The organism is Ruminococcus albus 7 = DSM 20455 (genome assembly GCF_000179635.2).
Taxonomy (GTDB): domain Bacteria; phylum Bacillota; class Clostridia; order Oscillospirales; family Ruminococcaceae; genus Hominimerdicola; species Hominimerdicola alba.
The window spans coordinates 1573426-1631096 of sequence record NC_014833.1; the positions used below are offsets into that span (position 1 = coordinate 1573426).

A 57671-nucleotide genomic window follows, 5' to 3' on the forward strand; every position below is an offset into this window, starting at 1 on the left:
TATAGAACTTATCGCAGGTGAGCTTAAAAAGCTAAAGGATGCTGATGTGCCTGTTATATGGCGACCTCTGCATGAGGCTGAGGGCGGCTGGTTCTGGTGGGGCGCTGAGGGTCCAGAGGCTTGCAAAAAGCTGTACCGTCTGCTCTATGACCAGCTTACCAATGTATATGGTCTTGACAACCTTATCTGGGAATGGACAGGTTATACCTTCCCGACTTCATCAGCATGGTATCCCGGTGATGATGTGGTGGATATCATAGGATATGATAAATATAACGCCAAGGACGGCCTGCCTAACCTCAGTTCGATATCAGCTACTTTCTACAGCCTTGTACAGAGTACGGACGGTCAGAAAATGGTTGCCATGTCGGAAAACGATTCAATACCATCTATTGAGAATCTGAAGAATGAAAGGGCATACTGGCTGTACTTCTGCCCCTGGTATATGAATTACCTTACAAGTGAGCAGAACAATCCTGTGGATAATCTTATTGATGTATACAACAGTGAGTACTGCATAACTCTTGATGAGCTGCCTGACCTGAAGAACTATCCGATATCCGGTGGAGAGGTAACTAAGGCAAAAGTCGTTTACGGTGATGCAAACTGTGACGGAAAGGTAAATATATCTGATTTAGTGCTTGTAAAACAGCATCTTGCTTCGCCAAAAAAATATACTCTCACTGCGCAGGGCAAAGCTAATGCTGATGTAGATAACACAGGTGACGGCATAACTGCTTCTGATGCGATCAAGATACAGAAGTATGTTGCTGGCATCATCAAATCATTAGGTGTCTGATATTCATCATCGATATACCGGATACAGACCGATGATCAGATCATTGTATTTTCATGGTACGGCCGGTGATTAAAACGGGCCTCAGCCGTGTTACAGAGGGGGATAATATCCTGTATTAACACGGCTGGATCATCAGGCGTTCGCGGTGACGTGAACATGATCTGAGAAATGGTCCATGTTCCGGGATATGGCTGTTGATTACAGAATAAAATTTTATGGAGGTATTATCATGAAATTGAAAACCAGGCTGATCTCAGCCGCGGCAGGTGCGGTACTCGCGCTTAGCCAGACTGCTGCCATGATCCCGTCTGTACACGCTGCAGGCGAGCTCAAGGAAGCTATCGAAAATTCATCCGGTGTTCGATACGACTTTGCAAGAGCATTACAGTATTCCATGTATTTCTACGATGCGAATATGTGCGGCGATGACGTTGAAGGAAACAACCGGTTTGAATGGAGAGGCAATTGTCACACCTATGATTCAAAAGTTCCGCTCCACCCAATCGAGGACTGGGAAGGCGTGAACCTGACAGAATCACAGATCAAGAAGTACAAGAGCCTTCTTGATCCTGACGGCGACGGCTATGTTGATGTTGCAGGCGGTTATCACGATGCGGGTGACCATGTTAAATTCGGTATGCCTGAAAACTATGCTGCTTCAACTGTGGGCTGGGGTTACTATGAGTTCCGTGATTCTTACATCAAGATAGGTGAGCAGGATCACATTGAGACCATACTCCGTCATTTCAATGATTATCTTATGAAGTGTACATTCCTTGATAAGAACGGTGATGTTGTACTTCACTGCTATCAGGTAGGCGACGGTGACCTGGATCACAAGTACTGGAATTCTCCCGAGATGGACGAAATGGCAAGATCTGCATTCTTCCTGACACCAGAGAAGCCTCAGACTGACTATGCAGCATCTGCTGCAGCTTCCCTTGCTATCAACTATCTGAACTTCAAGGACACTGACAAGACCTATGCTCAGAAGAGCCTTAAATACGCAAAGGCACTCTTCAAGTTCGCTATGGATAATCCTAAGGATCTTTCCGATAACGGCGACGGTCCTAAGGGCTATTACAGATCCAGCAAATGGGAAGACGACTACTGCTGGGCTGCTGCTTGGCTCTACAAGATAACTGGCGATCATATGTATCTCGAAGAGATCTACCCCAACTACGACTTCTATGCAGCACCCTGCTATGTTCACTGCTGGAATGACGTATGGGGCGGCGTACAGTGTATACTCGGTGAGATATGCAGAGATACTCCTTACACCAAGGGCGAATACGTTTATCCCGATTTCATTGAGGAATTCAAAAAAGCTGCAAACAAGAGTCCCTATGAGCAGATGAACTGCTGGGAGTCTGTTGAGAAGGCTATAAATACTTATATGACAGGCGGCGTAGGTAAGGTAACTCCTCAGGGTTACTGGTGGCTGGATACCTGGGGCAGTGCACGTTATAACACTGCTGCACAGCTGGAAGCACTGGTATACACCAAGTACAACGGTGATAAGCCAAACAAGTACAGCGACTGGGCTAAGAGCCAGATGGAATACATCATGGGCAACAATGATATCACCTATCTTGAGCGTATTGAGGAAAACAATGCAGCTGAGAAGAACGGTGAGCCTAAGCCATGGAGCGATGACGAACTCCACGGCAGCAGAAGCTTCATAGTAGGTTTCGATGAGAATTCTGTACAGTATCCTCACCACAGAGCAAGTTCAGGTCTTACCAAGTGTGAAGATCCCGATCCCCAGAGATATGTTCTCTTTGGCGCACTTGCAGGCGGTCCCGATAATCAGGATCGTCACAACGATATAACCAAGGACTGGATATACAACGAAGTTACTATCGACTACAACGCAGCTTTCGTAGGCGCAAGCGCAGGTCTTTACAAGTACTACGGCACTTCCAAGATGGCTCCTACAAAGAACTTCCCGCCCAAGCCCACATTCTCGGGTACAAACGGCGGTTCTACAAGCAACGAATGCTGGGTAACTGCCTGCGGTATCGACGATCTGCATTCTGACGGTGCAGGCGTTACAAAAATATCCCTTTATGTAATGACTGCTTCCACCAAGAAGGTCGAGGATCTTTCGGTACGTTACTACTTCAGCACAAAGGGTATGAAAGACCCCAACAATATCAAGGTTTCCGAGCTTTACGATCAGGCTGCTGTTGAAGCTGCTCCCGCTAATGGTACTATCAGCGGTCCCTACAAGTATGACAAGATGAACGATATGTACTATGCTGAGATAAAGTGGGATGATTACAACATCGCAAACTCCGGAAAGAAGTATCAGTTCACTGTTGGTCTGTATTACGGCGATATGTGGGATCCTACCGATGACCCCAGCTACAAGGATCTGAAGATCTATGAGGTAGACGATGCTTTCTTCGCTACAGGTACTGAGGTAAAGACCGAGAATATCTGCGTATACAGCGGCGATAAGCTTGTTGGCGGTATTGAGCCTGACGGATCAAAACCTGAATTTGAATCCGAATCCGAGAACAGCAGTGCTCCTGCAACATACGGTGATGCAAACTGTGACGGAAAGGTTGATATGGCAGATGCTGTACTTATGGCTCAGTATCTCAAGTATCCCAAGAAGTATCCTATCACTGCAGCAGGTCTGAAGAATGCTGACTGTGTTGATTCTGACGGCATAAACACTCTGGATGTACGTGCTGTTCAGCTGGTAGCAGTAAAGGCTCTCTCTCAGAAGAGTCTTCCTTCTACAAAATCAAAGATCAATTCTATTGGCAAATAATAGGTTAAGGGGTGCTGTATTATGCAGCGCCCCTTTATCATATCCGTATAAAAAAGCCATAGGCGAAGAATTCTTGTCTTCACCTATGGCTTTTGATTTTATGATCATGAAAATCGTTTATCAGCCGATCTTTTCAACGGTATAACCCATTTTTTCAAGGAGATTATCAACGCCGTTCTCGCCGGAGTAATGACCTGCACCTACCATGAACAGGCAGTTCTTGCCTTCCTTGAGATACTCGGAAGCCTTATCAGCCATGTACTTGTTGCGGTCATCGAGCATGACCTTCATATAAGCCTCGTGGTCATCCAGAAGATCCTTTGGCAGTTCCTCAAGATCTACATCGTCATCGAGAGGTATCTCACCGTCGCCGTTAGCCCATTTCTCAAAGAGCTCGCTGTATTCCTCAGCGAAACCTTTTATATCGTCCATATCATTAAGCATATCGCTAATAGCATAATCAGCGTATTCATCAGAATAAGCAGTGAGAGCATCTGTCTGCATGGACAGTTCTTCGATACTGATAACTTCCTTGCCGTCTGCCTGTGCCTTGGTGATGAAATATACATCAGTTCCCGACAGCTCAACATTTTCAAGTCTGAGGAGCATAACGGTAGTCAGCTGGTTTATCCAGTAGCCTGTCTTGTACTGATCAAGCATTTTTGTGTTTGCACCTATGCTTGTGAAGTAATCCTTTGCCTTGTTATATGTTTCCTCGGAGAGGTGATCCTTAGCGGAGGTCCCGTCAGAATAAACCATGCCGTTAACATACTCCATCTGAGCGTTGACATCGTTCTGAAGGGCAGTTACATCATACTCTACTGCGATAGAATCACAGCTGTTGTAGATATCCATAAGATCTGCAGGATAATCTGATACTTCGGAGGGAAGTACGTGTATAGTACCTAAGAGGTACATAGAGTTTCCGCTTTTGGGATCTGTCACCTTCCACAGGGGAGGATCTATCTCCTTGGTTTTGATGAATTCGTTGATGTCAGCTGTAGAACCAAAAGAATTCTCGCCTGCAGGAGCAGTTTCATCACTGGTGGTAACTGCTGTTTCATCAGCGGTAGTTACTGCTGTTTCTTCATCACTTGTAACGGTAGTGTCGGCAGCTGATGATACTGTATCAGCCTTGCTTGAAGAATCGTCATCCTTCTTTCCGCATGAAGCGCATGAAAATGCCATTACTATAGCAAGCGCTGCGATAAGTATTTTCTTTTCCATGTTTTTATTTTCCTTTCCTGATAACTGTATACTTTTTGATAATATAAAATTAACTTAATGATTATACACTTATCGCGCTAAAATGTCAATATATATTAATCTGATTTCACCCATCAAACACAATGTTTGTAAAAATCGTCCTTAAAAAACTGAGTTGGCATCTGAATTTTGTAAATCTTTTCCTGAGGCATGATGTGCATAATGATATAACAGTCAATGTGCTATATTATTATTATTGCAGGCATATCTGTATATGATGAGAGTATGGTAATTTGTTTGGTTTGCATAGTTAAGAATGATGCACTTTGTTTAGCTTTTTTTAGTCAGTTAATCCAGGTGGTTAATATTTTTCATTTATTGTGCTGTTTTGACCAAAAATTGCACTGATGTCTTAAATATCATTGACACTTATACTAAGGTGTGGTATAATAAACTTAAATATTTGAGGGAGGTTATCCACCATGAATGGAAATTTAGTAAAAAAGCTGGCTGCTTATGCACTTTGCCTGACTATGGCATCTTCCATGATACCGGGTGCTGCATTTACAGCTACAGCTGAATCAGCAAGCCCTGCTTTCTCGACTGATTTCGAGGACGGAAACGTTTCGATGTTCTCAAAGCGCGGTGACAGCGATACTTCTGTTATCAAGGTCGTTGAGGACTCCGCTGCACCCAGCGGCAGCAAGGTAATGTCTGTAACAGGCAGAAGCAAGAGCTGGAACGGTCCTTCGATAGCACTGGAGGGTATACTTGAACCTTACGTTAAGTATGACATCACCGTTAAGGTAAAGGCACAGTGGTATAACACTGTCTGCATCTCGATGCAGCATACGCCCGCAGGCTCAGACTCGCCCCAGTACACTAACCTCGCAAAAGCCGTTTCACAGGGCGATTATGTTGAGCTGAGCGCCAGCTTCTCCTACGGCTCGGACGAAAAAGATGTTTCGCTGTATATTGAAACAACAGGCGATGCAAACGATCTGTACATAGACGATCTTACCATATGTGAGTCGCCCAACAATCTTGATCTGACTGCACCTTCACTTAAAAATGTTTACGGCGATATGTTCAAATTCGGCACTGCTACCACTGTTTCCGAACTTGCACCAAAGTCTACAAAGGCACTTATCAAAAAGCATTTCAACAGCCTTACAGCAGGCAACGAGCTGAAGCCTGACAGCGTTCTCGACCAACAGGCTTGCCTAGCACTGGCGGCATCGGGCGATGACGAAAACCCGCAGGTAACTCTTGACGCTGCAAAGCCCATACTCGACTTTGCCCGCGATAACAATATCCCCATGAGAGGTCACGTCCTGGTATGGCACCAGCAGACTCCTATCTGGTTCTTCAAAGAAAACTATGATGCCAACGGCGAGTGGGTATCTAAGGAAAAGATGCTCAGACGTATGGAAAACTACATCAAGAACGTTTTCACCGCAGTAAAGAAAGAATATCCCGATGTTGACTTCTATGCGTGGGACGTTGTGAACGAGTGCTTCACCGATGCGGGTGCGCCCAGAAATCCCGGCGTTCCTGATTCTTCCAACGGTTATCAGTCATCTCCGTGGGTGCAGATCTTCGGTGACAACTCATTCATCAAGCCTGCATTCATATACGCTAAGAAGTATGCTCCCTCAGGCTGCAAGCTCTACTACAATGACTATAACGAGTATATGCAGAAGAGCGATGCTATCGTAAAACTGTGCCAGGATATCAATTCCAGCGGTCACTACATCGACGGCATCGGTATGCAGTCGCATCTGAACGTTACCAACAACGGCGGTTCTGATCCGTTCCCGAGCGTAAGTATGTACAGACAGGCACTTGACAAGTTCAGCAAGACCGGTCTTGATATACAGATCACAGAGCTGGATGCTACTGTAAACAACAAGAGGTTCGATCTCCAGGCTAAGTACTACAGCGACATCATGGATGCTATAGTTGATTACAAGGACTATGTTTCTGCGGTTGTTGTTTGGGGTACTACTGATGACCTCAGCTGGAGAGCTGACCGTGATCCGCTGTTGTTCAACCAGGATTACTCGGTAAAGCCTTGCTTTGAGTCTATCGTTGACGGTATCGAGTATACCGAAACTGAAAACGAAAATGAAAATGATCCCGATCCTGTTGATACTTATCCTACAAATGTTAAGGCAAATTACAGTACAAAGTATCACCAGATACAGTTCGTATGGGACAAGGTCAAGGGCGCTGACAAGTACGGTATCGCTGTATATCTGGCAGGCAAGTGGAGAGTTCAGACCACTAACATCACAAATAACAGCTATGTAACTCCCAAGAACCTGACTCCCGGCATGACCTATAAGGTTGCAGTTGCTGCAAGAGTTAACGGTAAGTGGGATACTACTAACGCTATCAAGAACGCTATCACTGTTACTGTTCAGTAATATTATTTCACAGACCTATAACGGCAGTTCCTTCGGGAACTGCCGTTTTTGTTCGGATTTAAACATACTAATATGATAGAATTAATATGTTATTTACATCGCGGTTCTTGAAATGTTCACCAAATGGAGATATTATTATAATGAGGTGAAGTATATGGAAGAAACTGTCATAAATAATATAACGCCGCAAGCGTTTCTTTCGGTGGCAAAGAGCGGTGTAACTATAGTTGATATACGTGAAAGGGATGAGGTTATCACAAACCCTGTTGCAGGGGCTGTGAATATACCATTTTCTGAGATCTCAAAACGGCTTTCGGAACTTGACAAGGCAAAACCTGTTTATGTTCTGTGCAGGACAGGGGAGCTTAGCGGGGAGGTCACTGAGATACTTTCTGACCGCGGATATGAGGCATTTAATATCGAGGGCGGATATGAAGCTGTAAGTGAGTACATCAAAAATGCACCGCCGGCTGTTCTTGATCTTAAAGGTATACGATGTCCCGGTCCTGTTGTAAGGACGGCGGAGATACTTAGTGATATGCAGTTCGGTCAGCGTGTGCTGATAACTTCTGATGAAAGTGCTTTTTCTTCCGATATAGCTGTATGGTGCGAAAGAACAGGGAATACCCTTATAAACCTTGAAAACAGGGGAGGGGAGATAAGTGCCCTGATAGAGAGAAACTATGCGGCAAAGCAGAACGCAGAGCGTCCTGACGGAAAGACCTTCGTACTGTTCAGCGGAGATCTTGATAAAACGATAGCTGCATTCATTATGGCTAATGCGGCAGCTTCAATGGGAAGAAAGGTCACACTGTTTTTTACTTTCTGGGGGCTGAATATACTGCGCCGCCATGAAAAAGTGAAGGTCAGGAAGAATATAATAGAGAAGATGTTCGGCTTAATGATGCCGAGAGGTACGAAGCGGTTGGGATTGTCGCGGATGAATATGGGCGGCATGGGTGCTAAGATGATACGCGGCATCATGAAAAGCAAGGGTGTGGATACTCTTGAGGGATTGATGGAGTCTGCGAAAAAGCAGGGGGTACGTCTGGTGGCTTGTCAGATGTCAATGGATATAATGGGTATAAGGCAGGAGGAGCTTATTGACGGCGTAGAACTTGGCGGCGCTGCGACTTTCATAGGCTCGGGAGAGCAGAGCGATATGAGTTTGTTCATATAAGTAAAGGTGGGGAAAGTATGATAACAAGAAATGAAGCATTTGAACTTCTGAAAAAATACAACAAGGATCATTTTCATTTGCAGCACGCACTGACGGTCGAGGCTGTTATGAAGTGGTATGCAAATGAACTGGGATACGGTGATGAAGCCGAATATTGGGGCATTACGGGACTTCTGCATGATATCGACTTTGAGATATATCCTGAGGAACACTGTATAAAAGCTCCCGAACTTCTGCGTGAAGGCGGTGTGAGCGAGGATATCATCCATGCAGTATGTTCACACGGATATGGCATAACCGTGGGCTGTGGTGTTACTATCGAAGTAGAGCCTATACATGAAATGGAAAAGGTACTGTTTGCTGCTGATGAGCTGACAGGCCTTATAGGTGCGGCTGCTCTTATGCGCCCTTCTAGGAGTACCAAGGATATGGAGCTGAAGTCGTTGAAAAAGAAGTATAAGAGTAAGGGATTCGCTGCAGGCTGTTCCAGGGATGTGATCGAGCGCGGTGCCGACCAGTTGGGCTGGGAGCTTGACAAGCTGCTGATCTTGACCCTTCAGGCGATGGCTGATACAGAAGACGAGATAAACAGAAAGATGGAGGAGCTTTGATATGCTTGACCAGTTTTCAAGGACACAGCTGCTTCTGGGCAGAGATGGTATGGACAAGTTGGCACAGGCACGTGTGGCTGTGTTCGGTATAGGCGGTGTGGGCGGATATGTATGCGAGGCGCTGGTGCGAAGCGGAGTTCGTAAGTTCGATCTTATAGATGATGACAAGGTGTGCCTGACTAATCTCAACCGCCAGATAATAGCTACAAGAAAGACCGTTGGAAAATACAAGGCGGAGGTAATGGAGGAGCGCATGAGGGAGATAAATCCCGATATAGATGTGCGTGTACACAAATGCTTTTTCCTGCCTGAAAATGAGGATGAGTTTCCCTTTGAGGAGTACGATTATATTGTCGATGCAGTGGATACGGTAACCGCGAAGCTGGCGCTGGTGATGAAGGCGAAGGGAATGGATATACCAATAATATGCAGTATGGGTGCAGGCAACAAGCTGGATCCTACGGGCTTCAGGGTTGCTGATATATATGATACCCGAATGTGCCCTCTTGCGAAGGTCATGCGTATCGAGTGCCGAAAGCGCAAGGTGAAAAAACTGAAAGTGGTATATTCAGAAGAAAAGCCTACACGTCCGATAGAGGATATGTCAATATCATGTCGAACACACTGTATATGTCCGCCGGGTGCAAAGCACAAGTGTACCGAGCGAAGGGATATACCCGGAAGTACTGCATTTGTGCCTTCTGTTGTGGGACTTATAATCGCAGGTGAGGTAGTAAAGGATATCTGCAGAGGGAAGTAGTATATTATCGCTGTAAATCATAGTAAATATATCTCAATTAACGGATCATCCGTAAAGGGGTATTTGAATGAAACGAAGCTAGAAAAGTATTTCGGATAAGGTGCTTTCGGGCTTAAAACAAAGCATAGAAAGTGCCTGAAATATTTTTTTCAAAAAAACAAAAATTTTTTTGAAAAAACCCTTGACAAACAGAACACAATATGCTATAATAATTAAGCTGTGAGAAACACAGAGAACAAAAACCGATGGAGAAGTCGCCTAGCCCGGTTTATGGCGCACGACTGGAACTCGTGTATGGGTTAATAGCTCATCGAGGGTTCGAATCCCTCCTTCTCCGCCAACCTATGAAGTCAAAAAAGATGATTTCACTTAAAAGCGCGTATTTACGCGCTTTTTTGTTGCCCTGAAACAGAAATTTTATATATGAAAACCGAAGATGATTTTTGGTATAAAATGCCTTTGGACAGGATTCGAACTCTTTTTTGGAGCGTTTCAAGAAGAATAGAAGATTTTTTGAAGGGAAACAACTCAAATTTACATCAAAAGTTTCACAAACTTTTCAGCCCGAATTTGGTGCTTTTCACGAAATGTGAGAACACCGGATTCGGGCTTTTTTTATTTTTACATATCAAAGAATGGAGGTGAAAGAATGCCGGGAAATTTTGATGGGATAAAAAATAGAAAATTCGGAATCGAGATCGAGATGACTGGTATAACAAGGTGCGAAGCTGCTAAAGCAATAAAAAAAGTTCTTGGAGGTGATATAGATCATGTGGGCGGCACCTACGACAAATACACTGTAGGTGATGACAAAGGAAGAAAATGGCAGATAGTCTTCGATAGCAGCATTTATGCCCGAAAGAAAAACGGAGATCTTGCCAGTGACTATTACAAGGTAGAGCTTAACTCTCCCGTACTAGAATATGAGGACTTTGATCTGCTGCAAAATGTTATTCGAGCCCTGAGAAAAACAGGAGCAATAACAGGACCAGATTATGACTGCGGTACTCATATCCATATTGATGCATCGGACTACACGCCGCAGCAGATAAGAAACCTTGTAAACCTATGGTCAAGCAAAGAGGATTTCTTGTGGGACGCTCTTCAGGTATCATCCGCAAGATCAAACTACTGCAAAAAGATCAACCGAACGTTTGTGTATCAGCTCAATCAAAAAAAGCCAAAGACTCTGGATAAGATCAGTGATCTTTGGTATGCCGAGACTTCAAACAGCCGCTATAACCACTATAATCCGACAAGGTACCATGCTTTGAATCTGCATTCCTTCTTTCAGCACGGACATTACGAGATAAGAGCCTGCAATGCATCGCTCCATGCTGGAGAGGTAAAGGCGCAGGTATTACTTGCGCTTGCTATCTCAAATGCGGCTGTGACAAAAAAATATTGTTCCCCTGCTGTATCGCATTCTGACAATATGCGGTACAGCTTTCGTGTTTTTCTGCTGAATTTAGGATTTATCGGTGATGAGTTCAAGAACTATCGGGCTCATCTTCTGAAGCACCTTTCCGGGAATATAGCGTGGCGTCACCCAGAAGATGCTATTGCACAGAGAGAACGTCTGAAAGCAGAACGAGAAGCCGCTCGTAACGAGCGTGTGCGCCCTGTGTCGCAATACACGGACGAGTTCGGGGAAACACACGATGAGGAACAAACCGCCCCTGTGGACGATTTGTCGGGCAGTTTTGGGGAAGATGAATCTGCAGTTACAATGAATATGTAGAGGTGAGAAAATGAAAAAGAAAAACGAATACAAACATTCAGAAAAACCGATGCTGTACATCGCTTACGGTTCAAACATCAACCTGCCACAGATGGGTTTCAGATGTCCTCATTCAAAGGTCATAGGGACTGCTATGGTCAAAGGCTGGGAACTGGAGTTCCGAGGGGTTGCAACTATCGTACCGAAACAAAATACCGAAGTTCCCGTATTGCTGTGGGAACTTGACCCAAGGGATATTCCTGCACTCAATCGCTATGAGGGATTTCCCCATCTGTACAGACAGGAAGATATACCTCTTGAACTTGACGGAAAGCAGGTCATGGGCATGGCGTACCTGATGAACAGAGGGCAGATATCTCCACCAACACAGGGGTATTTGCAGACAATATGGGACGGCTATAAGGAGAACGGTATGGATACAAGCTACCTTGTAGAAGCAGCATCAAGGGCATATGATTATGCTTCAAATATGAATGTCAGGTATTCACAAGCTATTGATGAAGATGAATACGAGGACTTTGACATTGACGATGATAACAGCCTTGATGATGATATACAGATGAGTTTCAAACTTTAAGGAGGCAGAAATGAAATACAAAGGATTTTATATCGACATATCCCCCGACGATCACATTATCCGAAGCGACAGCGACGGAAATAATGTGGTCTGTCGGGGGTTTTTGTTTTCGGTGTACACTGATGAAGAGCGTACAGAAAAATTCGATGAGTTCTCAGCGGCTGTTGGGTTTGAGATACTGACCGACAGCATAGAAGAAGCCGAACAGTTTGCTAAGGACGTGGTTTCATGTGAGGATAAGGCTTTTCACAACGATCAGCAGGATATGACGATGGGAGGTACAGCATTATGAATGAGGAAAAGTTAGCGATCAATCTTCCATGCCTTGAAAGAAAGGCTGAAAGTTTCACTACGCACGAATACATCGTTGAAAAGGCTCTGCCTGTAAGTAATTACAGGTTCAGGCAGATAACGGAAAGTCCGATGAAAGATCATAAGGAGATCCGTGACAACCTTGACTGTATGTACTACGATGGCTTACAGCACCATTGTCTTTTGATATACGATAAAGAGAATGGCGATGGACTTATAGTCGAAAGCGAGGGTTATGATTACGCGAGGTATGCACAGTATATTCCGCAGGCAAAGCTGATATGGGAGCAGTTTGCAAAGAACCATGCCCATGAGATCAGATTGTGCTGTCCGCTGGAGATCTATCTTAATATCAGCAATTATCCCCGTGATTTTTGCATTGCGGATAACGCAGAGATGGCAAAGTATGCCGATGATATCAATATCGGCATTCGGGAGAATGATCTTCCTGAAGAACGTGAGCGAGGATTGATGCACTGGTATCATCCCGAAAGTATTGTTGATGAGCTGGATAACAAAGTTTTTTCGGCACATTGCTCAGTGGAGGTAATAGGCGGCGAACTTACAGGAGTTATAACGTTAAAGGTGATCGGAGACCTTTCAGCAGATGCAATGGCAAGGTTCATAAAATACTGTTCGGGACAGCTGAGTGATGGCTGGGGTGAGAGTTTAGAGCAGAAATATCTCAAGACCGATGCAGGCGAAATAAATGTCAGCTTCTGGAACAGCGGTGATGACTGGCAGCTTTTGCCCGAAAAAGACTATCTTGACAGCTTTACACGATCGGAAGAAATTGGAATGGGAGGTCAGTCGTGAAAGAAGAAATCGATATAACACAGATTTTTATGATAAGTGGAGGAGTATAAAGAAATGAACAATGATCTGAAACAATTCATGGGGAAAACATTTCCGACAGGTACCAAAATCAAGATAGACCGTGCGGCAAATGATGATATAGTAGGAAAGACATATATTGTGGACAGAATTGACGATAATGGTTTGTACTGTTCAACAGAAAGCGGTAATGTGGTGCTAATAGATCCTGATGAATCGACGTTTTACAAGCTTGATCAGCCGCCAATAGTAGCATACGGCTGCGATGATGAGCCTGCGAAACTGACAGACGTTAGGCAGATATCAGAGTTCATCATCAACAACGGATTGTACGGCGATATCACTATGTACAAAAAGGACACGGGAGAATTTGTGCTGAGTACAATGGGTATCTTCATTGACCAAATTGCTGATATGGATTTCCGAAACGAGCTGCTGACGATACTAGTTCCGCTTCAGCAGCAGTTTCCATTTGGTATGCTGGATGAACAGGATAACGGAGAAACGGAAGCCACTGAATGGAACAAAAGAAAAATTTTTAATTATAGTGGAACGCAGGTGTATTTTGAGATATCGGACTACGAATCGGATCCGTCTATTATGGCGATAACATTGTTCACATCGGACGGTGAAGAATTCGGCACACTGAGCGTAAATGTTCGGGAACACGGACATATCGAGCCAAATCAGACCTTAATAGATACCAACAATATGCCGAATGCGGTTGAATTCCTTGAGTCGATCAAAGGCGTAGAACCTGTCACGGAAAATGGTGTTCCTGTTACTGCCAAAAGCGGGTTTTGCGAGTATCCACTGTTTGAGTTCAGTGAAGAATTACTTGCGGATATGGATCTTAAGGGATATATGGAGCATATTCACAACTATGATCGAGCATTGACTGATATGACTAAAGAAATGACAATGGGAGGCTGATCATGAAGGAAGAAATAGCAATACCACAGAAGTACGTTGAAATGATCAAGAAAGCCGCAGAACAACAAGGTGTTTCAGCTGATGATATAGTCGAAACTGAAATAAAAAACTTTTTAGAAAGAGGTGCAGAAAATGCCGAATGAGAAAAAAGGCATAACCGTAAAGGTTGATGCTGAGCTTCACGCCAAGGTAAGGACATACATCGAAGAACATGGTATAACAATGAACGATTTTGTAGCTCAGGCTCTGGATAACGAGCTGCACCCGAAGATACAGGAGGCAAGAAATATGGGTAATATGAGGACTATGGCGTTTCAGGTTCCAGAGGAACTGTTTGATCAGATAAAGGACTATCTCAACAGGCATCATATGACGCAGAAGGAATTTGTTCTTGGTTTGATAAAAGCAGAGCTTGATAGAGATCAGCAGCAGACAGCTGTCGAAGAGGCAGATGAAGCTGAAGATGAGGAGCTTGACGAAGAATATGAGGTTGAAGAAACTGAGGGTTATCCAGACAATGAAGATGAAGACCTCGAAGAGTATGATGATCTGAGCATGGATATGGGGTGATAAAATGCGAAGCAAAACCGAGATGATAAGAAATAGATATCCCGTAGGAACGAGAGTATGCTGTGACGAGATGCCTGATGATCCTAATCCTATACCTCGCGGGACTTGTGGAACTGTTATGGGAGTTGATGATGCAGGGCAACTGATTATGAAATGGGATAATGGTAGGTCGCTGTCTATTATTCCGGGAGTTGACAGATTTCATGTTGTTGAGCAAAATGAGGATGAGTCTTTGAAAGAAAATGAAGGGATTGATTTGTCTATGTAGAACTTGAAATTATATAAGTGTTTTCAAAAAGCTTGATTAGTTACTATTTATAATAACATAAATTACGATCCGTAATAGGGTGAAATTTTATATTAAGAATGTAAAATGCACGAAGATTGTGTTGTCTATCTTAATTGCAACGGTTATTGACATTAACAATGATTGTAGGCTTGATGTATGGATATAGCTGCATCGGCGGACTCACTTGTAAGTTCGCCGATGACCTATTACGGCATTTACAATCTAATACTGCACAAACTATACGTATTTCAAAGAATGTTATTTCGCCACTAAACGTAAAAAACTTTTATATAATTACAGAGAGATTATTATATAAAAATTTTTTACTAAAATAGAATGATATAGCCCAATTATACCATAATTAATAAACATTGACAAAGATATAACAATTATGATATACTAATCGAGCATGACACTTTGTCTGCAAATATTATAGGAGGAATTTTTTATGGGAAACTTTTTTCATACTGTGCATTTTAAAATCAAGGACAAAGAAAAATTTTTCAAAGGTATCAACGCATATATGAAAAAGAAAGGCTTCGTGCCATGTGATGACGATGAAGCCGTGAAAACTTATATCATTGCGTTATCTGTTGATCAGCAGTGGGCAACTCTTGCTGATATGGACAGCAGTGATGAATCAAGAGCGCTTTTTAATGATGCCAAGGCTGTTTCAAAAAGCATGAAACTTCCGTGTATTACCGAGGTTATAACCGACAGCGATATCGCGGTACTTGAACTCTTTGACAAAACAGGAGAGAGCGCAGATAGGATCGTTGTGGGCGATGGTGAGATCTACGGCATGGGAAATAATGAAATAAAGCCCGAATGCTGGAAACCATTGCTGAATAACAAAGCAGATATCGAAAAACTCATTGAGTTGACCGGTGAAAGTGATCTTTTGGCTGATGAAAGACTTAGCAAAATATCATTGCTATTTGGCGTGGATATGCTTGCTGATAGTGATGAACTCGGCATAAGAAATGACGAAAGTATATTAAGACTCAGTTTTAAAAAGGCTGAAGAAAAAAAGCCGACGTTAAACACTTTGTTTACGCAGATCTACGGTGAGGCACTTGAACCGCTGGGCTTCAAAAAGCCTAAAGTTCGTATGCCTCTATACGTTCGTGTTATCAAAGATGAGATCATACATATTGTCGGTATCCATGATATGAAATCACATCTGGTGCCTTTTGGAGCGATCGCCACTGTTTACCGTGAAGATCTTTGTATTGACCGTACATTCCGGCAAAACGAAAGATGGTATAAACGTTTAAAGGAATTTTATCTTAATTGGCATATATCGGACAAGCCATTTGAAGAAAGCTGTTTTCACTACACCGATATTATTGATTATATGCCTTTATCAGACGCAGTTAAGGCTTCATTGAATGCAACTATTACATGGATACTTCCTGTTCTGGATAATGTTAAAACGCTTAAAGATGTAGCAGATTATGATGATCTTATTTTTAAAGACTATCTTTCCATATCTGCATTACCACTAAATAAATTTCCTGGCGCGTCATATAGTGACGCAGCGATTAGGTTCCTTTTAGATGATCTAATTAATGACCTTGAAAAGCGATACTCGGTTTTATTGAAACGAAGCGATGAAGCAAATATTCGTTTCCCGCGTCCACAGGAAGACGTATTAAAAAGTCGTTTAGAATATGAACAGTGGTATAATGAAGCTCGCGAAAGGGTTCAGACATTTCTTGAAGATGAAGAAATACACAAGCAGACAATGGAAGAACTTGAAAGGCGAAAAGAACATAACCTTGAATTGCTCAGAAAATACAAGATTATTTAATGAAAAATCGTTGACAAATAAAATTATACAAGCATTACAGGAGAAATATATGGGAAACTTTTCAAATACAGTGCATTTTAAGATAGGTGACAAAGAAAAATTTGTCAAAGGTATCAATGCATATATGAAAAAGAAAGGCTTTGTGCCATGTGATGACGATGAAGCCGTGAAAACTTATATCATTGCGTTATCTGTTGATCAGCAGTGGTCAACTCTTGCTGATATGGACAGCAGTGATGAATCAAGAGCGCTTTTTAATGATGCCAAGGCTGTTTCAAAAAGCATGAAACTTCCGTGTATTACCGAGGAAGTAACAGACAGCGATATCGCAGTACTTGAACTCTTTGACAAAACAGGAGAGAGTTCAGACAGGATCGTTGTGGGCGATGGTGAGATCTACGGCATGGGAAATAATGAAATAAAGCCCGAATGCTGGGAACCGCTGCTGAATAACAAAGCAGATATCGAAAAACTCATTGAGTTAATCGGTGAAAGTGATCTCATGGCTGATGAAAGACTTAGCATGATATCATCGCTTTTCGGCGTGGATATGCTAGCTGATAGTGATGAACTCGGCATAAGAAATGACGAAAGTATATTAAGACTCAGTTTTAAAAAGGCTGAAGAAAAAAAGCCGACGTTAAACACTTTGTTTACTCAGATCTACGGTGAGGCACTTGAACCATTAGGATTTAAAAAGCCAAAAGTTCGTATGCCGTTATACGTTCGTGTTATCAACGATGAGATCATACATATTGTAGGTATCCATGATATGAAAAATCAGCTGGTACCCTTTGGTGCGATCGCCACTGTTTACCGCAAAGATCTTTGTATTGACCGTACATTCCGACAAAACGAAACATGGTATAAAGATCTATGGGATTTCTATCATGAGTGGCATATAGCTGACGAACCATTTGATAAGGGCGGTTTTGACTATTATAATGATCTTATGCCTTTATCAGACGCCGTTCAGAATTCATTTAATGCAACTATGACATGGATACTCCCTGTTCTTGATAATGTTAAAACGCTCAAAGATGTAGCAGATTATAATGAATGTATGTTTAAAAATCATATTACGGTTATTTCATTGCCAATAAATGAATCTCTTGCTGCGCCATATAGTGATACTGTGATCAAGTATATTTTAGATGATCCGTTGTCTGATCTTGAAAAACGGTACTCTACTGCATTGAAAAAGATTGATGAATCAAATAAAAGATACAATTTTTCACAGGAAAAAATAACACAAGATCGTTTAGAATATGAACAACGATATAATGAATCTCGTCAAAGAGTGAAAACTTTTCTTGAAGATGAAGAAATACATAAGCAGACAATGGAAGAACTTGAAAGGAGAAAAGAGCATAACCTTGAATTACTCAGGAAATACAAGATTATTTACTGAAATATAACGGCGTTGCTACAAGCGGAAGTGTTCTTTCTTTTGAAGACGCGATTAATGGAGATGAATCAGGTGAAACAGCTCAGATCTATATGGATTTCCTTTTTGCTGATGATATTGCTGTAAAGCGCTATTATCTCAAACAGTACCTTTATAAGATCACTGGTTCAGAAAATATTGATCCAAACAGCAGAGGCGGAAATATCGATGCAAGAGACCTTCACATGGTCGAGCAGTTTATGGGAAGAACATTCGTTGATGTTGACGGCGAAAATCCAAACGCGCCTGCAGCAATTCTTAAACAGATATGCAACCGAATCGAAAACATCTATTATTGTATTCTTAGCTGTCAAACAGAATTTAACAGGTACAGGCAGAAAATGGTAAATGGTGACAAACTTGATATTACACCATTAACAACTGACATAAGAGAAATGATTGCTTGCGGTGATTCGGAAGTTAATCTGCTTATATATAATCTTGGTGTTTATCTGCGTGTTTACGATCGCAGATGCAACACTCACTATTTTAAAGAATTCCAGACATTCTGTAATACCCTTTCTGATGAATATGCAGCTCTTGCAGAAATCTCAGGTTCAGAATCATTTTCCTATATTGGTACAGATGGTGTAAATAGTTTTGACGGTATAGCAAAAGTAAATTACCTAATTGTCGGGAGTTTTTTTGATGAAAAAAATATGTCATAAACACACATATGCCGTTTTAAACGTATCTGTCCAGAACAGCCGATCATATCAAGCCAAGTCATGACTTGAAAAAACAATAAAATACTTATAGGCAATCGGCTAATACATATAAATAGAAAGAGGTGTTTAAATTGACCAACGAATATCTCCACAGAAAAAATCCAGTAATACCACGGAAGGAGAAAACCATACTTGATAAAATTCTTCGATATATTCGCAGGAATCGGCGGTTTCCGCTCAGGCCTTGAGAAAGTAGGGGGCTTTGAGTGTGTCGGTTACTGCGAATGCGATAAGTTTGCAAAACAGGCTTATGAAGCCTTATACGACACGCGGAAGGAGCTGTATTTTGATGATGCCAGAAAAATCGACCCAGAAGAACTGCCGGATATCGACCTTATTTGTGGAGGATTCCCTTGCCAGAGCTTTTCAATCGCTGGAAAGCGGCGAGGATTTGACGACGTCCGAGGAACTCTATTCTTTGAAATTGCCAGAATCGCTGCCGTTAAAAGACCTCGTTATCTGCTCATGGAGAATGTCCCCGGCTTACTGTCACATGACCAAGGCAGGACGTTTGAGATCATACTCCAGACGCTGGATGAACTGGGGTACGATGTCGCATGGCAGGTGCTTAACAGCGCAGATTTCGGTGTCCCCCAAGCCAGAAAAAGAGTGTTCATTATCGGATTTCTTAGAGGTGAATGTTCCGGCAGAGTATTGTCTTTCACAGACGCAAACCCAAAAACTCTTATCAAACGCATACCCGGACGAGAAGGATGCAGAGTCTATTCTCCCGAAGGACTAAGCATAACGCTTACAGGCAATGCAGGCGGTTTCGGCGGAAGATCCGGTCTCTATGAAATACTTGGCCTGCCGATAAAGTCCCTTACAAAGACAGGTTATCAGATAGCTGTGCCGGGAGACAGCATCGACCTTGCTTATGCAGATATGAACAGCCGCAGAGGACGTGTCGGTCACGATATAGCACATACTGTCACACCATCTGCAACTCAGGGATTCTACTCTGTGAAATGCATTGACCTCAACCCCGAACCTGCAATTACCGAACTTGCGAGGTGCATAACCGCAAGACAGAATAATGGAATGAGTACCCATAAGGGTGAGAAATCAGCAGCTCTGCTTCTGGAAAAGCCGATCCCTGTGCTGACACCGATGAAAGAAAAAGTAAGACAGCAGGGCAGACGATTCAAGGATCCCGATGACCCCATGTTCACAATAACTGTGACAGACAGAAACGGTGTGATGTACAACGGTCTTATCCGTAAACTTATGCCTCTTGAATGCTGGAGACTGCAGGGTTTTACAGACGAGCAGTTCAGTAAGGTCAAGGCGGCAGGCATCTCAAATGCACAATTATACAAACAAGCCGGCAATGCGGTGACAGTTAATGTCATCGCAGCGCTGGCTTTATTTATTTTAGAAATCGATAAGGAGGTAAATCGAAATGAATGATATAATGACTTTTGTAAATGAAGACTTCGGCTCGGTGAGGACAGTCAGCATTAACGGCGAGCCGTGGCTGGTGGGCAAGGATATAGCATTAATGCTTGGTTACAGCAATCCTCATAAAGCGATAAGAGACCATGTTGACGATGAGGACAAAGGGGTGAACGAATCGGTCACCCCCGGTGGAAGGCAGAGGACAATAGTAATAAACGAAAGTGGTTTTTACTGCCTTGTGCTTTCAAGCAAACTTCCGAGTGCTAAAAAGATCAAGCGTTGGGTCACATCTGAGATCCTCCCAACGATTCGTAAAACAGGCGGTTATGTCAATGATGCAGATAAATTCGTAAACACTTATCTGCCCTTTGCTGATGAACCGACAAAGGAGCTGTTCAAGATACAGTTTGAGTATATCGGTCAGCTGAATGAACGTATTCGCCGTGATGAACCTAAGGTCAGATTTGCAGACCATGTGTCCGAAACAGCAGACCTCATCGACATGAACGAAATGGCAAAGATATGTGCGGATCACGGTATACGCATAGGACGCACAAGGCTGTTCAGGTGGCTGAGGTCAAAGGGTATCCTGATGGACGGAAATCTGCCTTATCAGGAGTATATAGAACGCGGTTATTTCAGAGTAAAAGAAAGCGTGTTCAACAGGGGCGGCGAGCTGAAGATCTATCGTCAGACATACCTTACAGGCAAGGGACAGCAGTATGTTCTTGGAAGGCTGATAAGAGAAAATGAAACGGAGGTGCTTGATGCCTAATCATATTACTAACCGAATAAAGCTTAGCGGAGAAGATGCAGATGTTCACAAACTCATGGAAGAAATCAAAAACGATGAATTCGGATTGGGAACGATAGATTTTGAAAAAGTCATATCCATGCCGGATAACATCTACAGAGGAAGTATAGGAGAAGCCGAAGAAAAACTCTATGGTAAAAACAACTGGTACGACTGGAGTTTGGCAAACTGGGGTACAAAATGGAATGCATACGGTTACTATGAAGGCGAAGACTATTCATGCAATAAAGATAGTCTTCGCTTTCTTTCTGCCTGGTCAGCACCACACCCTGTTATCCAAAAGCTGTCCGAAATGTTTCCATGCGTGAAGATCGAACATAAGTGGGCTGATGAGGACATAGGTGTGAACTGCGGGCGCCGTACCTATTATAACGGCGAGAGGATAGAGGAATACTATCCGGATTACGGAAAAGAAAGCATAGAGTTCGCCGCAAAAGTTATGGAAATTCAGCTTGAGGAAGACTGTTGTCTTTATCTGAACGCCTCGGAAACAGGATATATCAACATCGAATATGACGATGGATACGAGCTTATTGAACTGTTTGGCAAGCCCGCACTGTTCACAAATGAGAGGATAACAGACGCAGATATCCCTAAAGGAATGTGCTGCTATCATCTGAGACACGGTGATGATGGAGATATCTGTGCTATAGAAAAGCGTGTTTCTGTAAACCATGCAGGTTCTGTGGTAACAAAAGATCCTGTAGATTTTGGCAAACAAGGTCGTATCACCTTTACAGAAGATACTTCACCCAATTTCATCGGTGAGACTATGTCACTGTATGAATTCAGGGAATATAAACCGAAACAGTCGGAAGATGAAAACATTGGAATGGAGTTGAAACAATGAGTATTGAAATTATAGAAGCTGAAAAGCTGCGTACAATGTCAGAGGATGAGGGACTTATCCTGCAGGGCTGCGGCGGTGAGCTGAAGGAATGGCTTAACGGGATAAATGATATGCTGACAGATCAAGGAATACTTCAGAAAGGCAGCAGATTTGAGGATATCTCTGTCTTTCAGCATGACAGCTGTACCTGTATACTGTTTCCTTTTAAGGGCGTAGATATTGACATCGGTAAGCTTGCTATGTGGCGCTTGCAGACTCACGCTCAGTTCGGCGGCACCTGGCTTTCCGACTATGTCCCGAACCGACTAGGCGGATTCGTGACCGAGGAACACAGTCAGGAAAGCCCCAAACCAAGATGTCCGCTTATTGGTGCTGACGGAAATATTTTCAATCTTATAGGGATCGAAGCAAGAACTCTCAGAAGAAATGGAATGAGTAATGAAGCAAAGGAGATGTCTGAACGTGTTACAAACTCGGGCAGCTATAATGAAGCGCTGAGTATTATCGGAGAGTATGTGGATATATGCTCGGAGGATGAAATGGAAGAAGAGACAATAGATATCGAAGGAGGAATGTCAGAATGACAATGTTGTTTGTTGGAATGATCATCGGTGGTATAATCGGACTGCTTATTGGTGGATTTTCAACTGCTTGGTATGATGCAAGTAAGGAGATCGCAAGACTGAATCGTGAGCGCAGAGAAGAAAAGAATAATATAAGCAGATAAAAAAACATAGTCGTTTTGCCGATGGCGGCAAAGCGGCTTTTCTCTTTTTCGTCATCGGCAATGATGACGGAAAGGAAAAAATGAGTAATCAGCATTACGGCGGCTGTGACCCTCCCATTCCGTGGATAGGCGGGAAATCGGTTCTTATCCCGGTAATAAGGAGAATAATGCCCGACTATCCGAAGAAGTATGTTGAGGCGTTCGGCGGCGGAGGTGCGCTGACCTTTTCGGGAAAGATAGCACCTATACAGATATATAATGACTTCAACCAGCATCTCGTTAATTTCATGAGAACACTGAAATCAAGAGCTGATGAACTGATCAGCAGGCTGACAGGTGTATACAATGCAGATGGCAGTTTAAGAGAGGATCTTGTCAAAGAGTATTTTTTGAATGCAAGAGATCAGTTTATAATATCATCAAAGGTGTTTTATCATGGTGAAGATTTTGAAGACTTCTATGAACAGATAAAGAAGATCATCAATTCAGCACAGACCCATGATGAAAAGCTCCATAAACTGTGGCTTGCAGGCGAAATAATAAAAGAGTACGATGACCGTACAAAAGACCCTAAGCTTTGGGACGCTGTAAATTTCTATATACTTATGAAATGCAGCTATTCAGCAACTGGGACTAGCTGGGCTATAAAGCCTGTTAATTATGAGTCGGTAATAAATCTTCTCAACGGTGCTTTTCGTATGCTTCAAAACGTCATCATCGAACATAAGGACTGCATCGACCTTATAAGATTTCACGATGCACCGGGAACGTTTTTCTACTGTGACCCGCCTTACTATATGGCGGAAGACCTGTATAACGGTGTTCCGCTGTTTGGAGATGATAAGCACAAACAGCTTCATGACACGCTTCTGAACTGTGAAAGCAAGGTGCTGCTGTCCTACAATGACTGCCACTTTATAGATGAGCTGTACTGCGAGGACAAGTGGTTTAAGATGCGTGTAGCAAGACCCAACAGTATGATCCTGCATAACGAACCGGGTGCGCTGTACAATGAATTCCTCATAGCAAACTATGACATTTTCAGCCTATATAATAACGGGGTGCAAACAACATTTTTCAATGACTACGAACCTATTGACAATGAAGGGAGAATTGTTTTATGAATAAGATCATTACAGGAACAGTAATATCAGTAAATGGAAAGTTTTCTTTTTCGGGACTTTATGATGCACAGGGCACTCCTGTCTGCATCAGCCTTGAAAAGAATGATGACGATATAATACTTGCAGTCGTAAAAGAGCCGGAAGAACATAAGAAAGACAGAACTGCCGACTGCGGGATATCCGAAGAAGAGATAGACAGGACTTGTCAGGCACAGGATAACTGCGATGATTGCCCGCTGTTTGACTATTGCATGGAGGTTTATGCAGATGAATACGATAAATGAAATGCTTGGTGAAAAGCACTGTGAACAGCATAGCGAACCACAGGACTATGAGGACAAGCTCCTTATTATCAAGCCCGAAAAGCTAAAGGAGCAGTACCGTAACCCAGTAGTCCAGTATTTTTATGCCACAAGCGGATTTGGCTGTAATCCGATAAACGGAGAAAAGAAAGTGTTCGGACATTTCCTTGCCGACGGGATGAAAGAACAGCTTTACCGCAGTGATTTTGTAGGTGTTGCTGACAAAAATCAGCTTCCGTCATGGGCAACCAGAAGGCTTGAGATACTTGAAAAGCCAAAGATGAAGATCCGTGTTTTTCAGCTGAAAAACGGCAGTGACAACCTTTTTATGAACCATGATCATACTATGTCACATGGAGATATACAGGCAGAGAAATATATGCAGGTCTATGGCGGTGAAGTACTTGCAGACAGTCTGGAAGAAGTGTTCACAATCGGCAATACAGATCAGCCGCCCGGATATTTTGGACGTTCTCTTTCGGTCAGTGACGTTATCCAGGTATGCGAGGGTAAGGAAAAGGGGTTCTATTTTGTTGACAGCTTCGGATTCAAAAAGACAGAGGATTTCGATATCGAAAAGACAGACCACAAAAAAATGATGAAGATACTTGTGCTCGAAAATGACAGACAGCCCTATACAGCCGAGATCAGACGAGAGATCCATGCAATGCAGAGTGTGGTAGGAGGCTGTATAGAGCCTGTGTATTTTGAACCGAAGGGTGATGCACTCTGCTGGTGCAATGATGAGTTCCTGCTGAACGGATCCGCCCCAAATCGTAAGATAGGGGAAGTACTTGTTCACGGTACATGTTATATTTCGGGTGACAGTGTGAACGAGTATGGTGAGTATGACTCCTGTTCACTAACAGACGAGCAGATCGAAAGGTATAAAGAGATGTTCCCGCAGTCTGTCATATGTCTGGTCAAAGCAGAAGATATGGCAGAAAATGAATCGGAGTGCTTAACGCAGAATATGGATTGAAAGGAATGATAATATGAAGATAAATGCCAATATAAACAGGATCATAGACAAGCCGGATTCGAGCATCAAAGCCTTTGCATCAGCAAGTTTTGACGGTTATTTCGCGGTTCACGGCATAAAGGTATGCGAGGGTGAAAAGGGATTGTTCATATCAATGCCCTCGACCTCCTATTCCAATCAGAATGGAGAAAAGAAGTATCCGGACATATTTCACCCTATAACAAAAGGAGCAAGAGAAGCGCTGAATACAGCTGTAATTAGAGCGTATAACTCTGCACTTGCACAGTCTCAGGAATCAGACATAGAAGTGCAGGATACTCCTGATGAAGAAACAGCAGAACAAAGCATTTATGATCACGATCCGAAGATGCCTTTGTAAAAAACAAGCTGGGAAATCAGTCGAAAAGGTAGAACTTTACAAAAAAGCCTTGACAAAAGGAAGCGTATGTAGTATCGTAGTGCTAGAAGAGAGGAGCTGATAGCATGAAAAAAGCAATGCTCATAACTATATTCGCTGTCCTGCTGACAGGGTGCGGCAGCACAGGAACGGAAAATGCTGATGCAGAAACCAAGGCGGTAAGCCAAGTGACAATGACTTCACACGTTACAACATCTTCCGATTCTGAAATAGAAACTGTTCCTGCTGAAACTACCGATACGACTATAAAAGAAGTAAGCACAACAGTATCCGATATATTATCAGCAAAAAAGACTACTGCCAATAGTGCAAAGAGTAACAGCACTTCAAATAAGCAGACCGATAAAACAGTAAAAACTCAGTCTCAGACTTCAAGACAGATCTCATCGCAGAATCAAACTCAGAACGAAACAGGATCAAAGGACACGGAGAACAGATCCTCAGCTACTACAACTGTTCAAACCACTCCTGCGCTTAAAACTACAACTACCACCACATTAACAACAACCACAGTAACGAAAACTGTCACCGAGCAGATCACCGAAGCTATCCCCGAAGAACCTGTTATAGATGAACGTTCCGCAATCGAAAGATGGCTGCATAACTTCGGAGATGCCAATGATAAAAGCTATTATGTAAGTATAGGTCAGGGTCTCCCTAACGATGGCTCCGACTACAGCAAAGCACAGGCTGTATATGATCATATGCAGAACAGTTTTTACGGTGAAAGAAACTGTGTATATATGTCCAGTGTAACCTATGCACTTTGTCAGGGCATAGGACTGGAATGCGGATACGCACTGATCAGTGACTGGTACAATCACTGTGCAAATACAGTAAATATAGACGGTACATGGTATGTGCTGGATACTCAGGCTTCGGGATTCTTATGCGGCGACCTCGGATACACAAGTATTCTGGATGAATATGAAGAATCGCTTGGGATAACACTAAGCGAAGACGATCACGATTAGAAAGGAAAAACTATGATCAAAAATAAAATATTAAAGCGTATCGGCGCAGGGTTCTTGTCAGGACTCTGCGCTTTTTCTATGCTCGGGAGTTCGTTCTCTGATTCTTTCACAGCGAAAGCTGAAAGCATAAAAGAACCTTCTTTCCCGTCAGTTGACACGGTGGTTGCTCAGGCGGCTACTCTTCTTGGAACACGCTATGGCTACGGATTTAAAGGCTATTCGGGTGTATATTATAAAGGATCTTATTCACCTCTTTCAGAAGAGTGGATAAGAGAACAGGGTATAGACTGCTCAGGTCTTATCTATTATACACTCACACATTTAGGCTATTCCACTTCCGGATTTTCATGGAACAATCCTGTTCCTGTAGATACTATGCACTGGCTCACGCTTAACGATAACTGTACAGTCACATACGGCGGGGTGACATCAAAGATAGATGTCGAAAAGGAAAACATCGCTACAAGTAAGCGTCCTTATTGGGAATGTGCAGACGGTTCAACGATAACTCCGGGTTCTGTGGTCATCGCAAAAAATAATTATGGAGAAGATCATTCATGGATATATATGGGTGAGTTTGACAACAGAAATGAAGTCGTAAATTATCTTAAGAACATCGGTGTAAGGGAGTCTCTCATAAACAAAAATACTGTTGGTGACGGAAAAGGCGATGGCGGCAGACACTGGAGGATCGAGGCAAGCGGCAGTGAAGGTGTTGTTATAAACAACAAGACCGACGGTAAATCTACTTCCGCACTGAATATGTTCGGTTTCAGAATAACTTCACGTGATGTCAGCTTTGAAATAGACAAGTATGCAACAGACGGCACTCTTGTAGGCAGATCATCGGTAGACGGAAGTTCTGCAGTTTACGGAATCTATTCGGATAAGACCTGTAAGAATAAAGTGGCAGAGCTGACGATCGGTGCAAAGGGAAACGGTGCCGTAAAACTTCCTAACGGAACATACTATGCCAAGGAATTAAAAGCCCCTGCCGGCTATGCACTGGATAATACCGTATATACAATTAAACCCGGTAAAAATGTAGTTACCGAGGATTTCAAATACGGCAAGATCATTATAAACAAGACAGCTGAGGATGGCATCATCGGCGGTCGTGAATTCAAGGTAACATGGAGCGAAAACGGCAAAACCAAGAGTAAAACTGCTAGGACAGATGACAGCGGTGTCGCCAAGTTTGCTAATCTCAAGATCTATGATCTGGCTAACGGCAAGCCCATATCGTATAATGTTTCCGAGATAAACGTTGAAACAAGATATGAGACACCGAAAGCCCAGAACGTTACACTTACAGACGGCGATGCAGATTTTACAGTAGTAACTAAATTCAAAAATGAAACAAAGAAAGGCAGTATACGCATAAACAAGCAGTCAGAGGATAACCAGAACGGTGACAGAACATTCGTTATAACAGGCAATGGTCAGACCTATACCATAAAGACCGCTTCAAACGGTATTGCCGAACTGACAGATATCCCTGTGTATGATAAGAACAACAATAAGATCACCTATACAATAAGTGAGAAAGATGTACCTGTCAGATATGTTACTCCTGCGAACCAGACTGCTACACTCACTGCCGATAAGACAACGACCAAAGTGTTTGAGAACAAGCTGAAAAAGTTTACGGCAGAGGTGACCAAGGTTGACAGAGAGACCGAACATCCTCAGGGAGATGCAACGCTTCAGGGTGCTGTTTACGGAATCTATAAGAACGGCGAGCTGGTAGATCAGTATACTACCGATAAAAACGGTCACTTTAAAACAAAGGAGTACCCATGCGGCAATTATACGATCAAGGAGATCAAGCCCTCAATGGGATATACTCTTGATACGACCGAGTACAATGTCGGTGCAGAGGAAAAGAACTACACTTCAGAGCATAATACAGTCGAAATGAAAGTATTCGAATCCCCCATCAAAGGTGACTTTTCACTTCTCAAGCACAGCGACAAGGACGATAATGGAATAGAGAACCTTGAAGCAGGCGCTGAATTCGATGTTTACCTCAAGAGCGCAGGCAGTTATGATAATGCCAGCGATACCGAGCGTGACCATCTTGTTACAGACTTAAGCGGTCAGGCTAAGAGCAAAAAACTGCCCTACGGCGTGTATATCCTTCGTCAGACAAAAACTGTCAACGATGCGGAGATGACTGCTGACATTGAGATAAATATAAGCAAGAATGATCAGTCCTATGAATACACTCTAAATAACAAGCCCTTTGAAAGCTATGTAAAGATCGTAAAGCGTGATGCTGAATCAGGCAATAATATCGCTCTTGCAGGGGCAGGATTCGAGATATACAACAGTGCAGATGAGAAGATAGTGCTTGGAAGTACTTCCGTATATTACACCAATGATGAAGGCTATCTTATCACTCCCGAAATGCTTGGATACGGCAGCTATAAGCTTGTTGAGGTGAAGGCTCCCGAGGGTTATGTTCTTGACAGCACTCCTGTTGAATTCAGTGTAAACAGAGCAAACAGTTCCAAGGAAAATGCAGTCACTGTTGTTATAGTAGATAAATCCGATGCACCCCAGAAAGGCAGGATAAGCGTACACAAGCAGGGCGATATATTCAGCGGAGTGACTTCTCTAGGCACTGTACTGTCGCAAGATGAGGACGGTGCTGTATACGAGGAAGGATATACTACCTATACTCCTTGCTTCGATACAGGTTACCTTGAGGGTGCTGAGTTTGAGATAACTGCTGCTGAAGATATAATAACACCTGACGGCACAGTCCACGCAAAGGCGGGTGATCTTGTGGGTAAGATGACCACCGATGAGAACGGTTTTGCTCAGTCCAATCTGCTATATCTCGGAAAATACAATATAACTGAGACAAAGGCTCCTTACGGATATGTAAAGAACAATGAGACCAAGACAGCAGAGCTGACCTATGCGGGTCAGTATGTAGATGTATGCAGCACTGCCGACACATCCTTTATAAATGGTTATCAGGGGGTAAATATCCATCTTACAAAATTCATGGAACATGACAGCATATATAATGTTGGCGGTAACGAAGATGCTTCAAGAGTTGAGTTCGGTCTGTTTGCAGACGAAGAGATAGTATCAAGAAGCGGTGCGGCTATTCCCAAGGACGGTCTCATATCAGTTGTTTCTGTAGGTGAGGATATGACAGCCCGATTTGATGTTAAACTCCCCTTTGGCAGATACTATGTTCAGGAGATATCAACTGATGAAAAGTATATTATCAGCGGTGAAAAGCATATCGTGACCTTTGAATACGCAGGTCAGGACAACTATACAGTAGATATAGATGCAGGTGAATTTGTAAATGACCTTAAGAGAGGTTCTGTACAAGGCATAAAGGTCAATGAGCTTGACGAGCCTCTTGCAGATGCTCTGTTTGGTCTTTTCAGCGCAGACTGTGAGTTCTTTGACAGAGATAACGCAATAGAAACAGCACGTTCAGATGAAAACGGACATTTCAGCATCACAGGGATCCCATACGGATCATATATCCTTGCGGAAATCGCATCTCCCGACGGATATGTTTTGAGCAATGAAAGACACGGTGTTCTCATTGACGAAGATGGCGATGAGGTATTCATCACTGCTGTAAACAAGGAAACAGAGCTTCATGTTTCCAAGAAGGATATTTACGGAAACGAACTCTCGGGTGCTGCAATGCAGATCCTTGACAGCGAAGGAATAGTTTTCGATGAATGGATATCCGACGGCACCGAGCATATCGTCAGCGGCATTCCTGCTGGCAGCTACGTTCTTCATGAAACAGCAGCTCCTGTCGGCTTTGTTATAGCCGCGGATATAGCCTTCACCATAGACGAATATAACAAGGTCACTGTTGAGGATATATCTGCTTTAGCGAGTGATGAAAACGGTATCCCTGCCATTATCATGACAGATAACTCAACAAAGGTTGAGTTCACAAAGACAGATATCACAGGTGAAAGAGAACTCGAAGGAGCTAAACTTCAGGTCATTGACAAGGACGGGAACATCATTGATGAATGGATATCTTCAAATATATCTCATGTCATTGAGGGCATGCTGATCGCAGGAGAAGAGTATATCCTTCATGAAGAAATAAGTCCAGACGGTTACGTGACCGCTGAAGACATTACTTTCACAGTATCTGATGATGGAAAGATGGATAAGGTCACAATGAAAGATGATACCACAAAGGTACGCATCTCAAAGCGTGACATAACAACCAATGAAGAACTGCCCGGTGCGACACTTATTATAATGGATGAGAATGGAAACACTGTCGAGGAATGGGTATCCACAAATGAAGGACATTTTATAGAGGGAAAACTTGTCGCAGGCAAGATCTACACTCTTCGTGAGATAACTGCACCTGATGGCTATGAAGTGGCTAATGATGTTCAGTTTACCGTTAACGAGGATGGTTCTGTGACGGAAGTAGTCATGTATGATAAAAAGAAGTCAAGTCCAAAGATCCCGTCAAGCCATAATCCTCATACGGGAAGTATATATGGAAATTCTCTGATCAACAAGTCGCTTGCTGCAATGGCTGTATGTGTTCTTATCATGGTGATCACAAAGAAAAAGAATAAGAAGGAGGACGATGAATGAAAAAGGTGATTATAGTCTTAGCGGTCGTAATAGCGGTCGCTTTTATTATGGGCGGAACATGGTGGCTCATAAGTTCGGGTGCATACAGGAATATTGACTGGAGCGCGTTAGTGGTCTGATGAAAGGATGATCAAATGAAAAGAAGAAAGATACTCGCATTTATTTGTACAGCGCTGACAGCAGCGTATTTGTTTGCAGTACCCGCAAGCGCAAGTGTATCCGATGCAGTAACATCGACATGGACAACAGCAAAAATACAGATACAGGCGGTGGTAGATAATGTTGTTTTTCCTGCTATCGACGTCATACTGGCAGTTTTGCTGTTTGTTAAGATCGGTGCAGCATATCTGGATTACCGCAAGCATGGACAGCTTGAATGGACTCCTATAGCAATAATCTTCGGAGGACTTCTGTTCTCATTGACTGCTCCGCTGTATATCTGGACAATAATATAACAGCATAACATCGAATCATATTTTGGAGCATCGAAAATCGGTGCTCCTTTATTATTTTCAAAGGAGGAAATAAAAGTGAAGAAACATTTTTCAGTAGTCATAGCCGCTGTTTTGGTATTGTCTCTGTCTGCCTGCGGAACGCTGGCACCGCCGCAGAGAGCGGAAATGACTTCAACAGCTACAACGACAGCAGAAGCCACGACTGCACCGATAGATATCAGTGAACCTGCAGTTACGACAAAACCGGAAATATCCGAAAAAGAAAAGAAAGAACTTGAAAACAACGTATTCATGACAGAGTTTTTCAATTCATCTATCACTTTTATCGACAGATCGGATATAGCTAAGGAGACCCTGAAAGCATTCAGTTTTGAGCATAACGAACTGACCAACAATGGATCGGAAAGAATTTCTCTGAGCAGTGAAAGCGGCAGCGGTATCATAGATATGACTTGCATAGATATAACTTCAAGTGATCTTGACTGTGATCTCGGATATATGATGGATTCGGTCGGTGATTATTACTACAGCCTGACAAAGAGCTCTATGCGGGGAGTCACAGATGATGACTTCAATACCAATTACCGAATGATAAACACTGTAGTATCTAAAGCAAAATACCAACAGTACGGCTCAATGCAGAGATCTGACGGAATGACAATGCAGTTCGGATATGCCGAAACTTGTGCAGCACTTGTGGATAACAAGCTGATGGTAGTATCAGGTCAGTTTGTGTCAACGGATATGATGGACAGACAGGCTTTTTCGAGACTTATGACATCATTCAGAGAGAAAATTTCATTCTAGGAGGACGTATGAAAGTAAAAGTTATAGGGATACCTCTGTCTGAAGAAGAAATAGAGGAATACAAGAAATATGTGCGTAACAAACACCCCGAAGACAAAATCGAAGAACTTGTAATCGAATCGGATGGTGAATATGTGGACCTGACCTGCTATACACGTGCTCTTCCGTTTGAACGAATCCGCAGGATAACAGGATATCTTGTGGGTTCTCTTGACCGATTCAATGATGCAAAAAGAGCCGAAGTTGCGGACAGGCTGTCACACGATACAGAGCCGTTTGTTCAGGAAATGTGAGGTGATGCTATGCCATATATCCCATTTACAGACGAGCAGAAAGTGCTTGCCAACACAGTAGATCTTGAAAGATTTCTTGCTATGAGAGGTGAACATCTTGAACGTGCAGGCAGGTCTTCAAAGCTTATATATACAGACGGTTCTGGTAAACATGACAGCATCATGATAAACGGTTCAAAGTGGTATGATCATAAGCGGCAGATCGGAGGCGGTGCAATAAAGTTCATGCAGGAGTTCTACGGCATGGATTTTGTACAGGCTGTTCAGGAATTGATCGGTGTGACTGTATCGCCCATAGTACACAACAAAAATGAATACGTTCCGAAGAAAGAAAAGAAAGCATTTATTCTGCCGTCGAAGAACAACACTATGCACCGAGTTTACGCCTATCTTATAAAACAGAGGTTTATAAGAGCCGATGTTATCACTCACTTTGCAAAAGCAGGAACTATCTATGAAGATGATAAACATCACAATGCAGTGTTCGTAGGGATCGATGAAGCCGGTGTTCCAAAACAAGCTTCAAAACGAGGAACTTCCACTTACGGTGATCCGTTCAAGATGACCGTAGAGGGATCTGACACAAAATACAGCTTTGCTCACTATGGTACATCAGGCAGACTATACGTTTTTGAAGCCCCGATAGATATGCTGTCATATATCACGCTTCACCCGGAAGACTGGCAGAAACACAGCTATATCGCTATGAATGGTGTGTATGAGAGCGCTGTGCTTCATGCTCTGGGATCGCACGAAAACATTGAGCATATCGTACTGTGTACCGATAATGATGAGGGCGGCATTGATGGTGCAGAGCGTATTCGGGATATTCTGAATGAAAGCGGCTTTTTGAATATTACAAGGCTATTTCCTGACTATAAAGACTGGAATGAAGACCTGAAAGCCAAAAATGGACAGCAAGCCCTTCCTGGTGAAAATCATAGACGTAAAGCTTTATACTATGGATATGTCGAACAGTTGAAATACCTACGCTGTCGTCCGGATAAGCTGTCCGAACAGCTGAAGATCTCGTTTAGGAACGGTCAAACCAAATACCTTGCCGAGTATGCGCTTGCAGGCTCGGCTTTTTTTATGCGTGTCAAAGATGAACCACAGGGATTTCAGAATTTGCAGAAAAGACTGATAAAATCATATCGGGCTTACAAAGATAAAGGCAAGTATGTTTCAAAAAAGCGGGATATGACAAGCAAATACAATGAAGTCATGCGTGATCTGCGTAAAACTGCAAGGACAGAAGAACAGTCCATAGCTACGGCAAAAATGCTTTATGAGCTTGCTGACTTTGCAGTGCGTACTGCAGTTGAAGAAGCCTGCGATAAACCTGTAAAGGAGCAGACTAAATGTGAGGATGAGGATATAGAATTATCACCGCAGGCAGGATTTGGATGATGCGTCATATGTCCTGCGTCATCATTTCATAAGAAGAAGTTATAAATATAATTATTTATATTATAGCGAAAAGAAGAATGATATGGGAGTGATAGATTGAATGAACATCAGATGATAACGATAGGGCTGATGGCGGCTGCATTTATCATATTTTATGTTGTAATTAATGTTCTGGATAACAAGAACATCAACAGGATAAAAAGCAAAACAGTAGGTGACGGACAGCATGGAACAGCCAGATGGGCGACCAAGCCTGAGATCAGACGAACTTTTTCTTCTTCGCCATTTGCTCCCGAAGACTGGAGACAAGGCAAAAACTTGCCGTCTGTTCAGGGAACAGTCGTCGCCTGCAGGGGTGGAAAGCATACGACTGCACTTGTAGATACAGGAGATGTACACACCCTGATGATAGGCGCGGCAGGTGTAGGTAAAACCGCGTATTTTCTGTATCCGAATATTGAGTTTGCCTGCGCCTCAGGTATGAGTTTTTTATCGACCGATACAAAAGGCGATGTTGCCCGAAACTACGGCAGGATAGCACGTGACTGCTATGGCTACAATGTGTCTGTAATCGACCTGAGAAATCCGACCAGAAGTGATGAAAACAATATCCTGCACCTTGTAAACAAATATATGGACATCTATCTGAACGACCGCACCAACTTGTCAGCAAAGGCGAAAGCAGAAAAATACGCTAAGATAACAGCCAAGACTATAATCAATATCGGCGGCGGTGACAGTGCAAACTACGGACAGAATGCTTTCTTCTACGATGCCGCCGAAGGACTGCTGGGTTCGGTAATACTTCTGCTTGCTGAATTCGGAGAAAAGAATGAACGGCATATAGTATCCGTGTTCAAGCTTATACAGGATCTTATCTCCAAACCGCCTGCCAAAACAGCCAAGTACAAGCCTAAGATGTATTTTACAACACTTATGGAAAAACTTCCCTCTGAACACAAAGCCAAGTGGCTTGCGGGAGCAGCGCTGAACAGTGCAGATCAGTCTATGATGTCTGTTATGAGTACGGCTTTATCAAGGCTCAACAGCTTTCTCGACTCTGAGATGGAGCAGATACTCTGTTTTGGAACAGCTATAGATGCAGAGGTCTTCTGCCGTGAAAAATCGGCAATATTCATCATACTTCCGGAGGAAGATCAAAGCAAGTATTTCATGGTGTCATTGCTTATACAGCAGCTTTATCGTGAGATACTCACCATAGCCGATGAGAACGGCGGTACGCTTACGGACCGAGTCATGTTTTACTGTGATGAATTTGGAACATTTCCGAAAATAGAGGGCGCAGAAGCAATGTTCTCTGCAGGACGATCAAGAAAGATCTCTATCGTAGCGATCATACAGTCATTTGCACAGCTTGAACAGAAATATGGAAAAGAGGGTATGGAGATCATAACCGACAACACTCAGCTGACAGTGTTCGGCGGATTTGCACCAAACTCTCAGTCTGCGGAAGTGCTGTCCAAGGCTCTTGGTGAGCAGACTGTTCAAAGCGGATCAGTATCGCTGGGCAAAGAGCGATCGCAGTCAATACAAATGATGGGCAGACCGCTTATGACGGTCGATGAGCTGAAAAGTATGCCCAAGGGACAGTTCATCGTAATGAAAACGGGTACACACCCGATGAAAAGCAAACTTAAACTATATTTCAAGTGGGGCATCAGGTTTGGCGAGCCGTTCCTGCTTGAGGACAGAGGTGCCAGACGTGTGGACTATGCCGAAAGAGACAGACTTATATCTGCAGTTGAGCAAAAATATCCGCAGAAAACACCGATGCGGTCAGAACCTGCAGATAATGGATTTATACCAATGGATACAGATTTCGCATCAAAGACTAAAGCAAATGTAAGGACTGAATAAGGGGGGATCCATAATTTGATAGTAGCAAGAAGGATTTATGATACAGACCTTCCTCATCGTGCGATAACTGTTTTTTGTTATCTTTGTGACAGGTCAAATAAAAAAGGCGAATGTTTCCCGTCATCACGAACCATAGCCAAAGATCTGAATATTAGCCGAAGGACTGTGTTTCGAGCTCTTAATGACCTTGAAAAAGAAGGATTTATAAAGAGAAAAGGCAGGCACAGGACAAGCGGCGGCAGATCTTCAAATCTGTATGTGCTGGAGGTGAAGCCCGATGTTTGAATGGATAGGTGATGTGATAGATTGGATCGGTGAAGGGATATCTTCACTTTGGGACAGCACGGTAGGAGCGGCAGCAGATGCTATAACGGTGACAGTCTGGGATATGATGTTCAAGTGGCTGTTTGAAACGATATACGGAGCTATAGCCGGTCTTTTCAAATTTATAAACAGCACAACTAATGACATATTTACTCTTTCATGGGTAAAAACCTTTATTGCATTATTTAATGCGATGGGCTGGATGCTGTTTATCTGTGGATTTATAGTAGCAGTATTTGATTGTGCTGTAGCCTACGAGAACGGTTCCGCCAACATCAAGAATACGGCTATAAACATCTTTAAAGGCTTTATGGCAGCATCACTTGTCACAGTGGTACCGCCGAAACTGTATGCTACCTGCACAAGCTTGCAAGGTTCTTTCGCCCTGGACCTTATGGGCAATTTTGTCAGTGACACCATCTCTACCATTAGTGATACGGCACAAGCAGTAGTAATAGAAATAGCTATGGAAGTATCTCTTCTGAATCTGCTGTTCATAATACTGTTTGGCTACTGCACGGTCAAGGTAGTTTTGGCAAACATCAAGCGCGGCGGTATACTGCTTTGTCAAATCGCAGTCGGAAGTCTGTATATGTTCGGAGTGCCCAGAGGGTATACCGATGGTTTCTACAACTGGTGCAGGCAGGTCATTGCTACCTGTCTTACTGCATTTTTACAGACCACGATCTTATATATTGGTCTGCTTACCTATACAGAACACGCTCTTATTGCAGTAGGTCTGTGTTTATCAGCGAATGAAGTTCCGAGGGTAGCTCAGATGTACGGACTTGATACTAGCGTTAAAGTCAATGTTACAAACGTAAGTCAGAGCGTCAATATGGGCGGTAAAGTCATGGGACTTATGAGAGGTACAAGATAATATATTTCGGTAAGGAGTGGTAGTATAAAAACGTATATCTATCCCGAAAACCTCAGAGCCAACGTAAAGCTATGGTTCTGGAATGTTCGGGATTTTATCATCATAAGCGGCGGAGTAATAGTATCGGTCATGGTATTTGCAAACTTCTGGAATATCCTGCCTGCAGCCGCAACTCTGTGCTATGCTTTTCTAAGCCTTCGGGCTGACGAAACATCGGTCATGGATTATATCTTAAATGCCTTTCGGTTTTTCTGTGTTTCACAGCAGGAGTTCCGCTGGCAGAAAAGGAGTGAGAACTGATTGTCAAAAAAGAGAAAAAACGGCGTTCAGGCACTTATCGGCCTTGAACGCTTTACTCGATACGGAGTAAAAACTGATAAAGCTGAGATCGTTATGTTTGCAGTCGAACCGACTAATATCTCCGTGCTTTCTGCGTCAAATATAGATACAAAGATCCACAGCCTGATGCTTGTTCTGTCGGTCATACCTGACCTTGAACTTATCGCTTCAGACAGTGCCGAACGTTTTGACGATAGGTTACACTCCTTTAGAGGATCTGAAACTAAACAACAAATCAGATAAAGATACAGACGGCGACGGTATCCCCGATTATCTTGAATTATCTGAATATGATCTTGGCACATTTGACAATACTACCGGAGACTATAAACCGGCTAATTACGGTCATTATTTTAATTTGGCTTCAAATATTGGCATTCTTGTAAGCGGTTCAGTCGGCGATAAAATAATGAATACCTATACCTCGTCATTCCGTTCACATCCATTTAATAGGAATAGCGATGATGATGACTATACAGATGATGAGGATGGTACACCTGAAGAAGAGAATGAAGATCTGATTGAAATATTATCATTGGTTGATAATACGTGCATGTGGGAGTCAGGCTGGTTTAAGGAATACTATGAATCAAAAGGTAAAAAATGCAGAATTCGCTATTTTAATGGATATGATACATTTATTCTACAGTGGAATCGTATAGGTGGCAGCGATGATGGTTCCTACGACTATTACTACAATGTAACTGATGTTATTTTAATATCACATGGAAACCCTGGTTATTTTCTTCTTGGTAACAATGTGGCTCTTACTTCTAAAAACACCAGAGACGGTGTAAATTTTCATCGAATCGAAGACATCGATGACTGTAGACAATTCGATAATTTAGAAATGATGATATGCTCTAGCGATTGTGTTCCTGATGAAGATGGTTATACTAAAAGCACCGCAGAAGCGTTCTTTGACCATTTTCGCAGCATAAACAGAGTATTCGCATTTGATTGCACTAGTTGCCTTGTAAGTGGTTATGACTATCCGGTTTGGGCAGGAGCTGTCATGTATTTTCCAGTCATACCTTATGTCCCACCTCTTGAACCAAGTTTAAATGATCCACAAATGCTAATTTGTTTGAGCACTTCGAGCTGTAAAGGTCAGGTTTTATATGAACGAGGTAAGGATAAAAATAGTGACTTGTACGATGGGTTAGATGATGTTCAAATAGAAGTCTATTATACGAAAATGTATACAACCGGTTATGGTGCAGAATTAGGAGAAATTCATATGGATCCAGCTTGTGTATGCCGTTTCGTCAGAGCCATCTGCACGGACTTTGAGAGCCACTTTCACGGAGTAAAGAGCCACTTGTGATAAACGCCATTCTCGAACTAGGTTCGTTCGCATTTATTCCACAGTCCACTTGACAGCAAGCCTCTATGAGTGCGGTAGTCCGGCAGCACAGGCAGGCAGCCACGAGGGCTGCTGCCTGGCCACCAGCCTACCACACTCATACTCACTGTCAAGCGGCTTTTGCGGTGTATATACCGCTCCGACTACCACAGCTGCACGGACATTTTGCCCACGCTTGCCGCAGACTGCCCACGGGCACTGCACGGCAAAATATGATATACTTGATATGGCACGTCAATGACGTGACTACATATCAAGGAGGTCTATCATATGGTGGACTACAAAGAGATACTCAGGCTTACCAGTATTATTCAGGGACAGGGGACCATTCCGAGAGATGAGTCAGACCGAAATATCAGTTATAACAAGGCTTCTATCCCGACGTATAAACTCGTTAAGGAAAACGACTTTATTATGCATCTTCGTCCGTTCGAATGGGGACTGGAGATTGCTACAAGGGAAGGCATTGTCAGCCCTGCATACACGATTTTGAGAAACAAGGTTGAACTGGTTCCAGAGTTCTATCGGTATTATTTCAGGTCTTCAAGCTTTATTGTGGAAAAGCTGACAGGGATTACCGAAGGTATCCGTGATGGACGTTCCATCAATATGGATGACTTCTGGCTCTTAGAGATTCCTTACCCGTCTATTCCAGAACAGAGAAAAATCGGTCAGTTCATGGACCTGATAAACAGGCAGATACAGATTGAAAAGGATAAGCTGCAAGCCATCAAGTTGGTAAAGAAAGGTCTGCTTCAGCAGATGTTTGTGTGAGGTAATGGCATGAGGAATACAACGACCTTCAAAGAATTGATACAAGCATTGCTGGACGGAGCCACAGAAGGCATCTCAGCCACAAAGACTCTACGAATCGTCGGAGACCAGCTCATTCACTATAACACACCGATTGCAGAACGGTTTGACGGCAAGGTGTTAGTAAACAATTCACGATATTCACTTACCACGGGACAGCTTCAGAAACAAATCCGAAGCATGGTTCCCGAAGAACAGCAGGTGATAGTAAAGCGTGTGCCTGTTAACTACAATGGTTTGTTGCGTGATTTTGTAGAAAGCAGGTGATGGTATGCCGAGACAGAAGAAAGACGGAGTTAATATCAACTACTTCATCCGCCGAGATGTCAAAGAGAAGCTGGATGCGTACTGTGAAGACGTCGGACAGAAGGCGATAATAAGGCTGATACAACGAAATAAAACCAACCACAGGTTTATTGTCTTTTTTGAAAAAAGGTGTATCATAATATTAAATATAATTTCGGCGGTGTTACGCTGCGTATCGTATCAGCTACCAGATCGTTCAACATAGCTCACGCACCAAAGTGGTCAGCAGTGATATGTAGTCACGTCATTGACGTGCCATATCAAGTATATCCATATTTTGACGGGCATTGCCCGTGGGCAGTCAGCGGCGAGGTGTGGCAAGTTATCCGTGCAGTTGTGGCAGTGTGGGCGGGATATACATGCGGCATAAAAGCTCACTCCGTCATGCAGATTATCGAAGTGGCTCTCATGTCTGGCAAGGTGGCTCTCAAACAGCGGCAGACTGGCTCTGAAACACCGTGCAGGTGGTTCTCACACGCCGGCGTATACACAGCTTCGAAATTTTTCATTGAACCTAATGAATTTGGCTTTGATCCAGTATTCTACGACGAATATTTATCAAGCCAGAATTAATAACAGAAATACAGATTATCTGATCTTGATAAAAGATAATATGTACAGAAAAGACTGACTGTTCTGAACAATCGGTCTTTTCTTATACTCTTTTATTGCAGTGTTATGCGCTTGAATAGAATTTTGGATGTAACCGTCGATTCCTTTGCACCTACCATTCCGAAATCTACAAGTAGATTATAGCTTGTATTTTCTGAACCAGGGAAGTTATTAGGAACATTTGAATACTTTAGTCTAACATATGTCTTAGTAATAACACCATTTGAAGTGATATGCTTGTTTTATATTTTCTACCTTATGTACAATTGACTATGTGATAGATTAAACAAACTGATGAAAAGAGGAGTAACTAACTTTGATTTCAGTGGAAATAAAGTTGATTATAGATGATAAATAAATCTATTTCTTTAATGTAGAACCGGGATGAAATCAATTGACTTTCTTGCCAAAATATGATATAGTATTAATATGAATAATTGTAATTTGTCACATTGCGAATTTTGATTATTTGTTTAGGGGTGATATGATGTTAATAAGACGCATTCTGTTTAACAGGCTAATATCGTTGATGTTAGTTGTCTCGATTTTGCTTATGACCGTTGGTTGCTCTAATGCACCGCCAACTCCTACTATTTCAGATGCAAATCCGCAGACGGTTACGGAGAACATTGAGGTTGAAAACATTATTACAGAGGATATACTCCATGAGTTTATCACAACTGAGGTCTATTTGCAGGAATTTGTCATAGCCGAAGATAAAATTACAGAGTTGTTGCTGGAAGAAGATATGATCGATGAAGTAACAATGTGTAAGACTATCTATGTACCTCAAGAACATCTTGAAGACTTTTCTGAGAACAGCCAAACAGCGCAAATATTTGGTGATGGAGTTGATATTAAATCAGTACTAACAAAAGTAGCGATAGGTACTGGTGTAATTGTCACACTTGCTGTTGTAAAAAAAGTTGGTGTTCCTAAGCCAATCGCCAGCCTTGTTGTAGCCGCTGCTGATGAATCTCTTCAGTTTGCAAAATCAGGTGCTGTGGTCGGAACAGTGTTTGGAGCTTTTACTGGTGCTGGCAATGAAATCGATGAGACTGGACGAATAGCTGCTGTAACCGGGTTTGCATTGGCTACTGTTGGAATGATTGTATCAATTGTTTCTTTGGTCGGTGCAATTCCTTCCGGTGGAACATCGAGCGTGGGTGTCGCAGAAGGAGTACACTTAGCTTGGGCAGGTGTGAAAGTTCTGCTCGCAACGGCAGGAATGGTATATACCACAAAAGATACTATCAAAGCATTTACATCTACTGATGCCGCCGATATTGATTGGAACAATATTGATTGGGAAAAAGTAGGAGTTTCAGCAGCTCAAAAAGCAGTTGAAAATGGTGCGGACGGCTATATGTGGGGAGCTATATACGGAGCAATTGACGGCACAATAGAAGAATATTATCATAAGTATAGCACACCATACACCAAATATAATGATCGTTTGAAGCAAGTTCCTAAAGATGGCAAAAAAGGAAAATGGACAGGAAAAAGGGGCGAATCGGATTTTGTCCTTAACGAACCAATAGAGCTTCCAGACGGAACAAAAATTACAAAAGTTACATATCAGAATGCAGTACCGGATTTTTCTCCCTATGCTAAAGCAGAGGTGAAAATACCGAGAATGACCGATAAACGATTAGGAACAGGCGGCAACTATGAACAAGCTGACCAAGCTCTTGCTGAATATTGGACAAAGATTAAGTATAACTTCGATGCAGTGAACAATGTCACTACATACGAATTTACAGCTAATGCATCTAAAACATCAGTCGATCAGGAATGTGTTATCCAGTTTGTCCCGAACGCAGTTGGTGAAGTTCCGATGACACTTGTATTCGATGATAATGTTGATCCTTCATATGATAAACAGAGTACTCTGATATTTGTAGAGAAAAAAGAAGAAAAGACGGAGGAAGAGTAATGACAGGCTATTGGATCAGGCACAGAGCCTTATTATCAATAATCCTGAGTGCTGTCATTGCTGTAGTAGCCGGACTGTTGTTTGTGTTCCCGTTTATTTCTCAGATTGCGGATAACTATAATTCGCAGAGCGTTTATAAAAACACAAATATTGACTTTATCGCTCCTGAGCCGTCTTTTGAGCAGATAAGCGAATTGCCTGGGAGCAATGGGATTGATAAGGTGTTCCCCTTCTTTCTGACTAAAACTGCTGTAAACGCAGGCGGTAATTCGAGGACAACAACAGTTCTGCTGAGTGACCGCTTTGAAAACGTCGATATTACGATAGCTTGTAATTTTCGCAGGCTTGTAATGCTCGGATTTGAGAAGAAAAAGCTGAATCAAGCGTATCATAGTTATATATGTAGGTCAGGAGTCATTACTATAATATTCGCTTTTGCCCTATCAAGCATAGTATTCCTATTCGCTGATATTACAGCTATTAGAATAATACTTGTAATATGGATACCGTTGATCGAGCTGATAACACTATTTACAGCGGCTACAATAATCAATAGACGGTTATGGAGGAAATAATCATGGAAAGCATTATCAGCATAAATAACCTATCAATACAGCTCAAACAACGGGTGTTGATGCAGAACATTTCCTTTGATGTCGGCAGCGGTGAAGTAGTTTTGCTATCAGGCGAAAATGGTATCGGCAAAAGCTCAATCTTGAAAAGCATTATGCGTTTGGAAACAGAGGGCAAGAAAATAGGCGGAGAGATCATTCACCATAGCTTCGGAAATATCATGGCGTTAGATGATACTGAACTCCAGCGGTATCGTTCGAGTATTGCATACATACCACAGAAAGATGAATATTCCGAAATGGGACGCATACAGGTAAGAGATGTCATCAGTAACAGCGGTGAAGCTCATTCTGAAAGCTACATGAGCTATTCAGAGGTCAATGACCTTATTGACGAATGGCTTCCACGCCGAGGAGATAACAGCAGAATTTTTGATGCCAAGTCTCGCCCTGGCAAATTCAGCGGTGGTGAGCAACGGCTTCTCCAAGTATTCTCTGTCATTGCAACCCGTTCAGATTCGGATTTGCTGATTATAGACGAACCGCTTAACAACCTTGACTTTGTAAACGCAAGGCATATAAGCAATCTTATCAATAAGGTTATCCACGAGAATCCGAAGATGGGCGTTTTAATGATAAGTCATTGCAGGATATTCCCGTTTATCACACGGGAACTGAAATTGACTGCTGACGGGATAAGTGAGGTTTCTAAACCATATACCTGTCATAGTTGTTTTGGTGAGCCTGATGAAAACGGATTTTATACGTAATACATACGAAAACAGGCAGATACCATAATAATGAAGTATCCGCCTGTTTTTTAATAGCTCGATGTAAAGATCTTGAGGGCAATATTATAAAGGATGAATGGTATATGACCACTCGTATCAATATCAGAAATCTGCCCAATGTTCATCACATCTGGTTCTACATAGACTCTGAGGGCAAAGTTATTTTGCACAGACCTAACACATCTATGGCTATCGCATTCGGAAGAAAGGGCGACAAGCTGTATGCTTATGACAAAAACGGCGAACCCCTTGATGGATTATACACCGGCAGCTCATACTTCTGGCGTTTTGATAACGGCGAGCTTATTGATACAAACTGCTTCTGATAAAAGTTCGATACGCGAAGATCGGACTTGATTCCCCAAATACGGATCGTGTACGGGATAATATCCCTGCACGGTCCTTTTTATTTTTAAAGTATATTTCCACTCACTCCGATTTTTCTACCGCTCACTCTCAAAAAACTGACTTTCCTGCCACGGTGTGCTATACTTCAAGTACAGTCAAACAACGAGATGCAACAAACTAAAATCCGTAATTTCCAAGCAGAGCATTTGGGTAATTCACTTGATTATCAGTTCGTTCTGAACAGGAAAAAATATCGGATTTTGTAAACTGCATTTGAGTTGGAACCTAAAATTTTAAAATCTGAAAGGAAGAAACAAAATGAAAACAAACAACGTAACAGGAACAATGAAGAAGGTCATCAGCACTTTGGCAGCAACAGGCTGTATGTTCTCAATGGCAGCTGCTATACCCGCAAACAGCACAATTGGTAGTGCTGTACTTGGTAACGCAGTCGTTGCAGACGCAGCAGTTATCAGCGTAAACACAGTTGTTGACGCAAAGAACGGCAACGCAGATCTGGTACAGGGTAAATTCTATAAATCACCTTCTCAGAATTATGTACTTGTGTTCCAAAACGACGGCAACCTCGTTATTTATCATTACAACAAGACCACTGATAAGGCATACTCACCTATCTGGAGCTCTCAGACCGAGAACAGAGGCGGTACAAAGTGCGTTCTTCAGGGTGACGGCAACTTTGTTATCTACAGATCCGACGGAAAGCCTATCTGGAACACTCAGACAAACGGCAAAAAGGGCGCTTATCTTACAATAAGCGATGAGGGCGAGATCAAGATCACTTCCAGAAATTATAACTATGCTACCACATGGTCAAGCAAAAATAACCACGGTTACAGTATCAATCAAGGTCCGATTATAACAGATCCTGTAGACGGTCAGCTCTCTCCACATTTCCACTCAAGAGAATTTGCCTGCGATTGCGGTAATACCCATACAATTGATCAGAACCTCATCAACAAGCTGGAGCAGCTCTATACCAAACTGAACTGTTCAAAGATCATCGTAAACTCCGGTTACCGTGATCCTAATTGTTCTGTTGCAGTTGGCGGCGGTTACGATGATGCACATACCCGCGGTTTGGCAGCAGATGTCGTTTGCTATGACAAAAACGGCAATGTGATCCCTTGCTTAACAGTTGCATGGGCAGCAGAACAGATCGGATTCACAGGCATAGGTCTGATGTACGGCGGTGCGATCCACCTTGATGTCCGCACTACCAGCAACTATAAAAACGGTCATTGGTTCGGCGATGAAAGAAAAGAATACAAAAATGACTATATTTCTACTTTCAAAAACTACGTACCACACAAAGCTTGATTAATTGCATGAATACATAAAGGAAAAGACAGGTACTTCAATAGTAAGCGTCAACCGCTAACATATGCTATCAAAGAAACAGGCTCACCAAGGTGAGCCTGTCTGAATATCATATAGTGAATGGAAGGAGAATTGTTCCTGCCGGCTGTGAGAACAGCTCTGTCAGATACTGCTCTGTGTTCAGCCCGTTAGCCTGAGCCGTTGCAACGATTGAATACAGCGCTGCGCTTGCTTTCGCACCGTTCGCCGTATTGCTGTGCATCCAGTTCTTTCTGCCAACAGCAAAGGGCCTTATGGCATTTTCGGCACGGTTATTGTCTATCGGAACATTCCCGTTTTCCAGAAACGTGTATAGATACGGTTTTTCATTCAGCGCATAAGCTACTGCCTTGGCAAGAGCACTCTTTCCGCTGACCTGAAGCGTTTCAAGCCACGCAAAGAAAGCATCGAGCAAAGGCTTGACCTTTGCCAGACGCTGCTCATATCTTTTCTCAGCCGTCATGCCTGACAGCAGGTTTTCTTCATGGTATATCCGCTCAAAGTATCTGACCGCTTCTGCTGCAATCGACGTTTCCTGTGCAGACTTATCCTTAGGCAGTGCATTGACGAAATACCTTCGGGCATGAGTCATGCAGCCACAGTGCTTTACACCAGTAACCACATGATATCCGCTGTATCCGTCACGCACCAGATATCCGTCAAAGCCTTTCAGAAACGCCTGTGCATTCTTTCCCTTGCGGGTAGGCTTGTAGTCGAAAATGACGATGCTGCGGTCATTCATCTTTCCATTGCAGTATACCCACATCTTCGATTCAGCCGTTGCCTTCCTGCCTTCCTCATGCAACACCTGTATGCGTGTCTCGTCTGCATGGACGACGTCTCCGCAAAGCAACAGCCTGTGCATTTCCTGCACTATCGGCATACACCACTTCTCAGCTGCTGTACATACCCAGTTAGACATGGTAGCTTTCAGCAGAGGGATATGCTTTGATGCAAGATCTTTCTCCTGACGATGCAGCGGAACGGCCTTTGCATATTTTTCATAGATGATGTGCGCCAGCAGTTCCGGTGAACAGAAGCTGCCTGGTATCATAGGCTTAGGGTACTCAGCACGGCGGATATTGCAGCGCTCGATGTCTTCAGAATGATCTGCATCGTTCTCAGGCTTTTCGCCGCACTCAGGGCATTTGTAGGTATACACGATATGTCTGCGGACATGGAACTTTGCAGGCGTGTAGACAAGTTCGTCATACGCCTTTTCCTGACCTATCTCCTTCATTTCAGAACCGCAGTTCTCACAAACGGGATGATCTTCCTTATGCTCGACTATCTCGAAATCCATTGTTTCCATCCAGTCATCGTGAGTACGCTTCTTTCTGCGTTTATGCTCAGGGACTGTGACTGACTCAGCTATGTTCTGTGTCTGCGGCTTCTCTTCCTCCGGAAACAGAGAGAGCTGTGTGCAGTTATCCAGTATGACAGAGCTTTGCTCGGTCTTGCGTCCGAACACCTGTTTTTTGAGCCAAGTCAGCTGTTCCTGTACAAAGGCAAGCTCTTCTTCAAGCACGGCAACTCTTGAACGGAGCGCAGCATTTTCCTGTGCCATTGTCATGTCATTTTTTACTGAATTCAGCTCAGACATACTGCTCCCTCCGTTCCTTAAACTATACATATATTATACCACAATACAAGCGAAAAAGCAAGGAAAATAGGCAAATTCTCCTTGCTTTTCGTTCAATAGATAAGCCCTGGTTGACCGTCTCTGATCGCTTTCGGCTGATCGATCGTCAGGCCTTCAAGCAGCCATCTTGTCTGCTGAGGTGTCAGCAGTTTTGCCTCGGTTTCATTGCGAGGCCATTGAAACTGACCGTTGTCTAAGCGCTTGTACAACAAAAGAAATCCGTCTCGCTCCCACAGGAGACCTTTTATGCGGTCACGTCGTCTGCCGCAGAACAGAAAGAGAGCGCTGCTGAACGGATCGAGTCTGAGCTGCCCCTGTATTATCATGGCAAGTCCATCAATGGAACGGCGCAGATCGGTGTAACCGGTGACGAGGTAGACCTGCTGATTTGAAGAAAGATCGTTCAGCATAGGGCTTTCACCAGAGAGAGGAGAGTTTCGGGATCGATGTCTGACGGCAACGAGATCTGAAGATCATTTTTACCTATGTGGATCTCTGACTGACACTGCTGCTGCGGAATGTTGAGAGGAACTATGGCCGGAGCTTCAACGAACTGTTCACGGATCTTTTTCAGCCGGCAGTAGTAAGTGTTCGGCTTGATGCCGTTTTCTTCACACCACTGCTTTATGGTCAGGCCGCTTGCCTGCTGTGCTTTGATAAGTTCCGACCATTCCTGCAGGCGTACTGCCTGTCTGATCGTTGCGATCTCTGTTGTTTTATTCTGCATAATGATACCTCCCGTGTCCAACGGACTCTAATTTACTACATGGAGCTTTTTGAAGTTTTTTGGAATGTCCAATTTACTACATCAAGTTTCTTGGAGTTTATTATACATCATTGGACAACGGGAGGGAAGACGCGGGATATTTTACTCTTACTTTTGGATAATATTCAATTTACGTTACTAACCCATTATCAAAACGAATATCGCTTGAGTTAGTTTGTGAATTGTTATACATGGTTATCCCTTTAACACACCACAGATAATTTACAATGCTGTCCAAATAAACAGACCTCAAAACTCAGAAAATATAGTATAATAGTGACAGAAACCGAAGGGAGCTGTCGCTATGTCAAAAAGATTTCCGAAACCTGAGATCACACTTGATGGGATATACTCAAAGTTCGCAGATGAAAGCTTTTGCAAGGATTTTCTGCTTGATATCCGCTTTGAAAAGGGCTTTGCCTGCCCGTTTTGCGGTGGCTCTGAGTACCGCAGGATAAGGTCACGCCATCTGCTGCGCTGCAAGTTCTGTAAAGCTGATATATCCGCCACAAACGGAACTTTTATGCACAGAACACATATTCCGCTGAGGCTGTGGATAATCACCGCATTCCTCATTATGAGCAACAAATGCAGCGTTTCTGCTGTTACACTTATGAGAAATTTGGGAGTGACCTACAAGACTGCATGGTACATCCTTCACCGCATCAGAAAAGCTATGAAATGCCGTGAAAAACGCTATTTGCTGGACGGTATAGTTGAGCTTGACGACACCTATCTCGGTGCTCCGACTCACGGTAAAAAGCGCGGCAGAGGTACTGAAAAAGTCAAGATGATCGTAGCTTTATCGAAGAACGCAGCAGGAAATCCCGAGTACGTTAAAATGAGCGATGTGCCAAATTTAAAGGGCATAACTGTGGGTAGATTTGCCAGGGATAATATCCGCGCAGGCTCGAAGATCGAGAGTGATAATGCTCGAAGTTACAAGAAACCGCTGGCACAGAAATACTTCCATGTTTTTGAGACATATGATCCAACAAGCGGTCAGCTGAACTGGATGCATAAAGTTATATCAAACTTCAAAGCAATGATCATGGGAACTTACCACGGAAACGAAAAGATCCACACAGCGTTATATGCTGCCGAATACTGCTACAAATTCAACCGTCGTAAGCTGGGAAACAGTGCGTATTTAAGGCTTTTGGCTGCTTTGGTGCAGTGATCTTACTTGTGGTGTGTTAAGGGGATAACCATATTGTTATATAGTTAAATTTTCTCAACTTAGTAACTTCATATAGTAATTTGAAGTATTATACATATAATATGTCAATGATTAATATTGACTTTAATTGTCCCGCGTGGTAAAATTAAAGTGTATTGTTAATTTAATAATAGAATTAATCTACAGGAGGTAAAATGATGTTAAAGAAACATGAAAAGAATCTTAAACGCACGATTTCCAGTATCTTAGCTTTGATGATGACAGCAGGACTGTTGCCATCAAATGCTGTATTTGCTGAATCTAAGGCGAAACAGCACAGGACATATATAGGAGATGGATACACAGTTTATTGTGATGTCACTTCAATATGGGGCGATAGTAGCAATGTTAGTTTCACACTGACAAATACGAGTAATGAAACCATAAAAAACTGGGCGCTTTGTTTTGATAACGATGGAGATATCGATAATATATGGAATGGTGTGGTATTCGGTAAAGTTGATGAACTGACGATAATCAAGAATAATGAATATAATTATGAAGTCAAACCTAACGAAAGCGTTACTTTCGGCTATACAGTATTAGGAGATGATGAACTTCCGGATACAGTGGCTTTAAGGTCCCAGGAAAAGAGTTATGATCCAAGTAAATATACAGTGACGCTCAATGTGGAGAATGACTGGGATACTGGATTTACGGGTAATATAGCTATACAGGCTGTCGGAGATGAACCCATAGAGGCATGGAAGTTGAGATTTAATGCAAATTTTGCTCTTGAACGTGTCTGGAATGCCAACGCAACAGAATCGAATGGCAGTAGCTACGTTGTTGATAGCGATTATACAACCGCTTTTATTCATCCGGGTGAGACTAAGTCTTTTGGTGTGAGCGGAACAAAGATATGTGGTAAACTTCCTGAGATAACAGATATTTCTCTAAGCGGAATTACCGTTTCAGGTGATACCAATCAGTACGTTCTTCCCGAAATCAGCGAGAATGACAGTTCCGAAATTGAAAGCAGTTCAGCTCTCGAAAGCACCCCCAAGGTTGAAGACTGTTCTTCAGAAGCTTCTTTTGAAAATGAAGATAGTTCAAGTTCAAGTGTTCCAGATAATTCGAATATACTTGATGACAGCAGTAAGTCAGAGTTCGAAGATATCAGCATTGATTTCGATATGACAGGCTTTGAGAAGAATGTTCTAGATACGTACACTCTAATTGATCCTATATATGAACTCAGAGGTTCAATAACAGGCAAAAACAGAGTTAAAAAGCTTGAGTATTTCGTTAAGAACGCTGCAGAAGAAGTGATTTCTAATGGAGAAATCAAGGTAAATGATAAGTGGATTATAAATGATTTCAACCTTGATATTGGTATAAACAAGTTAACTGTAACGGCATACGATAACGAAGGTGAGATAGGATCGAACAGCATCGAGATTTTAAATTTAAATACGGATAATCTCTCCAGAACAGATGTCGATCTCGATGATGATGACGGAGATAATCTACAAAACTATTTTGAAAAGATATTAGGATTAGATCCTCAAAAAGCGGATACTGATGGAGATGGACTGAATGATTATGATGAATTCATACTTATTGGTACAGATCCTCTGAATAGTGATACAGATAAAGATGGCCTTAACGATCTTTCTGATATCAAAATGGGATTTGACCCTAATAAAGTAGATACCGATGGTGACGGTGTGATTGACTCTGAAGAAATAGTTCCTCAAGAAATTACCTTAAATGTGAAAGAACCTGAGGTGGAAGGTCTTGTTTCAATACATATCTCTACAGAAACAAACGGAGACATAAACAGCAATGCATTCCTGAAGAGTGTTTACGGTATTGACTCTCTGGCATCTTCAGCTCCAGGACTTATCGGTGTACCTGTTGATATAACATTCGGAACTAATTTTGAAAAAGCAAAGGTAACTTTCACCTACGATGATACAAAACTCGGTAATACCGATGAGAATGACCTGGGTATTATCTGGCATGATACTGCTAACAATAAGCTTGTTTTACTTGAAAATACAGTCGTTGATACGGAGAATAATACAGTCACATATGATACAACTCATTTCTCGACATATGCTGTTGTAGATAAGAAAAAATTCTCATTTCCGGATATAATGACATATATCGATCTAACAAGTGTCAATATCAGAAACCATATCAATGTATATACAGATGTATTTGCAGGAAATAGCAATTCAGAAAAGAATGCTAACGCTATTGCTTTCTGTGACAGAATGATTGAGTTGTGGCGTGATGATGACTTCCTGTTGTTCAGTTACAGTGGAGGAGGAGCAGGAGGATATAAAAAGAATTTCAGCGAAGGTGTGATCAATGATCATTGTCGCAAGATGATATCCGGTGAGAATGGCACAAAAAGAATAAACCCATACATTTGTCTTATGACATTGGGAAGACATGACGAAAATTACTATAAGGATTCCGAACTAATCACCACTGTAATAATGACTGACGGTACAAATGCCGAAAAGTTTTCCGAAGTTGATAACTATGTAATGCGTATCAATCAGGCACATAATAACGTTTATGTTATTGATTTCGGTGAAAAGTATGATGCTGATATGGCGGGAACAATAGGACTGTGCGGTGGAAGATATATAAAAGTAAAAGATAAAATCGGCGCTATTTCAGCAGCATATGATGTAAAATACAATACTCATACATCGCAGAATGATAATCCAAGTAATCCCGGAGATGGTTCTGAAGATTTGGATGGAGATGGAATCCTTAACACTAAGGATAATCAAAGGTATCATAAAAACAACTATCCATCAGTTCTTGTTGATTACATTAATAATGATATAGTAGATATGGATTACACAGAAGAAACAGATGATTATTTCGTTATATGTAAAACTCCTTTGTCTGAAATCCTGTTATCTTGTGATGTTAACACTTTGACAGATAATGATGGAGATGAACTTCCAGTTGAAAATTACTATGATGACTGGTATATAATGGCTTTAAATCGCTTTGGTAAAGAAACTTACGGATTATACAAAATGCGTGAACAGGAATATGATTCCGATGATAAGCATGATAATAATGAGCCCGGCGTTACAATTTCTTTTGTGGAGTTTGATATAAGCAAATTAAATGACGTGATCTATCATAATACCTCAGATACATCAGACTTGTATAATGAAATAGACAAAGTTGTATACGTTCCAGATGCACCATATTCATCAGAATTACAATCCTATTTTGTGGATGTTGATTCAGATGCACCGTATCTGATCGCAGAAGCCTATGTGGATAAGATTGCAAATTCTTATTCAATTTCATCAATACCTTTTCCCAATAATCTAAATCATATTTATGATGGAATAGATAACCTCAATGAAGCGATAGACAGTATTCTTATGCCGGATCCTCTAACAAATGCTGAACTCTATTCAAAAAGACAAGAGTTAAGAAGAGTACCGGATGCTTTGTCTGATTGTAATAATAATTTTGGAAGTATTATAGCTGACGAAAATAATAAAGTAATCAGCATCTCAAGTTCCAGCAACTTGGATTACTATGAAAAAAAAGCTATTTTGAGTGCATATACTGCCGATACTTCATTTAATATGTTTGCTGCTGAAGTTCAGGCTCATGCGGAATACCTCGAAGATACATTATCTATTTTCGATTGGTTTTATAGCCGTGCTCTTCGTGCTGATATGGGAATTGGCGAAGAATATGAAAGCGGAATGTTCGATAGCTATTACGATCCCAACGATAGTAGAGTAGTAGCACAGGCGAATGCACACGGAGCTTATTAAGATGATCAATAAAAAGAATATATGCATTATAAGTGCAGCAGTGCTGTTGATCATATTTTCTGTTGTATTTTATATTTCTCATAAGACGAATATAAAGTATAATGATTGGTCTGTTTTGGGGCATACTTTTGATGAAGTTGAGCAAAAGTATGGAAAATTCGATGTGGATTATGGCAGAAAAAAAGCATATTGTATTAGTGCTAAAAATTCAAATGGACATCTACCATATGATCCTGAATACTATTGGATGGAATCAGATGAATCAGGAATTATTGTAGAGGTATATGTTGAAGGCAAGCCGGGTGGATAATAAAACACTTAATCTACTGGCAAACTCAAAATAATTCCATCACTACTTACGCTAAACGCTGTGTTGAGGCAATTTTAAATTCTGCGTAAACTCAAAGCAGTACATATATGAAAAGACCGATTGTGAAAGCAGTCGGTCTTTAAATTCGAAATCCTGATAAGTTCGAGATTGATTAAATTGTTGTGAGCTTTATTATAGAATCACTCGTAAAAATCATCTTTTTTGAACTGATGTCACAAGTAAACCTCGTAAACGTAAAGTTTGCGGGGTTTTTTGTTGTTTATAAAGCTATTACAAGTGTCCGTAATATTACCCGACTAATTGCAAATTGGCAGGTGGAGTAAGAAACATAATTAAATCGGAAACGAACAAAGAAGAAGTACTAAAGAAAGATTATTACGAGGACTATAATAAATATCCAGGTGATCACTTCGTGCTTTTTAATACACTTAGGAAAGCACAGGAATATGCAGATAAGCTATCAGAAGAAAGCTAATGGAGAAACAGACATGAAGAACTTAACAGAATTAGAAAAACTTAAAAGAAAAGACAATGATCTCTATTTCAGTAACGGAAAACCGAAAAAGATGCACATGATGTGCCGTGATCCTTCCTATATCAGAGAAATAATTCACATTAACGGAAGGTATAATTTGGATTGGTGCTGTGCCGGAGGCAGGTGTCCTTTCTATTCTACGGGCTGTGATGATAAAGGCAGAGAATGGGGGTAATAATTATGGATATACTTAAGATAATTGGTACAACAGAAGACGAGCTGGAAATGGCAATGGCTCTTTCAGAAGTGAATCAGTATCTTGCAACGAAACAGAGCAGGGGACAAAGGTCGGATTCTAGTATAACGGACAGTTTATCAGTATTATTTTTTTTGATGAACCTACCCGAGCACCTTACGAACAAACCAAAAGTGCGATAAACAGACGATTTTGCTATTATAAAAGGCGATGCTCTCCGATGATACTGGAGAACATCGCTTTTTATATGTATAATCGTAAGCTCCATAGATGTTTCGATACCCCCTGCTCAATAAAGTGAATTTAGGGGACTGACGAGAACTTGACAATACGGGTGTTATGTGATAATCTATATACTATAACGCTCACCGAGAGGAGGGACAGATATTGCCTTTGCTGAAAAGCTACGAAGATGAAGAAGTATTTGAGCGACTGTATCATCAATATGTGAAGCTGATGCTGCACACTGCCTATCAGATTTTACAAAACAGCGAAGAAGCAGAGGACGCTGTCCAGACTGCCTTTCTGCGTATCGCAACGCATTTTTCAAGCATCGAAAAAAATATCTGTCCAAAAACGGCAAACCAATTCGTAATAATAGTCAGAAACATTGCGATCGATATATACCGGAAGAAAAAACGCGAGGCTGTGGTACCGCTCCTTGAGGAAACCGTTTCGGAGGACTTCCGCACAGATTCGCTGGACGAAGCAATGCAGGCACTGCCGCAGGAGATGCGGGATATCCTGTATCTGCATCACATCTACGGGCTGTCCGTCAAGGAGATTGCCAAGCTGCTGAATCTGAAGCAGGATGCGGTCTATAAGCGATTGCAGCGTGCGGCTGCACGACTGAAAAAGATGATGGAGGAGGGATGAATATGCAGTTTGATAAAGAATATTTTGAGGCACTGAACCGTTCATTCGATGCAGAATGCAGCAAGCTGGAAGAAGCAGAACTGCCTGAATTCACGCCCTCGGAGCAGTTCACTGAAAACATGGAAAACCTGATTCACCGCAAGCGAAAGCCTTATTTCAAGTGGATCGCAACCGGTTCCAGACGTGCAGCCTGCATCATCGGTGTCTTAATTGTCCTCGGTACGGTTACTGTCACGCAGGTTGATGCAGTGCGGATTCCGCTTCATAAGTTTTTTATCAATACATTCAGCAGGACGATTTCCGTGGATGATTCCTCCGATGCGCCGAAGGTAATCGACCGTTATTATGAGATCACAGCATTCCCCGCGGATTTTGAGCCGGAGCTGCAAACCAGCACACTGTACATGGAATCCACTTTTTTTCACTACACAAACCGGAATAATCCGAAGGAGTCACTGCTGTTCGGGCAATGCCTGTTGAAAGATTACCAAGATGTGGCGTACACCGGCGAACCTGAGCATTTCACAGATACAGACGGTACAGAATATCTGTTTCTGCATACGGCAAACGGCACAACGGCAGTCTGGAATAACAGTGAATACGCATTTTTCATCATATCAGATCGTGAGAAGGATGATCTATTGACAGTATGCCGATCACTTCGGATAAAAAATTTTTCGTGAGCTGTCCAAAATTGCATATCAGATTCGTAACAGTGTATGGAAGCAAAATTCCGTACACTGTTTTTTGGAGGGAAAGCATGAAACGAATCTTATGTCTCCTCTGCGCCTGCCTGCTACTGACAGGCTGCACAAGTGAATCTGAACCGGTGAGCAGCAACCCGTCAAACGGGCAGGATGCCCCGCAGCTTACGGTCTATTCCGGTGATCTGAACGAGTTGAAAGATATGCTCAATGCCTGCCCGAATTTTCAGTGCGGCGATGATTTGACGGTCTCCGTTCCGGAAACCGCCAAGCTGTATGAATTTACTGTTCGGGAGCATCACGAAACGAATTATGAAGCATTTGAAGCGAACTATCAGGCAGTGTTTCAGTATATCTTTCCGGACAGAGAAATGAACCAGTCAAATCTGCACTATGTAGGCGGCTATACATATGATGATGACTTTGAATGGGGCAGCACACCGCTTCGGCTTGTGAAAGATTACCGTGCGGAGTTGGTATCCGGTGCGCTTGATTATGACGGATTAGGGTATGATGATCCGAAAGACAAATTATATTGCGCAATCGGCTCAGCACTCGATCACGGCAATGCACTGATCAACAGGGGCGTTACACAGCGTCTGACAGAAAACGAAGCGAAACCGGACAACTTTTATCCGCAGGATGAGTATACATATCTGAAAACAGTTTCGCCGGACAGTACCGAGAAAGTGAAGCTTCTGAACGGTGAAACAACGGTTCAGGATGCAGTCGCTGCGTTCTCAGCTTATATCGACAAGATGCCTTACCCGAAGGAGCAAAATGTCAAAACGGCAGTGCATTCCGTTGAGATCTATCAGGTTACTTCGGATGCCTGCGGGCTGCTTCTCCGCACTACTCCGGAGTACAGTGGTTTGCAGAATGATTACTGGAGCTACAGCTCATATCGCGGACTCATCGAATACATTTACCCGCTTTCGTATTGGGCTTGGATGATCGAAACGGACAAGCCGGATGAAATGATGTCGTATTTTCGGTATCGGCATCTGGAAAATGTACGCAGCATCAACAAAATCGCTGATATGCAGACAGCAGTTCAAACAATCAGTGATAATCTATCCGCAGCGGTCACATTTGATGTACTGCAAATCGAGTTTGTTTATCAGCAGAAGTATATTCCCGATGAAAACGGTCATGTCGATCTGAAAAACGGGCAGCCCTGCACCTCGCGGCCGGTCTGGAAATTCACGCTGCAAAATCCGAATGATACGATGATGTATGTATGCTGGCTTGATGCAGAAACGGCATCGGATTTCGAGTACATCTGTTTCAGTGAGGACGAATCATGAAGCTGCTACGGTCAATCGGAGTGGATCTCCGGCGGGCAGTTTTCAGTGTGGGATTTCTCTGCTGTGTGCTCGGTGTGTTTTTGATGTGCTTTGCAAATACGGTCGGATTTGATCCGCTGACAATGGATCCGCTGACGATCCCCGCAGCACTGATGCGCCCCGATCTGGTGAAGCAGGATGTGCATTACTGTGCATTCTATGTGTTCACGGCAGGCAGCCCGCTCTGGGTGACAATGTTTACGCCGGTGCTTGCGGCATTTGCTTATGTACCGCTTCTTTGCGATGAACGCCGCACACAGCTCAGCCGCCTGCTGATCGCAAGGCAGGGAAAACTGCGGTATACGGCAGCACATATCTTCGGCGCAATGCTGACAGGCGGTCTGACAATGCTCTGCGGATTTGCACTGTTTGGTATTGCTGATGTGATCCTGTTTCCGTCACTGCAAAGCTACGATGCTGCGGCAATTTCTTACTTTCTAGAGGAACAGTCAGCGGGCTATCCTGAAATGATAGCGGAGAAAATATGCGCCGGTGCATTTACCCACGCAATTTTGCTGAAATGTTCGGAGATGTTCCTGTTCGGGGCTGTATCTGCATTGCC

The 57671-nt window shown here is 42.6% G+C and carries 59 protein-coding genes and 1 tRNA gene (2 of these 60 only partly in view); 56 read left to right on the plus strand and 4 right to left on the minus strand.

Features of this window, described 5'->3' with window-relative positions:
• A protein-coding gene (locus RUMAL_RS06965; RefSeq protein WP_013498051.1) for a glycosyl hydrolase crosses the window boundary here: on the plus strand, positions 1–799 show its 3' portion. The gene continues 1013 nt to the left of window position 1, outside the view; 799 of the gene's 1812 nt are visible here — the last part of the coding sequence; the start codon falls outside the window, past its left edge; its stop codon occupies positions 797–799.
• Positions 800–1028: 229 nt separating this feature from the next.
• Positions 1029–3581 carry a glycoside hydrolase family 9 protein gene (locus tag RUMAL_RS06970; protein ID WP_013498052.1) on the plus strand — a complete coding sequence of 851 codons (2553 nt, stop codon included), beginning with the start codon at positions 1029–1031 and terminating at the stop codon, positions 3579–3581.
• 120 nt (positions 3582–3701) lie between these two features.
• On the opposite strand, the gene RUMAL_RS06975 is transcribed toward RUMAL_RS06970, so the two are convergent.
• Positions 3702–4808 (minus strand): TraB/GumN family protein, encoded by a 1107-nt coding sequence (locus RUMAL_RS06975; protein WP_013498053.1) that lies wholly within the window; start codon positions 4806–4808, stop codon positions 3702–3704.
• Between the two features lie 461 nt (positions 4809–5269).
• Between RUMAL_RS06975 and RUMAL_RS06980 the strand changes: the two genes are divergently transcribed.
• From RUMAL_RS06980 to RUMAL_RS07205, 45 genes are all read left to right on the plus strand, one after another.
• Entirely contained in the window at positions 5270–7216 is a 1947-nt protein-coding gene (locus tag RUMAL_RS06980) for an endo-1,4-beta-xylanase (RefSeq protein ID WP_013498054.1), read from the plus strand.
• 154 nt (positions 7217–7370) lie between these two features.
• Entirely contained in the window at positions 7371–8396 is a 1026-nt protein-coding gene (locus tag RUMAL_RS06985) for a DsrE/DsrF/DrsH-like family protein (protein WP_013498055.1), read from the plus strand.
• Between the two features lie 17 nt (positions 8397–8413).
• Positions 8414–9007: an HD domain-containing protein gene (locus RUMAL_RS06990; RefSeq protein WP_013498056.1), complete on the plus strand. Its 594-nt coding sequence runs from the start codon at positions 8414–8416 to the stop codon at positions 9005–9007.
• A 1-nt stretch (position 9008) separates the two neighbouring features.
• Positions 9009–9767, plus strand: coding sequence for a tRNA threonylcarbamoyladenosine dehydratase (locus tag RUMAL_RS06995; protein ID WP_013498057.1), 759 nt, complete (start codon positions 9009–9011; stop codon positions 9765–9767).
• A gap of 247 nt (positions 9768–10014) precedes the next feature.
• Positions 10015–10107, plus strand: a tRNA-Ser gene (locus tag RUMAL_RS07000).
• Between the two features lie 309 nt (positions 10108–10416).
• A complete protein-coding gene (locus RUMAL_RS07005; protein ID WP_013498058.1) occupies positions 10417–11508 on the plus strand; it encodes an amidoligase family protein in 1092 nt (363 codons plus the stop codon).
• Between the two features lie 10 nt (positions 11509–11518).
• A complete protein-coding gene (locus RUMAL_RS07010; RefSeq protein ID WP_013498059.1) occupies positions 11519–12085 on the plus strand; it encodes a gamma-glutamylcyclotransferase family protein in 567 nt (188 codons plus the stop codon).
• A 10-nt stretch (positions 12086–12095) separates the two neighbouring features.
• Positions 12096–12377, plus strand: a complete 282-nt coding sequence (locus RUMAL_RS07015; protein WP_013498060.1) for a hypothetical protein — start codon at positions 12096–12098, stop codon at positions 12375–12377.
• Entirely contained in the window at positions 12374–13213 is an 840-nt protein-coding gene (locus RUMAL_RS20640; protein WP_013498061.1) for a DUF6329 domain-containing protein, read from the plus strand. Before RUMAL_RS07015 ends, RUMAL_RS20640 begins: the two co-directional genes overlap by 4 nt.
• A gap of 54 nt (positions 13214–13267) precedes the next feature.
• Positions 13268–14164: a DUF4313 domain-containing protein gene (locus RUMAL_RS20645; protein ID WP_013498062.1), complete on the plus strand. Its 897-nt coding sequence runs from the start codon at positions 13268–13270 to the stop codon at positions 14162–14164.
• 2 nt (positions 14165–14166) lie between these two features.
• On the plus strand, positions 14167–14307 hold the full coding sequence (locus RUMAL_RS07030; protein WP_013498063.1) for a hypothetical protein: 141 nt from the start codon (positions 14167–14169) through the stop codon (positions 14305–14307).
• Positions 14297–14734 carry a toxin-antitoxin system HicB family antitoxin gene (locus RUMAL_RS07035; RefSeq protein WP_013498064.1) on the plus strand — a complete coding sequence of 146 codons (438 nt, stop codon included), beginning with the start codon at positions 14297–14299 and terminating at the stop codon, positions 14732–14734. The genes RUMAL_RS07030 and RUMAL_RS07035 overlap by 11 nt, the downstream gene beginning before the upstream one ends.
• Positions 14735–14756: 22 nt before the next feature.
• Positions 14757–15002, plus strand: a complete 246-nt coding sequence (locus RUMAL_RS07040; protein WP_242837730.1) for a DUF4314 domain-containing protein — start codon at positions 14757–14759, stop codon at positions 15000–15002.
• A gap of 469 nt (positions 15003–15471) precedes the next feature.
• Positions 15472–16836, plus strand: coding sequence for a hypothetical protein (locus tag RUMAL_RS07045; RefSeq protein ID WP_013498066.1), 1365 nt, complete (start codon positions 15472–15474; stop codon positions 16834–16836).
• Between the two features lie 49 nt (positions 16837–16885).
• A complete protein-coding gene (locus tag RUMAL_RS07050; protein ID WP_013498067.1) occupies positions 16886–18247 on the plus strand; it encodes a helix-hairpin-helix domain-containing protein in 1362 nt (453 codons plus the stop codon).
• Positions 18248–18336: 89 nt separating this feature from the next.
• Positions 18337–18951, plus strand: a complete 615-nt coding sequence (locus RUMAL_RS07055) for a hypothetical protein (RefSeq protein ID WP_013498068.1) — start codon at positions 18337–18339, stop codon at positions 18949–18951.
• 192 nt (positions 18952–19143) lie between these two features.
• Positions 19144–20421: a DNA cytosine methyltransferase gene (locus RUMAL_RS07060; RefSeq protein WP_013498069.1), complete on the plus strand. Its 1278-nt coding sequence runs from the start codon at positions 19144–19146 to the stop codon at positions 20419–20421.
• Positions 20414–21184: a BRO family protein gene (locus tag RUMAL_RS22395; RefSeq protein ID WP_013498070.1), complete on the plus strand. Its 771-nt coding sequence runs from the start codon at positions 20414–20416 to the stop codon at positions 21182–21184. Before RUMAL_RS07060 ends, RUMAL_RS22395 begins: the two co-directional genes overlap by 8 nt.
• Positions 21177–22073, plus strand: a complete 897-nt coding sequence (locus RUMAL_RS07070; protein ID WP_013498071.1) for an LPD28 domain-containing protein — start codon at positions 21177–21179, stop codon at positions 22071–22073. The genes RUMAL_RS22395 and RUMAL_RS07070 overlap by 8 nt, the downstream gene beginning before the upstream one ends.
• Positions 22070–22657 (plus strand): hypothetical protein, encoded by a 588-nt coding sequence (locus RUMAL_RS07075; RefSeq protein WP_013498072.1) that lies wholly within the window; start codon positions 22070–22072, stop codon positions 22655–22657. Before RUMAL_RS07070 ends, RUMAL_RS07075 begins: the two co-directional genes overlap by 4 nt.
• A complete protein-coding gene (locus tag RUMAL_RS21725) occupies positions 22654–22800 on the plus strand; it encodes a hypothetical protein (RefSeq protein WP_013498073.1) in 147 nt (48 codons plus the stop codon). The genes RUMAL_RS07075 and RUMAL_RS21725 overlap by 4 nt, the downstream gene beginning before the upstream one ends.
• Before the next feature lie 80 nt (positions 22801–22880).
• On the plus strand, positions 22881–23924 hold the full coding sequence (locus RUMAL_RS07080) for a DNA adenine methylase (protein WP_013498074.1): 1044 nt from the start codon (positions 22881–22883) through the stop codon (positions 23922–23924).
• Positions 23921–24208 carry a hypothetical protein gene (locus tag RUMAL_RS07085; protein ID WP_013498075.1) on the plus strand — a complete coding sequence of 96 codons (288 nt, stop codon included), beginning with the start codon at positions 23921–23923 and terminating at the stop codon, positions 24206–24208. The genes RUMAL_RS07080 and RUMAL_RS07085 overlap by 4 nt, the downstream gene beginning before the upstream one ends.
• The gene (locus tag RUMAL_RS20655; protein ID WP_013498076.1) at positions 24192–25208 is read left to right on the plus strand and encodes a DUF3846 domain-containing protein; all 1017 of its coding nucleotides are present in this window, start codon (positions 24192–24194) and stop codon (positions 25206–25208) included. The genes RUMAL_RS07085 and RUMAL_RS20655 overlap by 17 nt, the downstream gene beginning before the upstream one ends.
• Before the next feature lie 13 nt (positions 25209–25221).
• A complete protein-coding gene (locus tag RUMAL_RS07100; protein ID WP_013498077.1) occupies positions 25222–25587 on the plus strand; it encodes a SpoVG family protein in 366 nt (121 codons plus the stop codon).
• Between the two features lie 104 nt (positions 25588–25691).
• Positions 25692–26600, plus strand: a complete 909-nt coding sequence (locus RUMAL_RS07105) for a transglutaminase (RefSeq protein WP_013498078.1) — start codon at positions 25692–25694, stop codon at positions 26598–26600.
• A 12-nt stretch (positions 26601–26612) separates the two neighbouring features.
• On the plus strand, positions 26613–31214 hold the full coding sequence (locus RUMAL_RS20660; protein ID WP_013498079.1) for a SpaA isopeptide-forming pilin-related protein: 4602 nt from the start codon (positions 26613–26615) through the stop codon (positions 31212–31214).
• Positions 31211–31333: a hypothetical protein gene (locus tag RUMAL_RS22400; protein WP_013498080.1), complete on the plus strand. Its 123-nt coding sequence runs from the start codon at positions 31211–31213 to the stop codon at positions 31331–31333. Before RUMAL_RS20660 ends, RUMAL_RS22400 begins: the two co-directional genes overlap by 4 nt.
• A gap of 15 nt (positions 31334–31348) precedes the next feature.
• Positions 31349–31669: a DUF3852 domain-containing protein gene (locus RUMAL_RS07115; protein WP_013498081.1), complete on the plus strand. Its 321-nt coding sequence runs from the start codon at positions 31349–31351 to the stop codon at positions 31667–31669.
• Between the two features lie 75 nt (positions 31670–31744).
• Complete coding sequence (locus RUMAL_RS07120) at positions 31745–32476, plus strand: hypothetical protein (RefSeq protein WP_013498082.1); 732 nt, start codon at positions 31745–31747, stop codon at positions 32474–32476.
• Between the two features lie 8 nt (positions 32477–32484).
• Positions 32485–32769: an anaerobic ribonucleoside-triphosphate reductase gene (nrdD, locus tag RUMAL_RS07125; RefSeq protein ID WP_013498083.1), complete on the plus strand. Its 285-nt coding sequence runs from the start codon at positions 32485–32487 to the stop codon at positions 32767–32769.
• 9 nt (positions 32770–32778) lie between these two features.
• Positions 32779–34179 (plus strand): DUF3991 and toprim domain-containing protein, encoded by a 1401-nt coding sequence (locus tag RUMAL_RS07130; protein ID WP_013498084.1) that lies wholly within the window; start codon positions 32779–32781, stop codon positions 34177–34179.
• A 129-nt stretch (positions 34180–34308) separates the two neighbouring features.
• Complete coding sequence (locus RUMAL_RS07135) at positions 34309–36057, plus strand: VirD4-like conjugal transfer protein, CD1115 family (protein ID WP_242837729.1); 1749 nt, start codon at positions 34309–34311, stop codon at positions 36055–36057.
• A gap of 15 nt (positions 36058–36072) precedes the next feature.
• Positions 36073–36342 carry a helix-turn-helix domain-containing protein gene (locus RUMAL_RS07140; protein WP_013498086.1) on the plus strand — a complete coding sequence of 90 codons (270 nt, stop codon included), beginning with the start codon at positions 36073–36075 and terminating at the stop codon, positions 36340–36342.
• Entirely contained in the window at positions 36335–37261 is a 927-nt protein-coding gene (locus RUMAL_RS07145) for a conjugal transfer protein TrbL family protein (RefSeq protein WP_013498087.1), read from the plus strand. Before RUMAL_RS07140 ends, RUMAL_RS07145 begins: the two co-directional genes overlap by 8 nt.
• Before the next feature lie 129 nt (positions 37262–37390).
• The gene (locus RUMAL_RS22405; protein WP_242837728.1) at positions 37391–37561 is read left to right on the plus strand and encodes a hypothetical protein; all 171 of its coding nucleotides are present in this window, start codon (positions 37391–37393) and stop codon (positions 37559–37561) included.
• Complete coding sequence (locus tag RUMAL_RS07155) at positions 37562–37843, plus strand: hypothetical protein (protein WP_013498089.1); 282 nt, start codon at positions 37562–37564, stop codon at positions 37841–37843.
• Positions 37788–38927, plus strand: a complete 1140-nt coding sequence (locus tag RUMAL_RS07160) for a hypothetical protein (protein WP_013498090.1) — start codon at positions 37788–37790, stop codon at positions 38925–38927. Before RUMAL_RS07155 ends, RUMAL_RS07160 begins: the two co-directional genes overlap by 56 nt.
• A 309-nt stretch (positions 38928–39236) precedes the next feature.
• Positions 39237–39740 (plus strand): restriction endonuclease subunit S, encoded by a 504-nt coding sequence (locus tag RUMAL_RS07165; protein ID WP_013498091.1) that lies wholly within the window; start codon positions 39237–39239, stop codon positions 39738–39740.
• Between the two features lie 9 nt (positions 39741–39749).
• The gene (locus tag RUMAL_RS07170; RefSeq protein ID WP_013498092.1) at positions 39750–40046 is read left to right on the plus strand and encodes a hypothetical protein; all 297 of its coding nucleotides are present in this window, start codon (positions 39750–39752) and stop codon (positions 40044–40046) included.
• A gap of 1135 nt (positions 40047–41181) precedes the next feature.
• Positions 41182–42633, plus strand: coding sequence for a hypothetical protein (locus tag RUMAL_RS20665; protein WP_154662822.1), 1452 nt, complete (start codon positions 41182–41184; stop codon positions 42631–42633).
• The gene (locus RUMAL_RS07190; RefSeq protein ID WP_013498095.1) at positions 42633–43208 is read left to right on the plus strand and encodes a hypothetical protein; all 576 of its coding nucleotides are present in this window, start codon (positions 42633–42635) and stop codon (positions 43206–43208) included. The genes RUMAL_RS20665 and RUMAL_RS07190 overlap by 1 nt, the downstream gene beginning before the upstream one ends.
• Before the next feature lie 2 nt (positions 43209–43210).
• Positions 43211–43975: an ATP-binding cassette domain-containing protein gene (locus RUMAL_RS07195; RefSeq protein ID WP_013498096.1), complete on the plus strand. Its 765-nt coding sequence runs from the start codon at positions 43211–43213 to the stop codon at positions 43973–43975.
• Positions 43976–44079: 104 nt separating this feature from the next.
• On the plus strand, positions 44080–44322 hold the full coding sequence (locus RUMAL_RS07200; RefSeq protein WP_013498097.1) for a hypothetical protein: 243 nt from the start codon (positions 44080–44082) through the stop codon (positions 44320–44322).
• A gap of 340 nt (positions 44323–44662) precedes the next feature.
• Entirely contained in the window at positions 44663–45682 is a 1020-nt protein-coding gene (locus tag RUMAL_RS07205; RefSeq protein ID WP_013498098.1) for a D-Ala-D-Ala carboxypeptidase family metallohydrolase, read from the plus strand.
• Between the two features lie 109 nt (positions 45683–45791).
• On the opposite strand, the gene tnpC is transcribed toward RUMAL_RS07205, so the two are convergent.
• The 3 genes from tnpC to tnpA form a co-directional block, all read right to left on the minus strand.
• Positions 45792–47324 carry an IS66 family transposase gene (gene tnpC / locus RUMAL_RS07210; RefSeq protein ID WP_013498099.1) on the minus strand — a complete coding sequence of 511 codons (1533 nt, stop codon included), beginning with the start codon at positions 47322–47324 and terminating at the stop codon, positions 45792–45794.
• Between the two features lie 92 nt (positions 47325–47416).
• Positions 47417–47773, minus strand: coding sequence for an IS66 family insertion sequence element accessory protein TnpB (tnpB, locus tag RUMAL_RS07215; RefSeq protein ID WP_013498100.1), 357 nt, complete (start codon positions 47771–47773; stop codon positions 47417–47419).
• The gene (gene tnpA / locus RUMAL_RS07220) at positions 47767–48090 is read right to left on the minus strand and encodes an IS66 family insertion sequence element accessory protein TnpA (protein ID WP_013498101.1); all 324 of its coding nucleotides are present in this window, start codon (positions 48088–48090) and stop codon (positions 47767–47769) included. The genes tnpB and tnpA overlap by 7 nt, the downstream gene beginning before the upstream one ends.
• 343 nt (positions 48091–48433) lie before the next feature.
• On the opposite strand from tnpA, the gene RUMAL_RS07225 reads away from it, so the two are divergent.
• The 9 genes from RUMAL_RS07225 to RUMAL_RS07265 all read left to right on the plus strand — a co-directional run.
• A complete protein-coding gene (locus RUMAL_RS07225) occupies positions 48434–49309 on the plus strand; it encodes an IS1595 family transposase (RefSeq protein WP_013498102.1) in 876 nt (291 codons plus the stop codon).
• 194 nt (positions 49310–49503) lie between these two features.
• Complete coding sequence (locus RUMAL_RS07230; protein ID WP_080557271.1) at positions 49504–53121, plus strand: cellulose binding domain-containing protein; 3618 nt, start codon at positions 49504–49506, stop codon at positions 53119–53121.
• Position 53122: 1 nt separating this feature from the next.
• Positions 53123–53431 carry a hypothetical protein gene (locus RUMAL_RS07235; protein WP_013498104.1) on the plus strand — a complete coding sequence of 103 codons (309 nt, stop codon included), beginning with the start codon at positions 53123–53125 and terminating at the stop codon, positions 53429–53431.
• Positions 53432–53898: 467 nt separating this feature from the next.
• Positions 53899–54162 (plus strand): hypothetical protein, encoded by a 264-nt coding sequence (locus RUMAL_RS07240; protein ID WP_013498105.1) that lies wholly within the window; start codon positions 53899–53901, stop codon positions 54160–54162.
• A 5-nt stretch (positions 54163–54167) separates the two neighbouring features.
• Positions 54168–54365 (plus strand): hypothetical protein, encoded by a 198-nt coding sequence (locus RUMAL_RS22050; RefSeq protein WP_013498106.1) that lies wholly within the window; start codon positions 54168–54170, stop codon positions 54363–54365.
• Between the two features lie 205 nt (positions 54366–54570).
• The gene (locus tag RUMAL_RS07250) at positions 54571–55059 is read left to right on the plus strand and encodes an RNA polymerase sigma factor (RefSeq protein WP_013498107.1); all 489 of its coding nucleotides are present in this window, start codon (positions 54571–54573) and stop codon (positions 55057–55059) included.
• Between the two features lie 2 nt (positions 55060–55061).
• Complete coding sequence (locus RUMAL_RS07255; RefSeq protein ID WP_013498108.1) at positions 55062–55742, plus strand: hypothetical protein; 681 nt, start codon at positions 55062–55064, stop codon at positions 55740–55742.
• 77 nt (positions 55743–55819) lie between these two features.
• Positions 55820–57070, plus strand: a complete 1251-nt coding sequence (locus RUMAL_RS07260) for a hypothetical protein (RefSeq protein WP_013498109.1) — start codon at positions 55820–55822, stop codon at positions 57068–57070.
• 83 nt (positions 57071–57153) lie between these two features.
• Positions 57154–57671 carry the 5' portion of a hypothetical protein gene (locus RUMAL_RS07265; protein ID WP_028504398.1) on the plus strand. 292 nt of this gene lie beyond the right edge of the window, so 518 of the gene's 810 nt are visible here — the first part of the coding sequence; the start codon lies at positions 57154–57156; its stop codon lies off the right edge, out of view.

What these genes read in the sequence shown, in the direction of transcription:
- RUMAL_RS06970 (WP_013498052.1), top strand. Translation starts at nt 1,029, where the DNA reads ATGAAATTGAAAACCAGGCTGATCTCAGCCGCGGCAGGTGCGGTACTC.
- RUMAL_RS06975 (WP_013498053.1), bottom strand. Translation starts at nt 4,808, where the DNA reads ATGGAAAAGAAAATACTTATCGCAGCGCTTGCTATAGTAATGGCATTT.
- RUMAL_RS06980 (WP_013498054.1), top strand. Translation starts at nt 5,270, where the DNA reads ATGAATGGAAATTTAGTAAAAAAGCTGGCTGCTTATGCACTTTGCCTG.
- RUMAL_RS06985 (WP_013498055.1), top strand. Translation starts at nt 7,371, where the DNA reads ATGGAAGAAACTGTCATAAATAATATAACGCCGCAAGCGTTTCTTTCG.
- RUMAL_RS06990 (WP_013498056.1), top strand. Translation starts at nt 8,414, where the DNA reads ATGATAACAAGAAATGAAGCATTTGAACTTCTGAAAAAATACAACAAG.
- RUMAL_RS06995 (WP_013498057.1), top strand. Translation starts at nt 9,009, where the DNA reads ATGCTTGACCAGTTTTCAAGGACACAGCTGCTTCTGGGCAGAGATGGT.
- RUMAL_RS07005 (WP_013498058.1), top strand. Translation starts at nt 10,417, where the DNA reads ATGCCGGGAAATTTTGATGGGATAAAAAATAGAAAATTCGGAATCGAG.
- RUMAL_RS07010 (WP_013498059.1), top strand. Translation starts at nt 11,519, where the DNA reads ATGAAAAAGAAAAACGAATACAAACATTCAGAAAAACCGATGCTGTAC.
- RUMAL_RS07015 (WP_013498060.1), top strand. Translation starts at nt 12,096, where the DNA reads ATGAAATACAAAGGATTTTATATCGACATATCCCCCGACGATCACATT.
- RUMAL_RS20640 (WP_013498061.1), top strand. Translation starts at nt 12,374, where the DNA reads ATGAATGAGGAAAAGTTAGCGATCAATCTTCCATGCCTTGAAAGAAAG.
- RUMAL_RS20645 (WP_013498062.1), top strand. Translation starts at nt 13,268, where the DNA reads ATGAACAATGATCTGAAACAATTCATGGGGAAAACATTTCCGACAGGT.
- RUMAL_RS07030 (WP_013498063.1), top strand. Translation starts at nt 14,167, where the DNA reads ATGAAGGAAGAAATAGCAATACCACAGAAGTACGTTGAAATGATCAAG.
- RUMAL_RS07035 (WP_013498064.1), top strand. Translation starts at nt 14,297, where the DNA reads ATGCCGAATGAGAAAAAAGGCATAACCGTAAAGGTTGATGCTGAGCTT.
- RUMAL_RS07040 (WP_242837730.1), top strand. Translation starts at nt 14,757, where the DNA reads ATGATAAGAAATAGATATCCCGTAGGAACGAGAGTATGCTGTGACGAG.
- RUMAL_RS07045 (WP_013498066.1), top strand. Translation starts at nt 15,472, where the DNA reads ATGGGAAACTTTTTTCATACTGTGCATTTTAAAATCAAGGACAAAGAA.
- RUMAL_RS07050 (WP_013498067.1), top strand. Translation starts at nt 16,886, where the DNA reads ATGGGAAACTTTTCAAATACAGTGCATTTTAAGATAGGTGACAAAGAA.
- RUMAL_RS07055 (WP_013498068.1), top strand. Translation starts at nt 18,337, where the DNA reads ATGGATTTCCTTTTTGCTGATGATATTGCTGTAAAGCGCTATTATCTC.
- RUMAL_RS22395 (WP_013498070.1), top strand. Translation starts at nt 20,414, where the DNA reads ATGAATGATATAATGACTTTTGTAAATGAAGACTTCGGCTCGGTGAGG.
- RUMAL_RS07070 (WP_013498071.1), top strand. Translation starts at nt 21,177, where the DNA reads ATGCCTAATCATATTACTAACCGAATAAAGCTTAGCGGAGAAGATGCA.
- RUMAL_RS07075 (WP_013498072.1), top strand. Translation starts at nt 22,070, where the DNA reads ATGAGTATTGAAATTATAGAAGCTGAAAAGCTGCGTACAATGTCAGAG.
- RUMAL_RS21725 (WP_013498073.1), top strand. Translation starts at nt 22,654, where the DNA reads ATGACAATGTTGTTTGTTGGAATGATCATCGGTGGTATAATCGGACTG.
- RUMAL_RS07080 (WP_013498074.1), top strand. Translation starts at nt 22,881, where the DNA reads ATGAGTAATCAGCATTACGGCGGCTGTGACCCTCCCATTCCGTGGATA.
- RUMAL_RS07085 (WP_013498075.1), top strand. Translation starts at nt 23,921, where the DNA reads ATGAATAAGATCATTACAGGAACAGTAATATCAGTAAATGGAAAGTTT.
- RUMAL_RS20655 (WP_013498076.1), top strand. Translation starts at nt 24,192, where the DNA reads ATGAATACGATAAATGAAATGCTTGGTGAAAAGCACTGTGAACAGCAT.
- RUMAL_RS07100 (WP_013498077.1), top strand. Translation starts at nt 25,222, where the DNA reads ATGAAGATAAATGCCAATATAAACAGGATCATAGACAAGCCGGATTCG.
- RUMAL_RS07105 (WP_013498078.1), top strand. Translation starts at nt 25,692, where the DNA reads ATGAAAAAAGCAATGCTCATAACTATATTCGCTGTCCTGCTGACAGGG.
- RUMAL_RS20660 (WP_013498079.1), top strand. Translation starts at nt 26,613, where the DNA reads ATGATCAAAAATAAAATATTAAAGCGTATCGGCGCAGGGTTCTTGTCA.
- RUMAL_RS22400 (WP_013498080.1), top strand. Translation starts at nt 31,211, where the DNA reads ATGAAAAAGGTGATTATAGTCTTAGCGGTCGTAATAGCGGTCGCTTTT.
- RUMAL_RS07115 (WP_013498081.1), top strand. Translation starts at nt 31,349, where the DNA reads ATGAAAAGAAGAAAGATACTCGCATTTATTTGTACAGCGCTGACAGCA.
- nrdD (WP_013498083.1), top strand. Translation starts at nt 32,485, where the DNA reads ATGAAAGTAAAAGTTATAGGGATACCTCTGTCTGAAGAAGAAATAGAG.
- RUMAL_RS07130 (WP_013498084.1), top strand. Translation starts at nt 32,779, where the DNA reads ATGCCATATATCCCATTTACAGACGAGCAGAAAGTGCTTGCCAACACA.
- RUMAL_RS07135 (WP_242837729.1), top strand. Translation starts at nt 34,309, where the DNA reads ATGGCGGCTGCATTTATCATATTTTATGTTGTAATTAATGTTCTGGAT.
- RUMAL_RS07145 (WP_013498087.1), top strand. Translation starts at nt 36,335, where the DNA reads ATGTTTGAATGGATAGGTGATGTGATAGATTGGATCGGTGAAGGGATA.
- RUMAL_RS22405 (WP_242837728.1), top strand. Translation starts at nt 37,391, where the DNA reads ATGGTATTTGCAAACTTCTGGAATATCCTGCCTGCAGCCGCAACTCTG.
- RUMAL_RS07165 (WP_013498091.1), top strand. Translation starts at nt 39,237, where the DNA reads ATGGTGGACTACAAAGAGATACTCAGGCTTACCAGTATTATTCAGGGA.
- RUMAL_RS07170 (WP_013498092.1), top strand. Translation starts at nt 39,750, where the DNA reads ATGAGGAATACAACGACCTTCAAAGAATTGATACAAGCATTGCTGGAC.
- RUMAL_RS20665 (WP_154662822.1), top strand. Translation starts at nt 41,182, where the DNA reads ATGATGTTAATAAGACGCATTCTGTTTAACAGGCTAATATCGTTGATG.
- RUMAL_RS07190 (WP_013498095.1), top strand. Translation starts at nt 42,633, where the DNA reads ATGACAGGCTATTGGATCAGGCACAGAGCCTTATTATCAATAATCCTG.
- RUMAL_RS07195 (WP_013498096.1), top strand. Translation starts at nt 43,211, where the DNA reads ATGGAAAGCATTATCAGCATAAATAACCTATCAATACAGCTCAAACAA.
- RUMAL_RS07200 (WP_013498097.1), top strand. Translation starts at nt 44,080, where the DNA reads ATGACCACTCGTATCAATATCAGAAATCTGCCCAATGTTCATCACATC.
- RUMAL_RS07205 (WP_013498098.1), top strand. Translation starts at nt 44,663, where the DNA reads ATGAAAACAAACAACGTAACAGGAACAATGAAGAAGGTCATCAGCACT.
- tnpC (WP_013498099.1), bottom strand. Translation starts at nt 47,324, where the DNA reads ATGTCTGAGCTGAATTCAGTAAAAAATGACATGACAATGGCACAGGAA.
- tnpB (WP_013498100.1), bottom strand. Translation starts at nt 47,773, where the DNA reads ATGCTGAACGATCTTTCTTCAAATCAGCAGGTCTACCTCGTCACCGGT.
- tnpA (WP_013498101.1), bottom strand. Translation starts at nt 48,090, where the DNA reads ATGCAGAATAAAACAACAGAGATCGCAACGATCAGACAGGCAGTACGC.
- RUMAL_RS07225 (WP_013498102.1), top strand. Translation starts at nt 48,434, where the DNA reads ATGTCAAAAAGATTTCCGAAACCTGAGATCACACTTGATGGGATATAC.
- RUMAL_RS07230 (WP_080557271.1), top strand. Translation starts at nt 49,504, where the DNA reads ATGATGTTAAAGAAACATGAAAAGAATCTTAAACGCACGATTTCCAGT.
- RUMAL_RS07235 (WP_013498104.1), top strand. Translation starts at nt 53,123, where the DNA reads ATGATCAATAAAAAGAATATATGCATTATAAGTGCAGCAGTGCTGTTG.
- RUMAL_RS07240 (WP_013498105.1), top strand. Translation starts at nt 53,899, where the DNA reads ATGCAGATAAGCTATCAGAAGAAAGCTAATGGAGAAACAGACATGAAG.
- RUMAL_RS22050 (WP_013498106.1), top strand. Translation starts at nt 54,168, where the DNA reads ATGGATATACTTAAGATAATTGGTACAACAGAAGACGAGCTGGAAATG.
- RUMAL_RS07255 (WP_013498108.1), top strand. Translation starts at nt 55,062, where the DNA reads ATGCAGTTTGATAAAGAATATTTTGAGGCACTGAACCGTTCATTCGAT.
- RUMAL_RS07260 (WP_013498109.1), top strand. Translation starts at nt 55,820, where the DNA reads ATGAAACGAATCTTATGTCTCCTCTGCGCCTGCCTGCTACTGACAGGC.